We start from the raw sequence: 57671 nt of genomic DNA on the forward strand, positions 1-57671 counted from the left end.
GGTTAAGTCTTCTCCATTTTTAAAGGACTTATAGAAATCCTTGTTGTTTAATAAGTCTTCTTTGTCTATCATAACTATGTAATGGTTAAAAATAATAAAAAGTTATTTCCGTAAAATTTTTTGAGCTATGAGGGCTCAAAATTTTCCAGAATAACTTTTTAACTTACACAGTTAGTGAGACACTACCAATTCAAACTTTTTGAATATTATTTAAGCTCTTCAAAACGTTATCTATGTATTTTAATAAGTGATAATGTTTCGTTAAGCCAACAAGATAAAATTATTTAATTCTGTAATCCTTTCTAAATCCTCCATTAAATGTTTCGATAATCCTTCGGCTATGGGTACAAAAAACCTCTGAAATCATTTGATTTTCAGAGGTTTTTGCTTTTTAGGATATCAAAAAGGGGACTATTATTTTCTATTATTTAATTTATGTAGTATAATAGGGATCAAGCGCAAAATTTGGGGACTAGGCAAAAAGTTTAGCTAATCTGAATAAGAAGAATGCTTTGTCTTTTACACCGCGGAGCTGCATTCTGAAGTTTTTTATTTTCGCATTGAAAGATTCAGCAGCAGCCATTGGTGCTTCTTTAATCGAAATAATTCAGAATATCCCTGTAATGATTTATTATGGCCTTTCTCAGAGTCTCAAAAGAAGTAAATCCTGACTCTTCCGAGGAAAACTCTTCTCTCAAAATTCCAGATAATGCTTTCTCGATTTGTAAAACACCATAACTTCAATACCCAGTTCTCTTGCCAGCTCCAAAATATTAGACCCCGCATAGCTCAATTGAGCTGTTTGTTTTTTTAAAGCCGGATCATAGATTTTTCGGCCTTATTTCATTTGTTAAAATTAAGATGCTATGCTTATATAACTGGAGGCTAAATTATTATATCCATTTATCCGTATCCTGAGAAAGAGCTTCAAGTCCAATGTCTATAATGTTATAGAGCAGACTTACAATAAAGTACAATATGACAATTAATTAAAAACCTCCATCGTCATGTGAATATGATGGGTGCCATCCCCATAATATCCCCACCAAGTACATCTATACATTTTTCCGTTATGACTAATCAGTGCATTAGCAATTTCATAATTATTATCACCATAAAACATGCTATAGTTACCATCTGCATTTATAAAATTTCCAGTAGGAATAGTTGTATATGGAACTCTACTTGTAGAAAAATTTGTTGAGGAATTAAAAAAAACAAAATCTGTAATTGGGGCACCAGAAACATTTTCTATAAGAGGAGCTATAAGACCTGAAGTTCCTTTGGTGTCGAAAACAGCGTTCATTCTTAAGCCATCAAATTCCGGTACCTGAACAAGAGTAGACGGGCTGTTATTTGTTAAGTATCCAACAACATTATTGTTTTGATTAGTCGGTGGGTTAGTTCCAGTTTGTGTTACATATCCTGATACAGTAGTCATTGTATTATAATTAAACTTAAAGTATAAATGTCTAAAAGTACCGGCATCTACCGGTGATCCGACATTTGTACAAGCCCATACAGGAGCAGCCGGTGTTCCGTTATTAGACATAAGGCACCTTTGATCTGTATCATACACCAAAAGCCCAGTCGCAGGCGATGCTATCTGCAACCTATTTGCACTGCTCATCGCACTCAGCAAGGTTCCTTTATAGCCTGCCGGTGTTTTCCTATCCGTGGGTGCTACGGTAAGATTGGAAGATGCGTCGGGTGATTCTGTATTAATTCCAACTTGAGAAAATAATAGGGTTGAGAAAAATAAGAATACAGGAGAAAATAATGTTTTCATTTTTAAAGTATATTTTGAAATACAAATATATTGTATACATATACTCCCTTCTACATGTTGTTAAATGCTATACTGAAAATCATTTATATTTTATAAACAACTGAAATAAAACACTTTAAAATACTAAATACCGAATTTGATTATTTTTTCTTCATATAAATTTCATCTAAACTTAAAGTTTGAGATTAGTATTAACTGAATGATAGAATTCTGCAGCAGAATTGTGCGTAACGAAACGCAGACTTAGAAAATATCGTTTAGTAAATGCTAAAAACCAGCTCTGAAATTTGAAATTTTAATTGAATGGCAATTATAAAAATACCCTTAAAACTAAACCGGTTTATTGGGAAGAAATTTCCTTATTGTAGTTTTTAATAAATGCCGAAGGGGTGAGGCCTTCAATTTCTTTGAAGACTCTGTTGAATGTAGACTGGTTTTTAAAACCCGATGATGAATAAATGTACATTAACGAATATCTATCTAGATTTTGCTCAATGATCATTTTTTTTGCACTCTCTACTCTGTATCTGTTAAGAAAATAATTAAAATTACATTGAGCATTAATCTTGATGGCTCTAGAGACATAGCTCACATTGCTGTTTAGCTGCAAGGCCAGCCAGGCAACATTAAAATCTTTTTCTAGATAAGATTTGTTGTTTTCAAAATAATACAAAATTTCCTGATACAGTAAATCGTATTTGCGCCCATCTTCGGAAACAGAATTATTCTCGTCTTTTTCCAGAGAAGTTTCATTTGGCATATCATTATCACTGCTACTGATATTCGCTTTCAAGATGAATTTCAATCCACTAATCTTATGTGCGTAATAGGAAATAAAGCAAATCAATAGTAAAATATTTACAATTGAAGAGATATTTACCACCAGGATATTTATATGTGATGGCTTTAGAAATGCCAAATACTTATAAATGTGAGGGGTGATTGCAACTGTCATTACGATTAAAAATAGTATATATACACACCATTTAACAACTATTTTATAATTGTACAATGTATTCAGACCATAAGGGATCAGAAAATACCACAAAAAAACTATAGGCGTTTTTTCCCATAGTACAAGCGAGTACAAAAATAGAAACCAGGAAGTAAAGATGAGGTAAAGATGAAGGAAATGCTCTATACTATCAAATGGCTTATTCTTCACATACAACAAAACAAATATGCCCATAATTAAGGCCGCTAAATTATAATAAGCAAAAAAATAAGCACCCATAAATCCGTATAGAAATACGTGCGCTGTTATGGTTAATATGACTAAAACAATAAGATTGACAAAGAATCTTTTTTTTAGTGCTTTTAACTGTTTAATCATAGTATTTTAGATATAAGGCAAATATTCTTATCAATATACGTGCTTGTAGTAATAATTTTGTTTTGGCGCTTTTTAGATTCCTTTGAAACAACAAGAACACAACTGATATAATGTTGTAATCAAAAGCGTACACTGCCGAATATTTTATTAAAATATAATTTATTTCATATTAGGGATAATTAATAAACTACCCCATTGCAGAGCATCAAAGTATTAAAAATCGAAAAGAGTGAGTTGGGTCTCATATATTTTCTGATACTTTATATCTTTTTAATAACATCTTTATTGCCATACTAACCAACATCTTCAGTAATAAAAGAATTCATATACTTAACTGGAAAAGCCAAATGATAAAGAAGCACGGTTTTTATTATGTTGTTTCAAAATATGATCATTCATAAATCAAAACTAATTCTTTTTCTATTGAAAAACCATCCGTTTTTCAAACTTTGCCTCTTTTAACATCGAGGCTGAGCATCGAGAAATTCTTTAGATTAATTTATAAACTTAGATAATCATTGGTAGAACTTCATTATCTGATAGCTTTTATCATATCAACAAAAAAGATGTTACAAATCATTATTTGTAACACCTAAAACACACATGATGAAAAAAATTTTATTTACAGTACAAAGGTATTGAGTAAATCTATAAAATAACATATGCAATAGATAGTAAATGAAATGATTATATTATCTTTTGTTAATTTTTCAGCTATTTATTGGCAACCCTTCTTCTTATACGGCTCAGACTTTGAGGCGTAATGCCAAGATAGGTGGCAATATCAAGTATTCTCACCCTATTGAAAATAAAGGGTCTGTTGTTGATAAGCTGAAGATAATTCTCTTCCGGCGTATTGCTTTTCAATTGTACCAATTGGTTTAATGACTGTGCAAAGGCCTCTCGCAATATATTCATTTCCAATCTTTCAAAATTAATATTTTCCTTACACAAACTTCTGCTGTCCTCAATATGAAGGGTAAAAACCTCAACATTTTCTATTGCTTTAACTGCAAGATTAGACGGATTCTGCATCATATAGCTTATATAATCTCCGCTCCATTCTCCTTCAAAATTAAAATCAATAATATATTCTCTATCGTTTTTTTCTTCGATATATTTCACTGCACCTTTTGACAGAAAAAAATATTCTTTGCAAATCTCTCCTTTCTTTAGAAGATACTCATTCTTTTTAAAGCTCGTTTGCTTCAGTTTTGATAACTTAATATAAAACTCTTCATCAGAAAGAGGAAAGAAAAAATCCCAGTTTTTTCTTATATCTGCAATCAATTGTCCGGAAAACCCTCTGTTTTCAAATTCAAAATTGTACATAATTATTTTTTGGAATAAAAAAATTTAAAATAAAACAGACTGTGATATTAACGAGTAGATGTATTCTCTTTTTTTATTAAACACCATTTATCGACACAGAAAGTCTTTTTCGAAACCTTCAAATGAAACAAACTGTATGATTACCAAAAGTTTTTATTTAAGGATAGCTTAGAAGTTCATATCCCTTTTTCAGCTTCATTGCAACAGCGTTATACCAAAGTTTCCATAGATTGATTTAATAATTAAAAAAATCTGTATTCAGGAATGATGAAAAACGAATACCCCGATTCTACATACCATTGTCTCATTGAAATGACAGAAATCTGTCATTTGAATTTTAATCTATAGTTATTAATTTAGTAATCTGGTAATAACATTTTAGGGTTGTTTTGATTAAAAGCATTCCATAGTCTGTGGAGGCTTTTTATTTTTTAGCCAAACAGCGGTAGTTCATATGTAAAATAAGTTTACAAAAATCTATCGCACTTAAGAATTATTAATCTTTTCGCCGGACATTGAAATTCTCATTTTAAAATCTTCTAAATCAGAATCACTAATATCCAAATGGGTTACAAATCTGACCAGCTGATCGCCAAATGCAGTACAAAGGATATTTCTTTCTTTCATTTTTACTACAAATTCATTTGCATTACCATCAGCCGGTATCATCATAACGATATTTGTAGCAATGGGAAGTACTTCTTTAGCAAAAGTGCTTGCCTGTAATATTTCGCCGATTTGTTTTGCCCGGCGGTGATCTTCTTTTAATAACTGTATGTTATTATCAAGAGCATATATTCCAGCAGCTGCCAGTGATCCTGCCTGTCTCCAGCCGCCACCCATTAGTTTTCTGAGACGGCGTGTTTTCTCAATAAATTGACGATCACCAATTATTACAGAGCCAACAGGGCATCCAAGACCTTTTGATAAACATATTGAGATACTGTCAAAGACACGCCCATAATCCTCGGGAGACTGAGGTGTTTCTACCAAAGCATTAAAAAGTCTTGCGCCATCTAAATGAAGCTTCAGATTGTTTTTTTGGCAAACTTCCTTGATCTTCTTGATTTCTTCAAAGTCATAATAAGCTCCACCCCCTCTGTTTGTTGTATTTTCTAATGAAACAAGCCTGCTGATAGGCTGGTGTATATCATCTGCATTATTAATGGCCCCTTTCAAAAGTTCTGCGGAAATAATGCCATAGTCTCCATCCAGAGGCTTGACTGAACATAAAGAGTTCACAGAAATCCCACCACCTTCATACAAATAAATATGCGAAGACTTATCGCATATCACCTCATTGCCCGGACTTGTGTGCGCTTTAATTGCCAATTGATTAGACATTGTTCCGCTCACACAAAACAAAGAAGCTTCCATCCCAAACATCCTGGCAACTTTCTCTTCCAACAGCTTAACTGTGGGATCTTCCTTGTACACATCATCGCCTACCTCAGCTTTCTCCATTGCTCTTTTCATATAATCACAAGGTTTTGTGATAGTGTCGCTACGGAGATCAATAATTCTATTCATTATTCTGATTTATATTTTTATTACATTTAAGTTACAAATTAGGAAAAAGCCTATTCAGAACCGATGTATATATTTTCATACAATTCAATATATAACAAAAGATAATCTGATTTTTTCGGAAAAAAAAAAATTGAAAACAGGCCTTAACCTTTAAACAATTAATATGCTATACATCACTACATATGTTATATTGCAAAAATAACAATTGAATAAATGAAAACATCTAGTAGATATCCATTATTTGTTGCAGTTATTTTTGATGATAAAGGTAAAAAACTCCAAAAAGTATTTTTTTTATAGAAGAGATTACAGAATCATTCGAGAAAATTGCAATGACAGTCTAGTTCATTGAGTTTAATTTGGGAAAAGCAGTATATAAATTTCTATACCAAATATATTTTGATGTTTAATTTTCTACTATTACCAAGACAAAGTAAATTAATGCAACAGAAATATAAATTGATAGATTTCCACTATTTGTTTTATATAAACATCTTACTATTTTTCTGTCAATAAAAATATCCAGATAAAAAATAAATATTTTTAGATATCAATCATAAAGAAAGTATAGAAGATAAACTTTATGAACACATAGAAGATATTTCTTAGTGATACTTAACAATCATTTTGAATTGTCACAGCATATAAAAACATCTTAAGTAAAAACCGGACTGAGCGACGTTAGTAATATAAAAATTTTGCATAGTAAAACCTCAAATTTTAATTTTTTAAAAAAATATATGAAAAATAAACTATTATTTTGTTGGCTATTTTTGATGGCTATTATTATTAAAGCTCAAAATAACGATTGTTCAGGGGCTGTACTACTAACGGTTGGTACAAGCTTCTCTTCAGGAGTCGTGAATTCTAGTAATACAGGAGCTACTACCGATGGTCCTGTTGCTTCCTGTAATTCAGACGCAGTTGAAAATGTTTGGTTTAAGGTGGTGGTTCCCGCAAGCGGAAAACTGATGATTGAAACAGGTCAGGTTGCAGGTTCTCTGTTTGATGATTCCGTGCTTACTGTTTACAGTGGGACATGTGGTAATTTAACAGAAATTGATTGTAATGATGACAAATTGCAAGATCTTTTTTCTTCTCTTTCATTAACTGGACAAACTCCGGGTGCTACATTGTATATAAGTGTCTCTAAATATGATGACTATACAGAAAATGGAGAATTCCAAATTTCGGCATATGATTTAATACCAGCAGCCAATGATAATTGCGCAGAAGCAATATCATTATCAGTAGGCACAGACTTTTCTTCTGGTGCAATAACCGCTACGAATCTTACTGCAACTACTGATGGACCTACTGCTTCCTGTAATTCAGACGCAGTTGAAAATGTTTGGTTTAAGGTGGTGGTTCCCGCAAGCGGAAAACTGATGATTGAAACAGATCAGGTTGCAGATTCTCTGTTTGATGATTCCGTGCTTACTGTTTACAGTGGGACATGTGGTAATTTAACAGAAATTGATTGTAATGATGACAAATTGCAAGATTTTTTTTCTTCTCTTTCATTAACTGGACAAACTCCGGGTGCTACATTGTATATAAGTGTTTCTAAATATGATGACAATACAGAAAATGGAGAATTCCAAATTTCAGTATATGACACGACTTCATTAGCAACCAACGAAGTCATACAAAAGAAAAGAGAAATCAATGTATCTCCAAATCCTTTTACTGATCAGCTTACTATATCTGATATATCAGACGTACAATCAATTTCTATTTTTGACCCATCAGGAAAACTTATAAAAACTATTGAAAAACCTTCATCTGTAATTTATTTAACTGATTTAAAAGATGGTTTGTATTTACTTTCTTTAAAAATGAACAGCGGAATTATTAAGACTATTAAAATAATTAAAAAATAATTTTATCCTTAACAAATTATATAAAATCATATTATAGTAATATTAATTAGTTGAACCAAAGTAAAAACTTTTTTACTTTGGTTTTTTTGTTTTGTAGGTTCTCTTTTTTATTTTAGGATGGTTGCGCAATAATAAGTTTAAAAAAAGCGGTATTCATTCCAAACACCTCAGCCTCCTTTTTTCCCAGCAATGACACCATGCAGTCATTTTATATACATCGTCTGCTAATCATATCTGTTCGTAAAGAGCACCATCTCTTCGCGGAAAACCGAACACATTAAAAATGATAATACGATGTATATAAATTTTAAAAGATGTCCTGCTAATCTCATACCATGAGCAGACTGTACTTCATCGTATAGGCAATAAGTTCTGCAGAGGTTTTCGTGTTGGTCTTCTTTCTCAGATTGCTTTTGTGATTTTCCACCGTGTGATAAGATATAAAAAGCCTTTCAGCTATTTGCGGGGTATTCAGTCCTTGAGCCATCAGATTTAGGATCTCCTTTTCGCGAGCAGTGATAGCGGGGATATCAATATCTATTTTTTTGTGTACATTCTGATTCACATGTCTGAAATAATGCACCTCCTTATTAGACATATCAATAACAGATAACAATGGCAGACTTTGAATCTCAAAATGGGACAGATCGTATACTAACACCAGGGAGGCCTGAATTTCATAATTCTCATTTATGCGCTGCAGCGGAGATTGCAATAAAATCCAGCGGTAAACACCTTTTGAATCAAGCATTCTGCCATAATAATTGAACCGAATACCTTTTTTTCCGGACCTTAGGAGGTTGAGCCGCATTGTTGCACTAAAGACAAAAGCCCCCATGATCAGCGGTCTGTCATCCGGATGGAAAAGCCCCATAAAAAAATCGGTATCAGAGTTCACCCAGTCATTTTTTGTAAAAGGAGTAAATTGCTCTATATTTTTACTCACAATCTCCGTCCTCATTTTGATATTGTTTGTGATGAACCAAAAGAAGGGACCTATGGCAAAATTTTCCGCACTTTTTATAGTATCTTCGAAAAACTCATAGTAATTATCATCCAAATTTCCTTTTTTAGAAAAAAAATCAAAAAGTTGTTCAACATTAATAGGATCAATTTTTTTCTTCATAACAGTAAGTGTTTTTATGTTAGCCTAAAATTTAATTTTAAACCATATTTAATTTTAACAAATTCAAATATAAAGCCAAAAAAAACTGCGCTTTAAATTCAATTCAAACAATTAACTTACGAATAATTCAATACTAAGTGAATTTAACAACGAAATCACCATTTAGAAACATTCAAAGCCGATAGTGGATGGGCATCTTTAAATTTTTTAAAATCTTCCTGTGTATATTCGGGGCATGCGCCTTCCTGTGATGTAATAAAAGCTCCTAGGGAAACTGCCTGTGCCATGATCTCATGAGCAGAATCTCCTTTCCCGATTCTTTTGGACAAAAATCCAGCTAAAAATGAGTCACCACTTCCAACAGTATCCCTAACTTCTACAGGTATCGTAGGATAGAGATAAAAATTATCTCCGTCTGTATACAATGCTCCTTTGCTTCCTTTGGAAATGATGATTTCCGGAATCCCAAATTTTTCCTGCAAATACCTGATGCTGTCTTGTTCTGTCTTGTATTCTTTCTTCAAAAAATTAAGTACCAGCCGGAGTTCTGCCTTATTGAATTTTGCCAATTGGGTCTTATGCAGAAGGTCATTAATGGTCCTGATATCATAGTAAGGTGCTCTAAGGTTAATATCAAAAACATTGTAAGGGCTTATTTCAAGCATTTGAAATAATGCGTTCTTTGACTTTTCATTTCGGGTAGCCAATGTCCCAAATACCAATGCATCTGCTGTTTCCACGGATTTTTGGTTTTCCGGGGTAACCTCGATAAAATCCCAAGCCACATTTTCTACAATATCATAGTGGGCCTCATTATTTTTATCCACAGTAGCAATAACGGTGCTTGTGGGATGTTCCTCACTCACCTGGATATCTTCTGTCGGAATTTCCCAGTTTTTAATTTTCCCCAACAGTTCATGGCCAGGCCCGTCATTGCCCACACTACTGATCACTGATACATCTAATCCCATCTTAAAAAGATGATAAGCCACATTGAACGGGGCTCCCCCGATTCTCACTTGGGATTCCGGAAATATGTCCCAAAGAACTTCCCCAAAACAGACTATTTTATGTTTTTTCATTTCTATTATTTATTTAATTATATATTGACAATACTTGAAGACCAAACAAAGCCGGGAAAAAGACTGGTAGCTGAGGTCGCATTTTCTCTCTGATATTATTTTAAAAAGAATAGGCCTGCACCGAAAATTGCAGAAATGCATTATTGTTCACTGGATTCCACATTCCCCATATTCCGATAGGGATCTTGTATCCCTCGATGGTAAAGCTTTTCGAAATGATAAGGCTTATTTCATTGAATCCGGCTTCTTTTGCAAAGAAATTATTCTTTTCACCTCGATTGTTCAGAGCGAAACCATAGCCTATTCTTCCCCGTACTTCCAGATTTTCCTTTTTATATACAGGATATTCACCGAAAACAAAAGAAGAATACTTATTCCCTGTATTTTTACTGTTTCTGTCCCTTCCAAAAACAACGGTATTCCAGCTAAGAATAAGAGGAAACTGATCACTGATGGTATAGTAAGACCTCAGATCCCAGAATCTTCCGGTTTCTGCTGCAGAATAATTAAAGAACTCTTTGTTATTGTATAGTGCATCAGGCGAGAAATTGTAGATATCCCACAGTTCAAGCACCAGATGTTTATTTTTGTAGCCTATATAATTATTGAATTCCTTATAAGAGCCATCTGCATTACCTCCTGCCCAAAAGCCTCCGTAGAAATTTTCAAAGTCCAGATGAACATCTCCGGTATAGATCAATCCCGCAGAAACTTCTAATCCTCTCCAAAGATGGCTGTTCCTGAGCTGCAATGCGGAATGTATTTCCTGCGCACTCAATGACATGCTTCCAACAATTATTGAAAAAGCAAGCAGCAATTTATATTTTATCATGATCTGTTTTTTTATAAATATCAGATAAGATCCTTTTCTCGTACTTTAGACCCAAATAAAGCATATCCAAGCATCAGTAATTCACAGATTACGGTAAGAGACCATGTCCATCTCCATGATCCGAAAATATCTGCCAAACCTCCCTGAATAAGGGTGAAAATAGCTCCCCCGAATACAGCAGAAATAAATATTCCGGAAGCTTTTGAGGTATATTTGTTTAATCCTTTTATGGAAAGTGAATAAATACAGCTCCACATAGAGGAATGCAGTAAACCTATAGCCACCAGAAACCAAAGATTTTGTGTAATCATAGAAACCAGGGCAAGTATAGCAGCCAAAATCGTTGTGACAATCAACTGTGTCCTTGCTGATATTTTGTTAAAAAAACTGGATATTGATCTTCCTACAAGAAATCCTCCCCAATAGAGGGTAGATAATAAAGCATGGATTCCAAAATCTACTCCGCCGATAATAATATCTGTTTTCCCAAAGAAATTGATAGGATGCCCTGAATCCATCAGCTCAAAAGCATAGAGATTAATATTAGCACCTATCGCAACCTCTGTTCCTACGTAAAAAAATATGGCACCTACCCCTAAAACAAAGTGCCTGAAAGACCAGATGCTCCTTTCCAGCTTCTCCCCATCTACAGCTCTGGTATTCGCAATATCCGGAAGATGAAGTCTTTTAGTAACCAAAATAATAATCAGGATGCACAGGATGAGCATAGAAAGTGGAAACAATAATTGTTTGATCTCTATATTTTCAATGGAAATACCACTAAACATCACTACTGTAACAAAGAAAGGTGCTGACGTGGTTCCTATAGAATTGATTGCTGTCAAAATATTCAACCGCTGTACTGGCTGAGTGCCTTTCATCTCATAAGATGCAGCATAAGGGTTGACCACTACCTGGATAACTGCCGCTGATGTTCCCATCAAATAAGACCCAATGATAAAAATGATAAAGCCCAAAGGAATAATGGCATCCCTGATGCTGAATTTCAAATCTGGATATTGAGTTCCCATCCAAGATGAGCACAGATACATAAACAGCCCCGAGATCATAAAAAGAAGTCCCCGCAAAATTGTGTTTTTGTATCCGTAAGCATTGACCCATTTACTTCCCAAAGTCCCGTTCAGCAGGTAACCCAAAAAGAAGAAAAAGGTGGTAAGTGTCGTCAATGTGTTTCTAAGACTGCCAGCATGGCTGAGAAATGTAAATTTTAAGGGGGCCTGCAGCTGTTCGTTTACGGTAGTCAAAAATCCGACAATGAAATAAATGAATGTAATAATTGCAAATGGAAGAACAGCATGATTATGCTTTCCTCCTGATGGCTGTATATCTGGTTGTATAATCATGGTAATTTATTTAGAATTGATTGTAAAACAGGACTGGTTCCCTGATTCTTAATTTCATCTGCAAACCGCGCGTATAGCTTCACAAATTTATCCGAAGACCTTAGTCCAGTACTATTAAAAGATGACAGTTCTAAAAAGTCTAACGGTTCAACGCTTAAGATCAGTTTCTCATCATCCGGAGTCAGCCAAGGCTCAGAAACCTCATAAGAATTCCCTTTGTCATCCTTTTTGTATTTGAGATAATGCCTGTAGGCAGCGATAAGAAAAGCAAGTCTTGTAAGGTCTGCATCGGCTTTAATCATTTTGTCCAGATTTGGCGTGATATACACCGGAAATTTTGAGATCCCGTCAAAACACAACCTTGCCACCTGATCGCTCACACTTTGATTAGAGAATCTTTCGAGAAGCGTTTTTTTGTATTCTTTCAGGTTTGTATTTTTAGGAACAGGAACAAAAGGGGTGATATCAATATCCATAAAATCACGAACAAACTTTTTGAGATTCTGGTTTTCCATGGCTTGGTCCACTTTACGGTATCCCATAAGAAAAGAAGGGTAAGAGAGCAGGGTGTGTGAAGCATTTAAAAGGCTCAGTTTCATATTCTCAAAAGCTGTCACATCATCTGTAAATTCCACTCCAACTCTTTCCCATTCAGGTCTTCCGGCAATAAAGTCATCCTCTATTACCCATTGTATGAAATCTTCACAGTAAACAGGAGCCAGGTCCGCAATTCCGCTGGAGCTGTTCAGTCTGGTAATATCTTCAGAAGTTGTGGACGGAGTAATGCGGTCTACCATGCTGTTGGGAAAGGTAACATGGTTTTTTACCCATTCTGCAAGATCTTTGTCCCAGGCTTGTATAAATTCGGTAAAAGCTTGCTTAGACGTGTTACCATTATGCTGTAGATTATCACAGGAAAGAATCGTAACGCCTCCGTTATTCCTCATTTTCCTCCTGCTCAGACCTTCTGCGATGAATCCGAAAACAGTGGAAGGATTTTCAGTATTGCGCAGATCCTCCTGAATTTTTTTATCTGCTAACAAAAATTTGCCTGTTTCCTTATCAAGATTATATCCTCCTTCCGTAATCGTTAAGGTGATTATTTTAACATTGCTGTCTGCAATTTTTTCTTTCACCGCTTCCGGATCTTCAATCCCCCAGATGAGTTCATTTAATGATCCTATTTTGTAGACTTGATTTGTTTCATTTCTTCCACATACTGTAAGTGTATAATCAAGATTCTGAGCTTTAAGGTCATTGATAATCTTTTCATCGGAAGGCAATAGGCATACTCCACAGATTCCCCATTGCTGCTGGTCTTCAAATTCCAATAATTTATTGGTGTAAAACTGCTGATGAGCTCTATGGAAATTTCCTACACCAATGTGTAAAATTCCCGTCTTTATCTTTTGAGGATCATAATGATAAGAAATGGTATTCATAGGTAAATTCTTAGTAAATTAGTGAATGGGTTAAAACTATATTAACAATCTGTTCACATTTCATTTTTTTTATAAAATTTCTATTGGGAACGTTCTCAAAATTCCGGGCACGTTCCCAATTGCCGATTTTTTTTATTAATTTTAACAAAAACATAGTCCCATGAAGCGAGCAACCATTAAAGATTTGTCAAAATTTTTGTCATTATCTACCTCTACCATCTCCCGGGCACTGCTTAATGATAAAAATGTAAATTTTGAAACGCGTCAACGGGTACTGGATGCTGCAGATCAGTTAGGATATAAACCTAATCTGACTGCTCTGAATTTAAAGTCCGGAAAATCAAAGACAATAGGGATTGTGGTCCCCGAGATGGTGACTCCTTTTTCGGCAAAGGTGCTTGAAGGGATTCAGAATGTGCTATATCCTTTAGGCTACAGACTTGTGATCACCCAATGTGATGAGAATCCGCTAATCGAAAGGGAAAACCTGGAACTTCTGGAAGGATTTGATGTAGACGGGATCATTATCAATGTATGTCATGAAACCTTTAATAATGATATATACAGGCGTATAATGGGACAGGGAATTCCTTTGGTTTTTTTCGACAGAATTCCCGATAAAGCTCTGGATGTTTCAAAGGTAATTGTGGATGATTATATTAAAACATCTCTAATGGTGGAGCATCTCGTTGAAACCGGTAGAAAAAGAATAGCGTATATCATGGGACCGCCAACAATCAGAAATGTCAGAGAACGATTTAACGGATATAAGCGTATTGTGGATAAATACGGTATCTTTGATGAGCGTCTGATTACCCAAACGGAAGGAATGACTTTTAATGATGGGAGAAATGCGATACAGCAGTTATTAGATAAAAAGGTAGAGTTTGACAGTGTCTTTGCATTCAGTGATACCCTGGCAATTGGAGCTATGAATTTTCTTCTTGAAAAGAGTCTAAGAATTCCCGGTGACGTAGCCGTTGCAAGTTTTTCAGGAACTGAATTATCTACGATGGTTTATCCTCAACTGACCAGTGTGCAGCAACCCTTAACAAAAATGGGTGAAATTGCAGCAGAACTAATCTTAGAAAAAATAAAAGATAATTCTACACCAAGCAAAACTGTTTCTCTGGATGCATTATTGGTATTCAGAACATCAACTTTGTAAAAAATACCAGGTAAAAACATACTTACATGTACCGCAAATCAGCTTTACTACATATAACAATCTCTATTACTTGCAGACAACCAACACCTTATATTTTTAGTTTCATATATAAAAATGTATGATTGTCCATAAGAGTTCAATCAAAAAAATGAAAGCTGCCCCCTGCACAAATGCCCAATCGATGAACTTCAACCCGACTTTGAACATTGCTTTGTTAGCAGTTCGTTGTTTATATCACACCATATACTCCTGAATTAGCTCCTGATATTGTCTATATGAAATAACTTCATCATTTGCGTTATCCGGGTGTGTACGATGCGTATTTAATGAAATGCTTACGCAAGGGGTATTTTTTTCCGTTGTTAATCTTTGTAGCAGTTCTTTTAATGCTATGTTATTTTTTTCTGTTAAATGATTTTGCGGTGTAAAATCCTATGAAGAATACAATAGCGATAAGTATTACCAACGGTAACTCAAAACTAAATACTGTAAATTTTACTTTGACATTTTCAAGGTTTTGACCAATAAAAACCAAAAGTAAAATCAATAAAGCGATATCGATAACTTGACGGATAGAAATGTTTTTCATCAGTATTATTTTTTAAAGTTCAGTCATTCTTTTCGGGTACTATATATGATAGATTTGCTTCTCGGGAAAAAACTACCATTTATAGTATCCATAGGTTATATCTGACGTTTTCATAATCACATTGAAACTTGCCAATCGTTTTATACTTATCTATTTTCCCAATTGAAAAACAGCAATAGGTGACATTCGGTTTTTGTTCAGCGACAGCCGTTTACCATCTGCGCTTACCGTAAAATTATTTACGTTTTGTATTTGTTTGGAATATTCGATTTCGTTTATTTGTCCATTTTTGCAGGCCATTCTTGTACTTGCCAGCGCATTGATTTTCAACGCATAGATATTTTCCATTTCATACGTTGACCTCATCAGGTTGCAACCCACCTTTGTTTCTACACGTTTGTCTTTAGTATGAAAAATGATGTAGTAATCTTTTCCATCAGCCATAACAGTCTTACCCATAAACTCTACCAATGTCCATCTCTTATCTGTAATAGTTTCATTATTTGGCAACTGACCGGTGTTGCTGTTTTGTCCGCTGTTTTTGGTAATACTGATTATTTTTTGTTCTGTTTTTACAACAGGTTGAGTGGTGTCATACACAAAATCAAGATTAATGGTAACTATGTCTCCTTTGTTCAAACTCTTTATGGCAGCTACATAAGGTTTATTCAAATCTTTTTTGTAATAGTCACTGATCAGTACAGCATATTCTTTCAGCTTTTCTGTGCCGGCTTTACCATTGATCAAATGATTTTTGTAATCTATAATGCTAAACTTGGCCAAGTTGCCGGATTCGCCACATCTGTCAGGGCACAAAGCAGTACGCCCCATACATTGGTGAAAATCTGTGCCATTATAACGGGCTGTAAAAAGGTGCGATGAAGTAAATGGTTTTTTACTTAATTGATTGTTAGAAAGCGTAGGTAACATCTTTTTTTTGCTTAGTTCTTTCACCAGGGTTATTTTGACACTGGAGGCATCTGCCTGAGGATCTTCTACTTTTTCTTCTTTGATCACGAGTTCATATTCATAGCCCTCCTGGTAATTAAAACCTTCTATATGATCATAAAAATAACCCCAATACTTTTGGTCTTCCGACCATTTTACCTGCATACAGCGCGTCATTCCGGCTCCGGCATCACAAGGTTTGGTTTCAGCCCCGATCAAGATTGTTTTTTCTTTGAATTTTTGAGTTGCATTACAAGCTAATAGCGTTAAGGATAAGATGCAGGTTGTAATTAAAGATTTGTAATTCATTCGTAATTGATTAGAAAAACTGACTCTCTGCAGTCGGTTTCAAATTATTATGTAAATGTGTTTTTATGTTTATTAATGTAAGTGTATGATAGGGTTTTTGATCCTATCCTGGATTTCTCAACGGTATGTAAAAATATGTTCTTCATTGTTCATCATCGTTTTTTTGAGCAATGTTTCAAATTCTCTGGCACAGAGGACAGATCAGTCAGTCCATAAAAAGCGGGATGCCAACATCCCGCCCAACTTAAAAATTGTATAATTTGAATCTCTAGAATTCATGGTTAAAATTATAAACAATAATAATTTATGGATATCTGTAAAATCTACACTGTTATATTCTTAACTCTTAGCGAAGAGTTGAACAACTTATACTTATGAATTAAGCAACTCTTAAGCACGCCCGCTCTGATGCTATTTAGATCTCCTGAATGCAACGGCCTTCAGAGCAGTGTTGATACGTTGCTCGGCCCGGTAGTTCACTCTGACCTCACGATCTTTTCATTGAACAGGCTTCCCTAAATCACATTATACAGTGCAATGGCAACTCCTCTGATATCAGCTTCGGACAATGCAGAGAATTTTTCTATCTGTTTACAGAGATCTTCTACTGTGATCTCATCGTCATTGATGGCTACCGCATACCATTTCTTTTTTACATCGTCTGTCACACCAGGCTGGACTCTCTGGATCAGATTGTACTTGATAGACATAATATTGTATTCATCAATTTATGTTTACAAAGCTAAGAGCAATTCTAAAAGGAATAAATAGTAGAAATCTGTCATTTTATTATCTGTTATAATTAGGTTACTTTGTTTCAGTCGGAAAGACTGCTGGTTATTGGTCTTCTCTGTTTTTTATTCTTTCACTTGATTATTGAGGTTGCAGGAGTGGGCAGATAATATACTTACAAAAAATGAAAAGACTGAATCACATTGACACAGATGCCTTTATCCGTTTTTTCAAAATAGACGGAGAAGAGCCCGCTACGGATTACCTCAGCTATTTTTCCGGTTTTATAGAAAGGATAGAGGATTTTGCGATAGCGCCGTTTTGCTGGGCAGTGTCAAACCATTACACGCTTAGGCTGGAACATGTGAGCCATAACATTGATGAGTTTACGCCCTATTCCAAAGAAGAATGGCTCACCCGGGATGCTGCTTACTTTTCTGAGCTTTACCATCCCGATGACCGGGCCTTTATCCGGTCGGCCATCCATTTTATGACCGACATTTATCTTGGGGAAGGAGAATTGGCCAGAGAAGGCATCAGGTTTAGTATTTATGTGAGGATGATAAGCCGGAACAATATCTACCGCTGGGTGCTGATGCAGTTTGCACAGCAGTTCATCAGCTTGGCAAAAAATCTGGAAAGTGTCCTGTTTGTGGTCTATGATATGGATGGGCTTCAGGACAGGGATGTCCCGTTGCTGTCTATGGTAGACCATACTAATGGAAAATCGACCCATTATATCTATGAAGAACAGCAAATAAAACAGCAGCATACCAGCCCGGTTATTCTCACGCGTCGTGAGAAGGAGGTACTGGCGCTGATATTCAAAGGCTTCACTACACCACAGATCGCAGAAAAGCTTTTTATCTCATACCATACGGTAGAAAATCACAAACGCAACCTTAGGCAGAAGACCAATACCAAAACCACCGGTGAGCTGGTGGCCTATACGATAAAGCACCTGGGTGCTGAGCTGGGATCCTAGGAAAACCTGGCAGTCTACACCAACGGCAATATCACGAACCAAAGAACATAATTTGATCCGGAATGGCCTCCTCTTCTATTTGGGTTGCCTGTTTTATATGTTTAAAAGATCAACGGGAGTATAGCAACAAGCATTTTTCTACGCAAAAAAATCTGAACTTTATTAAGTTATCCCTATTCATAGTCATTACATCACAAATGGTAAATTTTTGAGCCTTTAAAGCAGAGGACTCTCATTCAATAAAAAAGACTGCCCAAAAATGAGCAGTCTTACTTTTATGGTAAAGGATTATGAGATTACTTCACCATCACTTTATAGGATTTTACAAATGATTTATTTTCTAACTTAATGATATAGATCCCGGTTGGTAATGCAGTGGTATTAATTTCTGTATTTGCATTGAGCTTGCCGGTCTTCACAACCTGTCCCATAGCAGAGTACATAGTATAATTCCCTTCATCCAGACCAGATACCATCAGATTGTTACCTGCCTGTACAGGATTAGGATATACTTTGACATCCTTTGCAACACCTGTTATGTTTAGCTCTTTTTCAGTGGTATTGGAACCGTTCTTCATAAATGCAGCATATGGAGAAAGTGGGGAATCTGGTGCTCCTCTTTTTACAAGGTCTGTATCTACCAAAGCCTGGATACCGTCTTTGTCACTATCGTTGATTATAGAGATAAATCCACCGTCTAATGTATCAAGATTGGCTTTCCCGATCTGGTGCAAGTCAAAATCTAAACCGTTGGAAGTGATATCCAAGAAATCCGGAAGGTAATCACCGTCTGTATTTTTAATCAGATATTTCATTACTCCAGAATCAGGATAAGTTTCCAAAATATCGGCAATACCATTATTACCTATTGCAATATTGCTGTCAATCACTCCATTACGGTCGGTATCAATCTGGTATATAATTGATGTTGGGATTCCGGATTCAAACAGATCCAGAACGCCATCGTTATCAGAATCCAGATCACGGTAGTTCGGTACGCCATCTCCCAAAACTGGCAATAACAGAAGATTACCCTCATTATCATCATTCTCGAAGAGTCCATTTTTATCAAAATCTTCAACAGCATCAGGAATCCCGTCGTTATCAGAATCCAGGTCACAAGCATCTAAGATACCATCACCATCTGTATCCAATACAGGTGATTTGTCGTTTACTACTGAACATCCCTCCGCGCAGTCCGGTATTCCGTTTCCATTAAGGTCTATACTGTCATCACCGTTAGGACAACGATCGAAGCAGTTTGCCACCCCGTCATTGTCATCATCTTTGCTGGCAAAAGCATTATAAATATTGTAGCCCTGGCCCAGGCTGACGGATAGCAGTGTACTGAAGGTAATTTTTATACGGTTAAAAGGTTGGGTAGACCTACCCCCAACATAGAACCTGTTGCTTCCACCTGTAAGTAAGTTCCCGGAGATCAAGCTTCCGGATGAGAAGGTGTCTGTTAATGTATTTCCGTTATAGAACTGCACGGTAATGGCATCAAAAATACCTACACCGATCAAACTTCCCGATTTTTCGAGAGTATAGCCTGCCACTGTATTGGCCGGAAGCATACTATTGGTACTAACGGTCAAACTACCAGGCAAAAGAAATACCCCTAGCAATGGAGCCGTGAGCTTGGCGTAATTGTTCGGATTATTGTCTACCACAGCACCAGGATTTGATAGATTTGGTGCAAAAAGACCCAAACCAGAATTGGTCCATCCATATCCGTCTACGATATTTCCGGAAATAGAAGACCCGCTTGTCTGGATCTTATCGTCACATTCGCAACCTATAGGTTCTTCGAAGGCATAATACACTTTCAGCTTTCCTAAATTGAAACCAATTCCCTGAGTAACTTTCAACCTTACCTCGTTGAAAGGCTTCGTGGTGGTGAGGGTTACTTTTTGTTTTGCAGAACCAAAACTTATAACCTTGATATTCATCAGACCTCCGCCATCAGATAATCTTCTGGAATCCTGAAGTTGCCCAAATAGATAGGTTTCAACAGTAATGGTCTTTAGAAACTCCGCACTCAACAGTTTCCCCTGATCATCGGGCTCTATAACAAATCCTGTTCTGTTGCCAGCGGGGTAGACCTGATTCTTATCTAAAACCCCTACAGAATAAGATCCCAGCAACCCGACAGGAAGAACAATAGATCCGTAAGAATTTTTATTGCCATCTCCAATCTTTTCTTTGTCCACAACAAATGAAAGTGGTGAAATGAAACTACTGCTTCCTGATACGTTACCATCTACACCGCTACCGGCAATGATATCATCACAGATGCCATTGTTATCGGTTGGTACTGCAGAGGGATCGAAAGCGAAGGCATAATACACATTCAAAGCGCTGAACAAAGAAAGCACATTGGTTTGATAGAGCCTTACCTCATTGAACGCTTTCGTTGTTTTGAAATGCAGGAATATTCTGTTTTTACTACCCCCGAATGCCGGTACGGATAGCAAAGTACTGCTTGTTGTTGTCTCCTGCAGGACACCGTTTTTATAGGTGCTGATCCTCAAAGAGCTCAGCAGGTCTATGGTGATAAAACTTGCCCCGAGATCAACATTAAATCCTGTGATATAACCAGCCGGATAAGTTGTGTTATTATTTTTTACAGAAATTCCGTTTCCACTCACTAAAGAAGCAAAGTTACCCAGGCTCACTTTATTATCAAGATTGGCATCTACCACAGGGGTCATACTTCCATTGTAACATGCTAAGCAAATCCCCGAATTATTTACAGGTTTTGCCTCTACTCCCATCCCGCGGATAGGTTCGTAGCCTTGCTGTGCAAATGCTATCGCAGACATCAGGAATGTCATCAGCATAACAGCTAATTTTTTTGTCATTTTTTTTGTCATTTTTTTGTTTTTTTAAGTTTTTGTTTAGTTTAATTTATCAGGTTTCAGAATATTAATTTTTCAGATTTAAGGATCCGTCCATAAGCTCCAGAGTTTCCATTAATACAGCAAACCTTTTTGGTAGTGACAAGACCTTTTGTGTTGGATTCCAAACTTGTCTGTACTCCGGTTCTGCTCATTTCCCAATCACGGTTGCCAATCTGCTGTAAGGTAATGCCTGTTGTATTGGAGGATCATAGCAAGCACATTGGAGGGTGTTGGTATTAAAGGCAAAAAAAATATATCCGATTCTCCGGAAAATGTTATCATTAGCTTTGCCACAGAGTTTATATTGGATGCATCGATGCCAATCCTTCAGCCTGAAAGAGATCAAACAGGTATCTCACACACCATTACTTTGTTTATTATCCGTTCTAAAAACTGCAGTCATTTCTTCCTACAGGTGGTAACACGATGGAATTCCCCTCCTGACTATTCAAAGAATCTAAAAGTGTGAAGATATGGAAGCACCAGATGGCTGTTGCCCAACCTGTGTACCGGAAAAATCCGGTATATCATCTATCGCAGAGCTTAATGACAATGGTTTAATATCCTTCGCATCTATGTTGAATATTGCTGATGATATCTCTAGGCCTCTTCTGCTATCAGAGATAAAGTAAGATAGAAGAAGCGATGATAAGTTTTCGTTATGTTATTGTAAGTCTCTGTAAAGGCGAGTCACAAAGTTACTGTCATTCACAATTGGAGTAGTATTATAAGTGCTTGCTGTAGACGTATAAAACCCGTTAAACGTATCGTATAGCCCTGAAACTGCTGATTGCACCGTAATTAATATGCTGACAACAGTACAAAGGAGAAAAAATTATTTTTCATTCATAATGAATATTTTATGGTCAAATAACAATGATTATAGAGCACTCTATGGCTGTCTTATCCCTTTTATTTTAAAACATAACCCAACAATGTTCAAATTTAAAAAAGGGATAAGTCCATTAGAGTATTTAATTTAAATGAATTTCCGATATGTTACCTAAGTTGAAAATGCTATAAAAACACCTAAAACTTTGCTGAGTTTACGCCCTTGCGAGCCTTAAAAACACTTATAAAATCAAATAAAACTTAGCGAACCTTGCGTTAAAATAGTTTTAGGTAATAGAACAAGGATTCATATAATTTAATTAATACATACCTGTCCATATTGTACCGTTACACCCTTCGTGTCTCTTCAGGTTAGAATTGTACCGAATTGCGCCTTCTTCAGCAGCAGTACAAGAGTCATTATTCGGTTTGGAAACGCCCTTCATTTGAATAGCCGCACCATTCCCTGTAACAGAACCGGCAGAAGGCCTCATATTGATTCCTACTACGGTATTATCTGCATTATTTTCATTAAAAAATACATGTGTCTTATTGGCATAAACGTTTTCATTGCCTGCGCCCTGTCCGTTAATTCCAAGAACTATCGATCCATTACCAGAAATCGCTTTATTTCCTGTCCCAAATGTAAAGGAACCAATCCCTACATTATTTGAAGATCCTACAGCTACTCCACCATCATTTGTGTTAGTAAATCCTAAGGTTATCCCAGTTGTACCGCTAACTGTATTCAAATTTCCGAATACCAAGTTATAGGCTCCTGTTGCGGAATTAGAATTGCCAATTACTTTTGCTCCTCTTGTCACTGTGTTGCGTGATCCAATAGCAACAGATGGAGACTCACCATTGATTGCAGTAACTGAATTATTTCTTCCTATTGCAACGTTGGAAGATGATGAATCGATTGAATTATTGGTTCCCCAGGAAAAGGCTGCATAATTACCTGCGAATTCAGTAGAGTTCCCCCCCCGTAAAGTTCCGTTGGCATCCAATATCGCTTTCACATTTTTCTTAGTGGCAAAAACAAGATTCTGGCCGTCATTTGTTCCCAGGTAATTGCCTGTGCTGATATCGGTTCCCAAAGCTGCCGATGTGGCGGTGGTTCCTGTATTACCATTGGTGTTCCAATCAATAGGAGAAGCTACCCAGCGGGCATTACCATCTGAATCGGATATCAGTACATTGCCTGCGGCTTGTGAACCATCGGCCAAACGCAAGCCGGAGCCGGCGGTAGAGGATACAATGTGAAGCTTAGTAGCGGGATTTGTAACGTTGATGCCAACATTACCGTTATCCAATACTGTAACGATCTCTGCAGTGGAAGAATTGACTTCTAACGCTTTGGTGGCAGAGGTGTTTCCTTTTGATAAGATATCAAGAGATGCACTAGGGTTATCCGCATTAATCCCTACCTGGCCGAATGCCATAGAGCTTCCAGATAGCAATAAAAATGTAAATAGGTTTTTTTTCATTTTTTGGTTTTAATTAATAATTTATTTTAAATAATTGTGTCTTTTAAATTTGTGTGAACTCATTCCATTCTGCCCGATTTTAATCATCTTTATTCATCTTTATCTGATGTAAATAGATTAAAATCAATAGCACTATAGGTCTTTTTGAAAAACATATTTACCTATTTCTTGAACTAATATTGAATAAGTGCTATTGATAATTGGTTATATAAAGAATTCTTTCTGCAAGCTTAGGACGACATCCTCAGATCATAATCTGCAATTTTTAAACAGTGTCATGCTCTGTCTGTGGATGCTATTATTTGTAAAAGATGTAGGTCAAAAAAAGCGTTTTGGAAAGTGTAAAATTTTCGTGCTTTAAAAAACAGAAAAAATCACAAAAGAATTTATTGAGTCAAAACATCTTGCTCAAAATTCATTCTTATAAAATATTGACAGTGCTAATTTTTATAACGAAAGCATCTTTACAAAAGCCTAAAGTTAAATAAGTAACGCGATAATGGAAGTACTTCCGCAGTAAGAGTTCCTGTAGGTGAGGATAGTAGATTTAATTTTCATTTGTTTGTGTGTTTTTTAGGTTATTAATTTATTGCCACGATGGATTTATGCAACTTTCATTTCTGTTTAGGTTCAGGTTTATATTTTATTATTATATCAATTTTTATTAAAAGTCTTGCGATAATAGGCATGTAACAGATTAAAAATTTAAAACTTTTCGGCCACTATAATGAATGCCTTTGCGCCTGAAGGTGGTCCCGATATGTAAAATGTTACCCTGTAATAGCCATTAGCTTCAACATCTACTATATTGACGATATTTAATTCATAATTAACAATATTATTAGAAACATCGCTTGTAACATTCTGATATGTAGAATAATTAGATTGTGTAAAAGTTCTCGTCCAGTTATTGTATTCAAAACCATTCTGAGCATATTGCTGGTTAAAACCGATGTAAACATTTTTATTAGCCGCAGGCTGATTGATCAGCGCTATCTGAGGCTGAAAGTTGCCACTCACATTTCCAAACCTGAACCTATAGTCTCCTATGGATACTGTTCTAGAAGGATCGGGAGCGGTTCCAGTATAAATTGCTTTTATAATATCCGACCCATTGGTGGGGTCAGAACATTGTCCGAGATTTTCCCAAATAGCTCCATCAAAAAAATAGTAACAAGGGCTGGTAATATTGACTGTTTTCACAGAAGGAACTGTTACAGGAGATGTGGCATAAACAATTGCTCCTTTCTGGGCTATCGTATACTGATTATCTAAAGTTTTTATCTCATCTCCCGTAAGTCTAGGTGCAATGATACCCGGAGGCGGGGTAGCTATAGAAGCATTTTTATTAACATCCAGTGTAGCTTTTGGATCTGACGTGTTGATACCAACCTGTGACAATAATGGATGGAAACATATGAATGTCAATAAAATACAAAATAAAATTCTATTCATCATAATTTGTAAAGTAAATATTTTTACAAAAGTACACTCGTCACATACACAAAAAAATAGTAGATATATACTATTTTCAGCAACAAAAGTAGGTTGAAAAAAGTTTTTAGAAATATCTCTAACCTTTATATCGAAACATACGTTTCTTTTACTCAAGTGAAATCAAAAGTATTATCAAAAATATCACTTCAAAAATCGAAAAATCTTATTACTAGTTTCAAAATGATCGATATCCACTATTTCTGTTCATTACCTTTTTTTATTTCTTTACAGTCTCAGGAGTAAAAGCGGAATTTACAATTATGGTTGTTATTCAGATACTTTCATTAGAAAAACAAATTGGCTTATTGCCTTATCTAAGCAACAGTAAATCTACAAGTTATTGATATTCTTGAATAACTCAAGTAAAATTAAAAAAATAAAAATTAAATTGAATATTAAAAATATACATATAGGTTCCTTAATTAAACAGAGAATTATAGATCTTGATATCGACAAACACCGTGTATGCAGTTTTTTAAATATTTCTGAAAGCGAGCTAGAGATGGTATTTATAACCGATAAAATAGATTCAGATCGTCTTTTAAAATTGAGCAAATTGCTGAAGTATGATTTTTTTCGCTTATACTCACAGCATCTTATTTTGTATTCTCCAGAGTGTAATCAAAAGACCAATATTAAAAAGTCTACTTTACCAATATTCCGGAAGAATATCTATTCGAAAGAAATTATTGATTTTATTCTAAAAAAAATAGCTTCCGGCCATATGACTAAAATAGAAGTTATAAATAGATATAATATTCCAAAGACAACCTTATATAAATGGATAGAAAAATATAGTTAATGTTTTAGTTGTAAAAAGTTGTGTAAAGTACAAAACTGAATTTAAATACCTTTTGGTTTTGCTTTTTAGTAAGTATAATTATATTGAATTTAAAATATTTTTTGAATGGAGAATAAATCGCCACATTTCAAGATTATTTTTTTAGATATTTTGAATGAAGAATTTCCTGAAAAAATTCAGGAATGCAGTACGATTTTAGCAAAGGATTCTCTAACATCTTTGGATGTTTTGGTTTTGAATAAGATTATATTCGGACAATCGAAAAATCTAAAAGATAAAAACGTGTATCGCTCATATACTTTGGAGGATATAAAGTATATTTTGAATTATCAGAAAAAAAATAATTTGAATAATTCCGAAGTGTGTATTATATTTGGAACAAGTAGGAATACGATTGCAAAATGGAAAACCTTTTACTCAAAATTATAAAATTTTTGAGTACAAGATGAATCACACTATTCTGAATACAGGTTATAAATGAACTTACATATAAAAAAGGCAGAAGAAAAATTTCTTCTGCCTTTTTATATTTTAATATTGTCTATTCCAGATTATTTTTATCCTTTTCCAATTCCCAAACATAACTACACATCAAAACCTGTCATTCTTGCAATGCTAAAAAATCTTTATTTTAAATAATAAGATATCGTGACCAATTATTTACCGGCACTGTTTGTTCAAACCTGAATTTTCGTGGTTCTATAGTAGCCAATCTCCGTAATAAAAAATTTTGTAGATATTGTTTTATAAAAATGTAGTATTTCTACGTATCGAATATGATATAAAATTAAAATAGATTTGCATATCTGATTTACAGCTGTTTACCGAATTACAATATTGCTTGTAATGCAATTAAAAGTAAAAAATCTCAATGATTTATTAGAAATCAGTACAGTAAGTAAAAGCTAAATAACCCACGATATGAAAATGATTAAATTTTATTCCCTAATCGCAATATATGCGGCAACAGCAGGCATAAAAGCACAGGTAGGGATAAATACAACAAATCCACAGGCAACTTTAGATGTTGCAGGAAGTACTAATACAAGTATGAGAGATGGTATTCTGCCTCCAAGAGTTTCTAAACAGCAGTTAGCTTCTAAGGATGTGGGAATCTACGGAAGTGCCCAGAAAGGGACCATTGTCTATGTTACAGACTCAACTACACCCACCGGTACAACGCCAAGTATAGCAGAGGTTGGCAGTATTGATAACATTGGATATTACTATTTTAGCGGATTTCAATGGGTTCCTTTTGCAATGAATATCTACAATACAGACGGAAGTCTTTCAGGAAACAGAGTAGTGACTCAAAATGCCAATAGCTTATCATTTACAACCACGGCAACCAATGGCTTTTCTGTTGACGGGACTACCTTTTCTGTAGATGGAGCCAATCACAGAATCGGATTGGGAACAAGTTCTCCTGAAACAAAATTCCATTTAGTTTCCACTACTCCATCTTCAAACCGATATAATTTGATTGATGCCAGTGCCGGAACCAATCAGTACGGAATTGTCGCTTTAAGAAATACTTCTGCTTTGGCCACAGGAAATTTTTCATTGCTTAGTTTTACCAATAATGGGCCTTCTTCAGGTGGGGGAAATTGGGCATTAGGATCTGTTCGTACGGGATCAACATTGACCAATGGTTCGGAAGAAGATTTTTATATCGGAAATTCTACCGGAGGTGGTTTAATTGAAAGAATGAGAATTAATCCTATAACGGGAAATGTAGGAATCGGAACATCTCCTGCAACAAATAAACTGCACATTAATGCGACTAATCCTGTAAGACTGGAGGGACTGCAGGCTGCGGCAGGAACGGCAGGAAGCTTAACGGTGAACAGTACAGGCGTTGTACAGTTAAAAAACTCTTCCAGCATCAGTGCTGCAAGAGGTACCGGAATAGTTTCAATTACACAAAACAATACTTTTGTAAATACCTCCGTTTCGGTAAAAACTTTTGATAATCTCAGTGAAATGACGGGAAACACTTTTACAGCATTTTCTACGGGATTGTATAAAATTGATTTTACCATCAATTATCCTCAAAGAGGATCAACAGAAGACGGTGGAGATGGTTATTCAGGATATGCCCAGATCAGTCTCAACGGAATTCAGCAGTCATTTACCAATACTAAAGTTGTTCTACCTGAAGTATCTGGAGCTCCGTCTTTCGTTACCTGTACAAATTCTGCATTACTAAAAATAAATGCAGGCCAGGTACTTTCATTTCAGGCCCTTACTTTTGGATCAACACCTAATACAACAAATATTGTAGCCCCTTTTACAATCAACGTGGTCCGCATTGATTAATCCTTTGAATTACACTAAAAACAGGTAAAGCTCCCATTACCTTACAGGCAGATTCTATCAACACAAATACATCATAAGAACAGCTTCATTTTGCAGCTGTTCTTATGTATTTAATAATATTTTTTTAATTAGAAATACAAACATAATTATATAATGTCTGGTGAGTTTTTATTATCGAAAAAAAATAAATCTGTTATATACTTATCACAAAACTGATATATACTGTCGCCATCTACTGCATTAAAATCTACTTCGTGCTGGATGACATAAACGTTTGACCATTTCAAGGTTGTTAAAGTTCCTTCTTTGTGAGATTTATTGAAAGTTTCCTCTCCCACAGTAGGCTTGTATTTACCATTCAAGAAGATTTCAAATGACAATATTTACATTTTCAGGTAACATTTACGCCGAAAACATGTCCAACCAATGCTGTAATTCCCATTGCGACAGTTCCCCAGAAACAGATTCTCAACACGGCAATTTTAATATCGGAACCTCCGGCTCTGGCAGAAACAGCTCCCAAAAGCATTAAAAATATGATTGAAAAACCATACTGGAAGTATACCATTTGCTTAAGAGGAGCCAAAAGAGAAATGGTAAACGGCAATAAAGCTCCTACTGCAAATGAACTGAATGAGGCGAGTGCTGCCTGCAAAGGTTTCGCCTGTGTGATTTCATTTATACCCAGTTCGTCACGGGCATGCGCTCCAAGTGCATCGTGTTCTGTAAGTTCAATAGCTACCTGCATAGCGGTTTCTTTGGTACAACCTCTTCTTTCATACACTTTGGCCAATTCTCTAAGTTCTATTTCGGGCATTTCTTCCAGCTCGCGCTGCTCACGAATCAAATCTGCCTTTTCAGTATCTTCCTGTGAGCTTACGGATACATATTCCCCGGCAGCCATAGACATTGCTCCGGCAATCATTCCTGCCAGTGCAGCAAGAATAATCACATGCCGTTCCGGAGCTGCTGCCGCAACCCCTATGACAATACTTGTGGTGGACAACAACCCGTCATTTGCCCCTAATACAGCTGCCCGAAGCCAGCCTACTCTGTTTACATAATGTTTCTCCAGCGGATGATGCATAATTTTTGTTTTGGTAGCAGCATAAAGTTACCAAATGTTTCATCAAGAATCATTTTAAATTAACTTCATTTCATTATCAGTGAAGGTCTTCTATTTTTATCAGACAGCTAAAGGTTCATTTTTGAGGTTATTTTCAATTTAAATATTCAGGAAACCAAGAATATTATTTCAGGAAAAAATCTATTATATAAAGCATTTCATTAAAAAAACGGTCATACAGACTGCTCTATATGACCGGTATTGAACATCAATCTATATTAATTAAAGGAAGATGTTGCAGTTTACATTTTTAACAATATTATTTCTTTCCAACATTTTTATTGAGGATGGTAATTGTTTCTAAAACAATCTATTATGAAGGGATCTCAGGGCTTCTATCTTATAAGCAGATGAGACCAGTAGTGAAATATTGTTCTCACTTCCTCCATAAGAAATCATTCTTATCGGAATATGTTTTACCGCTTCAGAAACAATAGTGGCATACCCATTATTGTTTTTTCTGAAATCTCCCACAATACAAACGATAGACTGTTCATAATCAATTTCAACTGCTGAAAAGGATTCCAGCTCTTTCACAATTTCAGAAAGATAATCAGTTTGATCTATAGTAAGTGAAACAGCTACTTCAGAAGTAGTAATCATGTCAATAGGTGTCTTGTAACGTTCAAAAACTTCGAAAACCTTTCTTAAAAATCCGTAAGCCATCAACATTCGTGAAGACTGAATACGAATTGCCGTAATATTGTCTTTTGCGGCAATGGCTACAATCTGATTTTGATTTGTACTTTCTCCGGAGATCAATGTCCCGGACGCACTCAAATTCATCGTATCCAGTAATCTTACGGGAACATTATATTTTCTTGCCGGGAAAACACTTTGCGGATGAAGAATTTTAGCTCCAAAATAGGATAATTCGGCAGCTTCATCAAAACTGAGTCTGGCAATAGATTTTGTATTCTGAACAAATCTGGGATCATTGTTATGGAATCCGTCAATATCTGTCCAGATCTGGATTTCTTCAACCTGTAATGCTGCTCCTAATAATGATGCTGTATAATCTGAGCCTCCTCTTTGTAAATTATCAATTTCACCTTCGGCATTTCTGCATATATACCCCTGAGTGATAAATAAGCTTTCTTCAGGGTATTCTGAAATTTTACGCCCTGCGTGCTCTCTGATATAATCAATATTGGGTTCTTTATCTTCATCAATCAGCATGAAATCAAGTGCTGATAACAGCACTGAAGGAATTTCAATTTCCTTTAAATGGAAATGGAAAAGCGTTGTTGAAATAATTTCTCCCTGAGCCAGAATAATCCGTTCTGCACTGGAGGTAAAGTTTTTATTTTTAAATTGATAAAACAGATCAAAAATTTTGTCAATGAACAGTAATGCTTCTGCAATACCTTCTTCAGTTTTAAACAGTTCATTAACAAAGTTTTTATACTTATCATACATTTCATCAATATGTTTGTAAGCAGCTTCAATATCTTTTTTCTCATACAGCTCTGATAATTTTACCAGGTCATTTGTTGTTCCTGAAACAGCTGATAAAACAACAAGATGTTGATCTGCTGCCTGAGATCTGATGATAGGTAATAACTGCTCAATTCTCCCCGGACTTCCTACTGAAGTTCCTCCAAATTTTAATACTTTCATAATAGATTTAAATTGTTGAATATTTTCCAAAAAAAAAGAGCTTGTCGTGATGACAAGCTCCTGATATATTTTAGTTTCTAACCAAAGGAAAATGACTCACGACGTTCGACGTAAGTTCTGTTTCTTTGATTTTTTAAGGTTAGATAAAATCATTTTCTTTTTTTGCTGGGCAAATATACACATTTTTATTAATCTCAGTCTAAAAAAATTCTTTCTTTTGGATGTACACCCAACACAACCAATATTGTAGCTAACGATTTATGAGCCAGACCATAGAAATCCTGAACAGGTTCATATTTTCGGGAAAATCCTATTTTCTTATCTTTGCAGCAATGAATTTATTATATATCAACTGGGATGTCAATCCCGAAATCGTCAATATTTTAGGGCTTCCCATAAAATATTACGGATTACTTTTCCTTGCGGGACTTGTTTTATCATTAAATATTTTAAAAAGAATTTATAAAAAAGAGGGGCTTAGTTCACAAGCCCACGAAGCTTTATTCTCTTATACACTGATAGGAATTTTAGTGGGTGCGAGATTGGGACATTGTCTTTTTTATGATTTTGATTATTATTCCCAGCATCCGGTAGAGATATTTCTACCTATTCAGAAAGGACCGGATGGGATCTACCATTTCACAGGATTTGCAGGTCTTGCCAGCCATGGTGGTGGTATTGGTCTGCTTATTATGCTTCTTATCTATGCCAGAAAGTATTCAATTCCGTTCATGACCGTTTTGGATGCAATAGCTATTGTACTTCCGTTGGGAGGTACTTTTATCAGGCTTGCCAATCTTATGAATTCCGAGATTATAGGAACTCCTACCAATGTTCCATGGGCTTTTATTTTCCGTCAGGTGGATGATCTTCCCAGACATCCTGCTCAGCTTTATGAAGCTATCTCTTATTTTATCATTTTCATTGCTGTATACTTTATTTACAGGAAGAATATCTTTAAAATCGGAAAAGGGTTTTATTTTGGAATCAGTATTCTGTTGATCTTCATCATGAGAATCCTGATTGAGTTTATCAAGGTAGATCAGGTAGAATTCGAGCACGGAATGAGCCTGAATATGGGGCAGCTTTTGAGTATTCCATTTGTTCTTCTCGGATTATTCTTTATTATCAGAAGTATATGGGAGAAAGGAAAGATTAAAACCCTTTAATTTTCTTATTTATTTTACCATAAAAAACTCACTGAATCCTGTTTTTCAGTGAGTTTCTTTTTTGCCTGGATTTTACAATATATTATCTCGTTGTATATCCGCCGTTGGCAAAGATGGTTTGTCCGGTGATCCACCATCCTTCTGTTACCAGGAATTCTACCAGAGGTGCAATATCTTTAATATCAGTAAGTCCACCCAATGCGGATGCCGATTTATGATAAGCCACTGCATCATCCGTTTCCTGCCCGTAGAAGAAAGGAGTATCCATTGGGCCGGGTGCCACTGCCGTTACGGAGATACCTCTTGCTCCGAATTCTTTGGAAGCCGCTCTTGTAAAATGCTCTACCGGTGCTTTTGCTCCTGCGTAGGTGGAATACAATCCGGTGTAAGCTGCCAGCAATGAAGTAACAATGGTACAAATCTTTCCGTGATCGTTTAGTTTTTTTCCCGCTTCCTGAAGAAAGAAGTAAGCCGACTTGGAATTGACATTGAACATCGTATCATATTCAGCTTCCGTAGTTTCTGAAAATGGCTTTTTAAGTACCATTCCTACAGTATTGATCGCAATATCAATTCCTCCGAAACGGGAAATGGTTTCATCAAAAAACTTTGTGATATGATCTACTTTAGTAAGATCTCCCTGAAATAAAAATGCTTCAGCTCCTAAAGCCTGCACTTCAGCAAGTGTTTTTTCGCTTTCTGCTCTTGAACTTTCGCTGTTGTAGTGGATTGCCAGTTTTGCCCCTTTTGATGCAAAATCTCTGCTTAATAATCCTCCTAAATTTTTACCTCCTCCGGCAATTAAAACAACTTTTCCCTGTACATTTTGTGTTGACATGTTTTTATATTTAAATATTAATAAGACAAAGATCAATAATAAAAACGGCCTCAACATGGTGAAATTTTCGGAAATTTCTATTAATTATTTTTAAACCAAAGGAAAAGTATTTATTATTTTATGTAAAAAATAGTTTCTAATAGAATGTTATTTACCAATCAGATACGCTTTGTTACATAGCTTTTCAGTTAAACACTTTTGGATAATTCACAAACTCGCGTAGATTTTAGGCATAACATTTGATACCTTCCTCCCGTATTACGCACCACCACTTCATTTTTAATATATTTTTTTATAATCCTCAGGCTTCTGAGGATTTTTTTATCCAATTATTACAACTCCCTTTATATCATTCCTGCCGAATATAAGGTATCACTTTAACCTTTTCTGATAATCAATCATTTAAAACCTGATTATTCATTTTATTGTTGTATATTTGTACATTATAAACCAAGTCTCTACTTTGTTTTCTGTAACGACCCGAATATTTTTTATTCAGTCTTTGCCTTTTGAGCAGCCATCTTTTTAACTTTTATTCTTCTATTAAGAACAATACTTGTCGGAATTTTAAAGCTCTGTATGATTGGGATTATCCAGGACAGAAAACATAGCCAGGCTTTATAGGGTCTAAAAACAGGCCAGATTGAACTCAATAATTTATAGAAACTAAATACTAAAAATAATTTATGGCAGATTCTTTTTCTAAAAAGGAAAATTTCAAGAAAAAAATTCAAAAGCAAAAAGAAAAGGCGCTAAGACGCGAAGAACGTAAAACGAACAACAACAAAGGAGCGGAGGATGTCTTCATGTATGTAGACGAATTCGGAAGATTAACTTCTACTCCCCCTGAACAAAGACAGGAAGTAAACCTTGATGATATTCAGCTGGGTGCAGCACCTATCATTGAAGAAGATCCAAGAAAAACAGGAATTGTTACTTTCCTGAGTGAAAAAGGATATGGTTTCATTACGGAAGATAATTCCAAAGAAAACATCTTCTTCCACAATAACAACTGTACAGAGCCGGTGAAAAAAGGAAACAAAGTATCTTTCGAAAAAGAGAAATCTCCTAAAGGATTTTCCGCTGTTGAAATTCAGCTAGTTAAATAATATGTACTTATAAAATGTTTCTGTTCTAAAAGCAGATTCATTTTAAACCATACACAAAGAGACTGCCCTTCGGACAGTCTCTTTTTTTAGGGACATATAAAAAAAAGTTAACTCAACTTGTAAAAAGTTAGATCGTATCGCATTATTTCAATGATCATTACGAAAATCCATAGAAGCTGATTAAAACACAAAAGGAGCTGCCTAAAAGACAGCTCCTTCATCGTAAAAAAAGTAAAAATCAATCCAGTTTCCCTCCCAATGCTTTAAACAGCAGGACGTTATTTCTGGTATTCTGGTGCTGAAACTGCAATAGATCAAGTTCAGCAGTCAGTTTGCTTTTCTGGGAATTGATCAGTTCGAAATAATTGGCATATCCAGTAAGATAAAGATCATTGGAGACCTCAACACCACGGTCAAGAAACCCAACTTCTTCTGATTTCAGTTTTAAAACACGTTCATAGATCTTAGTCTGTTTCAGAATCGACTGAAGTTCATTAAAAGCTGTCGTAATGCTTTTCTGATAGTTTAAAAAGGCAATTTCCTGCTCTTTACTTGCTACTTTGAATTCATATTTCAACTGTCCTTTATTGAAAACAGGAACCATTAATCCTCCCAACAACTGCCCGGCAAGGGAACTTGGTTTAAAAAAAGTTTCTACAGAGAAAGAATTCAGTCCAAAACCGGCACCTAAATCAATTTTGGGGTAAAAAGCGGCTCTTGCAGCTTTCGCATCAGCCTGAGAAGCTTCCAACACATAATAATTGGCAGCCACATCCGGTCTGGAATGGATCACATTTTCTACATTAATGGTTTTATTCAAGACTTCCATGTTAGTAGGCATCAGTATTGTACCACGCTTCACCTCTCCGCCGTAGCTTCCTGTCAATGTTGTGATTGCCTGTTCTACTGTCACGATTTCCACTCTTATGTGTTCAATCTCTGCCAGCCAGTTGTTATTCTGAGCTTTGAACTGCTGAACTGCCAATTCCGTAGCTTTTCCCACTTCACGCTGAGCCAGAACAATTTCAAAGGCTCTCTGCTGAAGTTTATAGTTCTTCTGATAAATGGCAAGACGGTTATCTAAAGCAACCAACTGGTAATACAGGTTGGCAATATCTGTGAAAAGCTCCACCTGTAATAATCTTAACCCTTCCGTGGAAGCCAAAAATTTCTTTTGAGCTGCAATCTTCTTATTTTTCAGTTTTCCCCAGGCATCAATTTCCCAGCTGCTTCTTGCGCCCAGCCAGTAATTAGGGGTAAAATCTCTGTTGATTTTCTGGTTTTCCGTTATATTGGGTGAAAGGTTGGTGTCATAGTTCCCCACTCCTTCCATTGTATATTTTCCGTAGCGGTCACCGGAAGCCTGCACTCCCACTTCAAGAGATGGCAATAAATCCATCTTTGATCTTTGAAGGAAACTGTTGGCAATCTCTACTCTCTGCTGTGCAATCTGGAAGTCAGGATTTGCCTGAACTACTTTATCGAAAAGCTCAAGCAGGTTTGGATCTGTAAAATAAGCTTTCAGGTTGATCTGCTGGAATTCATCCGGAGATTTGCTTTTGTCGGATTTAATGATTTCCTCCGGCAATTCCTGAGCTTTTTTCAGCTCCGTTACCTTGGGAACAGCACAGGAAACCAGGCTCAGTGATGCTATTCCATACAATATATTTCTATGATTTAATCTTTTCATCTTTCTTCTTATTTTCAAGTTTTGCAAAGAATATATACAGTCCCGGAATCACCACCAATCCGAAGATAGTTCCTATCAGCATTCCTCCTGCTGCCGCTGTACCAATGGAACGGTTACCGATTGCTCCCGCTCCTGATGCAATGCATAGAGGAATAAGTCCGGCTACGAATGCAAAAGAAGTCATCAGAATCGGTCTCAGACGCTGCCTTGCTCCTTCAATAGCTGCCGGAACAATATCAAATCCCTGTTTGTTTCTTGCTACCGCAAATTCTACGATCAGGATGGCATTCTTGGCCAGCAATCCGATCAGCATGACCAAAGCTACCTGTGCATAGATATTATTATCCAATCCCATTATTACCAAAGCGATATAAGAACCGAAGATTCCTGTCGGAAGACTCAATAATACCGGCATGGGAAGAAGGAAACTTTCATATTGCGCTGCAAGTAAGAGATATACGAATAAGAGACAGATCGCAAAGATATAAACGGTCTGGTTTCCTGATAAAATTTCTTCTCTTGTCATTCCGGACCATTCAATATCGAATCCTCTCGGCAAAGATTCTTTGGCTACACGTTCTACCGCTGCAATGGCATCTCCTGAACTATAACCATCAGCAGGCTCGCCGTTGATCATAGCGGACATATACATATTGTACCTTGTGAGTACTTCAGGACCATATACTTTTTCGATGGTGATGAAGGTTGAGAAAGGAACCATTTCTCCTTTGTCATTTTTTAAATATAAATTCAGAATACTTTCAGGCGTATCTCTATGTTCCGGACTTGCCTGTACCATCACTTTGTACATCTGACTGAAACGGATGAAATTTGTTGCATAATAAGATCCCAGCATCGTTTGTAATGTCGACATTGCGTTGTCTACTGATACGCCTTTCTTCGCTGCCATATCATAATCCACATTGATCATGTATTGCGGGAAAGTAGCATCGAAACTGGTAAAACTGTTCTGCAGTTCGGGAGCTTCGTTTAATTTTTTAACAAAATCCTTCGTAATTTTATCTGTATTTTCAATCGTTCCTCCGGTTCTGTCCAGCAAACGCAATTCAAAACCACTGGTATTACCAAAGCCCGGAACCGTTGGCGGCGCAAAGATTTCAATCTGTGCATCTGCAATGCTTTTCGTTTTGTCTGAAAGCTCTGCAATAAGATCATTCACTGAAATATTTCTTTCTTTCCAGTCTTTAAGATTGATCATCGCCATACCGTAAGATGAACCTGCGATTTCTGTGACGATACTGTATCCTGCCAGTGTGGTCACGTTTTCCACTCCATTAATTTTCTTCGCAATAACCGTAACTTCATCCAATACTTTTTCTGTTCTTTCTACTGTTGCACCCTGCGGAGTGGTAACACTTACATACACCATTCCCTGATCTTCCATTGGAATAAATCCGGTTGGCAGGAATTTACTGGTCACAAAAGTAAGTCCCACAAATAGAAACAACAGCCCGAAAGTTACTGTAGTTCTTGTGGCAAATTTTGATAAAATACCTACATAACCATTGGTCAGTCTTTCAAAACCTGTATTGAAACTCTGGAAAGCTCTGTCGATAATGGTTTTCTTTTTATTGTGATCATGAGGTTTTAAAATAATCGCACAAAGTGCCGGAGTAAGCGTCAATGCATTAACACCAGAAATCACAATACTGATGGCCAATGTTAATGAAAACTGACGGTAAAATACTCCCACCGGACCATCCAGGAATGCCACAGGAATAAATACGGCAGACATTACGATCGTAATCGCTACTACCGCTCCTGCAATTTCTTTGGTGGCACTGATGGTGGCATCCATCGCATTCATTCCTTCTTCCATTTTAACGTGAACGGCTTCAACGACGACAATGGCGTTATCCACCACAATTCCGATGGCAAGAACCAATGCGAACAATGTTAAAAGGTTGACAGAGAAATCCAGCATATTCATAAATGCAAAAGTTCCTACCAAAGCTACGGGTACAGCCAGCACAGGAATTAATGTGGAACGCCAGTCCTGAAGGAAGATAAAGACTACGATTCCTACCAGAATAAAGGCTTCAATAAGGGTTGTTAATACTGCACTGATGGAAGCATCAAGGAATCTGGAAACATCATAAGCCATGTTATACTCCATTCCGGGAGGGAAAGAGGTGACTTTTAATTCTTCCATTTTTGCCTTTACACTTTCAATCACTTCAGATGCGTTGGAACCGGGACGCTGCTTCATCATGATCGACGCAGAAGGTCTTCCGTCTGTTTTGGAAACCATTCCGTAGTTCATCGCTCCGAATTCAACCTTAGCAATATCTTTAAGCTTTAAAATGGTTCCGTCCACATCAGACCTGATGGGAACTTCTTCATATTGTTTAGGCTCAAAAAACTTTCCTTTATATTTAATCACATACTGAAGCTGGCTGGAGGTTTTACCAGAGGTTTCACCTACTTTTCCTGGTGCTGCAGAAATATTCTGTTTTTGCAGGGAAGTGATTACTTCATCTGCAGCAATATTGTACGCTGCCATTTTCTGAGGATCAAGCCATACTCTCATCGAGTATTCTTTCTGTCCCATAATCTCAGCACGCCCTACTCCATCAATACGTTTCAGCTCCTGAAGGACGTTAATATCCGTAAAGTTATAGATGAACTGTTCATCCTGGCTGGGGTCTGCACTGGTGATATTAAGGTACATCAGCATACTGTTCACCTCTTTTTCAGTAGTTACTCCAGCTCTGATTACTTCTTCAGGAAGCTCATCAAGAATAGTTGTTACTCTGTTCTGAACGTTTACCGCTGCTACATCAGGATCTGTTCCTACCTCAAAGAACACCTGAATAAGAGTAAGACCGTCATTGGAGGTTACCGTAGACATATACGTCATCCCGGGTACTCCGTTGATCGCGCGTTCCAGAGGAAGGGCTACCGCATTGGCAGACACTTCGGCGTTCGCTCCTGTATATTTTGCTGTAACGGTTACTGAAGGCGGTACAATATCGGGAAACTGGGTGATCGGCATTTTCAGTAACGCCATAATTCCCAGTAATACAAATAATATGGAAATAACCAACGAAAGAACCTTTCGTCTTATAAACATTTCTACCATAGTCAATTGATTTAAAGATTATGAAAGGTTAATACTTCTTTTTGATTTTGATAATATCACCATCTTTCAAAGACTGAGTTCCTTCATAAATGATTAAATCTCCTTTTTTAAGACCGCTTTCCACCATATAAGAATCTCTCAGGGTAGTTCCGATCTTAATATTGGTCATTTTCACTTTATTCTGTTTATCCACAACAAAAACATAGGTCTTATCCTGAATGGAGAAGGTTGATTTTTGCGGAATAAGGATCGCATTATTTTGTTGTTCGGAAATGATAAGCTTCCCGGAAGTACCGTGTTTAATCAAACGGTCCGGATTCGGGAAAAGCACTTTATAACGTATGGAACCTGTGGTTCTGTCGATTTCTCCTTCAGCGGTTTTCAAAGCTCCGTTGAACTGGTAATTCACTCCGTTTGGCAGTGTCAGTTCGATCTTTTGATGATTTCCGATCTTATCGTTGGCTAAAAGCTCAAAATATAAGTTTTCAGGAATGGAAAAGTAGGCATACACTTCATTCAATTGAGAGAGTGTGGTTAGCAAAGTACCGTTTTCCACCAAACTTCCGTCTTTATGGGGAATTACATCAATCACTCCATCAAAAGGTGCCGTAATTCTTGTAAAGCTTATTTTCTGAAGAACGGTTCTCTTTTCTGCATCGGCAAATGCATGTTTTGCTTTGGCAGAGGATAATTTGGCTTTCACCATTTCCAGCTCATTGTTGGCCACAAATTTTTTGGCATGAAGACTCTGAATCTGTTTCAGTTCTACTTCTGCAATACGAACATCTGCTTCAGTCTGTTTTAACGCTGCATTGGCTTTCAGCAGTTCCATTTGCAGTTCGGCATCATTGATTTTAAATAAAGCCTGCCCCTGATGGACAAACTGCCCCTCATTTACATAGATATGCTGTATAATACCTCCGATTCTGGAACGCATTTCAACATTCTTTTTAGCCTGAATATCAGTGACAAACTGGTTGCTCACCAATGTATCTTTTTCTTTGATTTCCAGTACGGGAACTTCTTTATCTTTCTGATTGTTGTTTTTCTTGTCTTTACTGCATGACACAGCGAATAATGTTGCAAGAATGCAAATTATTACGTTTTTACAATACATTTTTAAATGTTTAAGTTATAAGATTTCCGTTAAAATGATTTGGTTTTCAAAAACTTAAACCTAGTACAGCTGGAGGAGATGGAGAAAAGATTTAACGCCACAAATAATAGAAATTGCGATCTCAGGAAGCGTAATTTTTGGAATACCTTTTAATATTCCTGAAAAATCTGCAATACCAGGATCGTTTTTTTTAACTGAATGTTTTACAATTTTGGCAGCAGCAGGCAATGCATGCGTATTCATATCTGCCTCTTCGTAAACATCCAGAACATGAATGTTTGTTACAGGAGGAACATGCGGGATATTCTGCAACGATTTTTCTACCCAATTCGAATTGAAAAGGGAAAAAACCAGTATGATATAAAATAAGAAAAATGACCTCAGACCTGCCATGTCAATCAGAATACTTTAGTTTTTCAGTAAAAACGATAGTTGTGCAAAAATAGGGATTTCTGCTGGAAAATCCAGTCACGGAATTGTTAAAAAAACTTAAACAATTAGTGAATAATTCTACTCATGCGTATTTGAATTCCTGCGGAATGACAATAGAACGCAAAGTTTATTCATGCAGTCTGCCATTCCGTAGAGAATCTACCTCTACAATTCAGAATAAAATAAGAAATGTAATATATCTGATTATTGACTGTTTTAAGTTTTGGCTAAAGCCAATTGAAATTTTGTTTTCTTATTCAAACGGGCTAAAGCCCATTTCTATTGAATATCTAGAACAGTTTACTCAATATCCTGAAACGATAATCAAAGATATGTTCCAGTTTCTTTCTGACGAAAAGGCGATGGGCAATTTCTCCTAAAAATCCCATGGGAAGTTCATAATCTATGGTGTCTCTCATCAGAACACCTTCTTCATTGGGAATAAATTCATGATGGTGGTTCCAGAGTTTGTACGGACCTTTTTTCTGAAAATCAATGAAGCTTTTCTGGTAATCAACATGGGTGATCTCGGTCTGCCATTTCATTTTAATACCGAATAGCGGAGAAACATAATAATCAATGATCATTCCTTCATAGATTTCATCATCTTCCATTTCCGTCAATACAATGAATTCCATGTCTTTCGGGGTAATTTCTGAAAGATTATTGGCTGAGGAAAAGAATTTCCAGGCGGTTTCTATATCACAATTGAGCTGTTGTTCACGGAAAAGGGTATGTTTCATAAAACGGAATCAGTTAACCTAAATACTATGAAACAAAGGTATAACAAAGATTTAATTATAGATCCACATCAGGACAGGTTTTCCTGATTTCTGAATCATCGGATCTATTTCCCTCATTGCATTGTTGGAAACGGTTGGGCAGCCCCATCCTTCGGGTGAACCTTTTGGGAACACCTCTTCGTCACTCATCAGATTCCAGGAATGAAAGACGATAAATCTTTTTAAAGCATTACTATTGGTTTCTTCAAGGCCGTGCATCAGGTATTTTATATTGATTCCCCAATCGCTGTAACCTCTTCCTTCCAGTTTATATTTTCCCAGAGATGAAAGGTGGCTTCCGTCTTCATTACTAAATCCGGGATTTGCTTTAGAATCATCTTTACTCCATGAATTGGAACCGCAGCCATGTCCTACGAGATATTTATTGGCGATTTTATTGTTTTTAAAATCCCAAACGAAAAAACGGTTAACACCAGAATGAAGGCTCATATCAATGAGAATGCAGAAATCTTTATTAAGATTCTTTGAAGCACAGAATTTCAAAGCTTCGTCTGCTTTTAATTTTAATTTAGAAAGATCTGCCTCAGGTTTCTTTTCTGCAACTACTGATGTTTCTACCGCTCTTATTGTATTATTTTTTCTCTCTTGTGAACATGAACACATCCAAAAGATGGTGAAAAACAAAAAAATCCTTTTCATATTTTATTTATAATGCTGAAAGATTCCGAAATCAGACGGTGTCCAAAGGGCGGCTTTCTGTCCTGCGGCTTTTAAAGCGTTATTGGACCAGGTATTGCAGGTATAAAGAAAGCTGTAAGTACCTTTTGCATCGTAAAAGGCATCATTATCACCGTATACAGCATTGGTAGGGATCAGTATGAAATTTCCGTTCTGGTCTCTGTCAAATTTATCTTCTACATATTTCACAAGATTTTCATACTGGCTTCTGCTGATCATAATCATTTTACAGTCATCACCTTCTTTCATCGTATTATAATAAGTACAGTGCATTGCAGAATCACTTAGCCAGAATGCTGCTTTCACAGCTGTAGAAAATTTCAGATCTGCCCATGTAGGCGTATCAAGATAAAACCCTTTGTCTCCCCATCCTATTCCTATATACTGATAATCTGTTTTCTTAGATTTAGTATTTCCGAAAGGAATTTTCTGACTCCAGTCCTGAAGGTCATTTTTCACCGGCATTACTATATCAGTATGCACTCCGTTGGTATAAATATAAATAGGGATTTCTTTCTTCTGTCCGTCATCTTTTGCAGAAACGGGAATATAGGGAATCAGCAGCCCAAGGATGGCATAAATAATCACAATTCCTAAAATAATTCCTATCACTTTCAGGAGATACATTGCTACAGTTTTCACAGTCATCTTTTAATAAAATTTAATCTACAATTTTTAGTAAAAGTATTTGTTTTAATCGGAAAAATAGCTATATTTAGTTACGAAACATTCACAAATATGCGTAAAAATACTAAATCCCAAAAAAGATTTAAAGTAAGAGTAAAAACTGCTCCTAAAAGAATACAAAAAAAACGTTGATTTTCTGTGAGATTTTAATCTCCTGAAAATCTTTTTTTCTTTATAGGAAAGGCTTTTCAAGAAACTTATTGATGTAAATCTTCACCTCCTTAAAGCGAAAAATTTGAGGAATGGTCAATTATCAGCTCTGGTTTGGAAATTCAAAAAATTCCAAATGAGGGATTATCACCGAAAGTTTAGGGAAAAATCAGTCTGAAGACTTCTGTAAAAACTCTATATTTCTCTTAAGTCCTGTAAATTTGGTGCGCTTTACTGGGGACTTTCTGAAGATTTCGGAGAAAATTTCCTGGGTAAGTTCTTTCCATTCTCCTTTTTTGAAATTTTTCAAAGCTTCATTGGGCTGGAAACGGCTCTGTTTGTTGGGAGCGGAAAAACGGTTCCATGGGCAAACATCCTGACAGATATCGCAGCCGAACATCCAGTCTTCCATTTTATCTTTAAAATAATCCGGAATTTCATTTTTCAGCTCTATGGTTGCATAAGAAATGCACCGGCTTCCATCTATAATTTTTTCAGAAACGATGGCATCTGTGGGACAGGCATCAATACATTTCCTGCAGCTTCCGCAATGATCTGTAGTGGCGTGATCAGGAATCAGCTCCAGATCACAGATAATTTCAGCCAGAAAATAAAAAGAACCGCTTTGTTTGGTAATAAGGTTGGCATTTTTTCCTACCCAGCCTATTCCCGACTTTTTAGCCCAGGCTCTTTCCAAAACCGGTGCAGAATCTACAAAAACACGAAATCCGAATCCGCCTATTTCTTCCTGCAGCTCTGCAACCATTTCACGGAGTATTTCTTTGATTACTTCATGATAGTCCTCTGCATAAGCATATTTTGAGATTTTAAAATTCTCCAGCGTTGAAATCTTTTCTTCAGGAAAATAATTATAGGAAAGTGAAATCACAGATTTTGAACCTTCTACCAGGAGTCTCGGATCAAGCCTTTTATCGAAATGATTTTCCATATACTTCATTTCGCCATTATAATTATTCTTCAGCCATTTTTCCAGATGAGGAGCTTCTTCCTCCAGAAAATCAGCTTTCGAAATGCCACAACTCTGAAACCCAAAACTTTTTGCCTTGGACTTTATCAGTTGAGAATATTTTTCAGCGTCTGCATTCATTAATTTCACACTGCAAAATTAAGATTATTTTATCAATGTTCTGATTTCTGCCAAAGTACATTCCACTGATGGTTCTTTTCTGAAAAAATTATATTTTCATTAGGAATTTTTTCAAAAAAAAAATACGTAATTTCGTTTCTAATTTAATGTTTAAACCAACAACTATGTCTTTAATAGAAGTAATACAATCAGGAAACTATGAATTAATCGACGTTCGTGAGCCAATGGAGCTTGAAATGGACGGTAATATAGATGGTGCTAAGAATATTCCTCTAGGTGAAGTGGAAGACAGACAGGATGAAATTCTATCTGTTGAAAAACCAGTAATCTTATTCTGCAGAAGTGGAAACAGAAGCGGAAAGGCTTTGGATTATCTTAACGCTCAAGGATTAAAGGACGGTTATAACGGCGGAGGCTGGGCTGAGCTGAAGGCTGTTCTGGAAGCAAATCAGGGAACTTTTTAAAAGTTCCTTTTTTTATATCTTATTTCTATGAATCTGAAAAATCAATTTGAAGCACTTTGTTCTCCTTTCACGGAAGACAAACAGCTGATCAACAGCCTGTGGAAAGAGATTGAAACCCAATATTCTGAAAAAGGCAGACATTACCACAATCTTCTTCATCTTGACAATATGTTTAAAGAACTTGAAGATGTGAAAGGTAATATTTCAGATTTCACAGCGATTTCTTTCTCCGTGTTTTATCATGATATTATCTATGATGCTTCTTCAAAATCCAATGAGGAGAAAAGTGCTGCCAAGGCAGAAAAAAGGCTTGCCGAACTTCATATAGATAAACATAAAATTTCAATCATTTCTGCACAGATTCTGGCAACAAAATCACATCAGCAGTCTGATAGTGAGGAAACGAATTATCTTCTCGATGCTGACCTTTCTGTATTGGGTAAAGATTTTAAAACTTATCTGGAGTATACTCAAAATATCAGGAAAGAATATGCTATCTATCCTGACTTTCTTTACAAACCGGGACGCAGAAAAGTACTTAAGCATTTTCTTGAACTTGAAAGTATCTTTAAAACAGAGTATTTTAGTGAAAAATATGAAAACCAGGCAAAGGAAAACATTACAGCTGAACTTCAGTTATTAAAATAAAAAATAGATGAATCTGTTATTTAACAAAACAAAGACACCCGGTAATAGGTGTCTTGTTTGATATTGCATATTAGAAATATTTGCTGATAAATCCGGCCGCTTTCTCCAACACAAGCTCAGGCACTTCTTTATGAGGTGTGTGTCCTACTCCGGGGATGATATATTTTTCTGCACTTCCACTCACCTGAGTCACTGTTTTTTCTACCTGATCTAAAGTTCCGTATTCATCAGCCTCTCCCTGAATAAATAACAATGGAGCTTTAATATCTTTCAACAGATATTCAATATTCCAGGTTTTGTAATCTTCGCGTGTCCAGGTTTCTGTCCAGGCTTTGAAAAGCATTTCTACTTTATCACCATGGTATTTCTGTAAACGCTGAGGAAGATTGGTCGTTTTATAAGCTTCCCAGGCATCATAAACTCCTTTTAAAGTTACCTCCTCCACAAAAATATGACCAGCTTCACAGATAACGGCTTCTATTCTTTCAGGATATTTTGAAGCGGTAATTAAGGCTATTGTTCCTCCATCACTGTGTCCAAAGAGAATTGCATTATCAATATCCATTTCGATCAATAAATTATTTAACAAATCTGCTTCCAGCTCCATATAATTTACGGGTCTTTCATGAGTAAGCATAGGAAAAGATTTCCCATAACCTAAACGGTCATACGCAAGGATATTACATTGTGCAATTTCTGATAGTTTAGCAGGAAATTCTCTCCAAAGCTGTACTGATCCTAATGAATCATGCAGAAATATAATTGTAGGCCTGCCTTCAAATTGATTATTGTGTTCAATATATAATTTTTGTCCCTTTACATTAATTATTCTTCCTTCCATCAAATAAAAATCATATTAAAAAACAGGCATTTTTGTTGCTTCAAATTCTTTTAAAAGATGACTGAAAACATTTTCCACCGGAAGAATTTCATCTATTAAGGCAGAAACCTGACCTATTTCAAGTTCTCCATCTTCCATATCTCCTTCAAACATTCCTTTTTTTGCTCTGGCTCTTCCTAATGAGGCAATTAAGGCATCTTTATTTCTTCCGTTCACATAGATATCTTCCAGTTCATTGAAGAATTTATTTTTAACCATTCTTACAGGTGCCAGTTCTTTTAAAGTAAGGTGTGTATCTCCTTCCTGTAATTCTGTGATTTTCTTTTTCCAGTTCTCATGAGCACTTGCTTCGGTTGTAGCCGCAAAACGGGAACCAATCTGTACTCCATCTGCACCAAGAATCATTGCAGCTTTAATCTGTGAACCTAAAGCAATTCCTCCGGCTGCGATTAACGGCTTAGAAATATGCTTTTTTACATTAGGTATAAGGCAGAATGTAGTTGTTTCATCTCTTCCGTTGTGCCCTCCTGCTTCAAAACCTTCTGCAACGATGGCATCAACTCCCGCGTCTTCGCATTTTACAGCAAATTTGGTAGAGGATACTACATGGGCTACTTTTATACCTTCTTTCTGAAGGGTTTCCGTATAGGTTTTCGGATTACCGGCTGACGTAAATACAATTTTCACTCCTTCTTCAAGGATGATCTGAATGATTTCCTCAATATTAGGATATAACATCGGTACATTTACCCCAAATGGTTGATCTGTTGCCAGTTTACATTTCCGGATATTTTCTCTCAGGATATCAGGATACATGCTTCCTGCTCCTATTATTCCTAATCCTCCACAGTTGGAAACTGCGGAAGCAAGTCTCCAGCCTGAATGCCAGATCATCCCTGCCTGGATAATCGGATATTTAATATTGAAAAGGTGTGAAATTCTATTGTGTGTTCCCTCCATGTCATGAATTTTTTTTGCAGCGTTAAAATCTATAAAATTGCTCATGCGTAAAAATACTAAAAACAATGGTTTTCCGGGAAATATCTGTCAATATTTTCCATCATGGTTTTCGTCTTTATAAAGTCTGATGATAAAAAAAACCTTCAGAAATTCTGAAGGTTTAGATTTTATTTTGACATGGATTGTTTCTTCCAGTTAGACTTAAAGTTACAGCTGTCGTAACGTTTGTCGATTGAAATAAAAGTGGTTGGCAACTTGGAGTTGACAAACTTTTCAACCATTTCACTTTTCTTTTTATTCAGCGCCATCTGCTTGATTCTGCTGAAGTCTGTTTCCAGGGTAATCTGGTGAGAAGGAATCACATCTTCCACTTTGATGATCTTGATTTGTTTTCTCTTGTTCTCTTCATCTTCAAAAGCAGTAGTGATATCTCCTTTGTTTAATCCTGCCAATTCGTAGCTGATTGTTCCAGGGATACTTTCTCTTTCAATTTTATCGGAACCATCAGCTCCGGGAATGATCCCCGCGTTGAATTTTGTTCTTTTATCATCTGAGAATTTAAAAGCCGCATCTTTGAATGTTATTTTGCCATCCATAATAAGCCCTCTGATACTGTCTAATTTTGCTTTTGCAGTTTTGATCTCATCATCAGTAGGAACAGCTTTCAACAAGATATGTCTTGCATCATATACTTTACCAGATCTTTTTACCAACTGAATAATGTGGAATCCGAATTCAGATTCAACAGGATCTGAGATTTCATTTTCCTGAAGGTTCAATGCAGCAGCTTCGAATGGCTTCACCATCTGCCCTTTATTGATATTCTTATATAATCCCCCGTTGGCCGCTGATCCTTCATCTTCAGAATAGATTCTTGCCTGGCTTTCAAAAGTTTCCCCTCCGATAATATCCTGCTTGATTTTTTTCAATCTGTTGATAAGGTCTTGTTTGTGAGCTTCTGTAAGTGACGGATAAATCATGATCTGAGCTAAAGTAACCTCATCTTTTACCTGTGGCAGCTGTGTTTTATACATATTGTAAAAATCAGTTACCTCATTTGGGGTTACGTCTGCTTTATCAGTAACTCTCTGGTATTTTGCCTGTCCGTAATACTGGTCTGTATCTATTTTCTCAATAGCATTTTTCAGTTCATAAGCATTTCTGAACTTATAGGCTGCAAGCATTGTTTTTTCATCCGGAAACTGAGAAAGCATCTGACGGTATTTTGCATTAGCCTGTTCTTTGATGGCTGCAGAACGGTTCTCAATTAAGGTGTCCTTTTTTGCTTCGTATACAAGAAGCTTATTGCTGATAAGGTTTTCCAGGAACTCACATTTATCCGTGTTGGCAGCTCCCTGCTGTTTACCATAATTCATCTGCTCGATTACATCAGATTCCAATACAATCTCATCCCCGATAACAGCTGCAATACCATCCACCAAATCTCCTTGTTTTAGCTGGGCATTCATCATATTTGAAGAGAATATCATGATGAAAATCCCAAGAAGAAAAGTGATTTTTAGTTTATTTGTCATTTTACTATTTTAACAAGTTGCAAATTTAGAATTCTTAACGAATTTCCTTCAATTTTTTATTATAAATATTTCTTAAAAAGACTTATTTATTGCAGTTCAACATCAAATGTTGTTAATTCTTTGAATTGTCTCAATCTGCTGAACATATCCGCTTCGGTTACTTCTTCTATTCTTTCTGTTCCGAATTTTTCTACGGTGAATGAAGCCATTGCAGATCCTACGATAAGGGCAGACTTCATCGTTTCGAAATCAATTTTCCCTTTTTTAGCAAGATAGGCCGCGAAACCTCCTGCGAAAGTATCTCCGGCTCCGGTAGGGTCGAAAACATCTTCTAACGGAAGTGCCGGGATAGCAAATACTTTATTGTCATGGAAAAGTAAAGCTCCGTGTTCTCCTTTTTTAATAATTACATATTCAGGACCCATTGTGTGGATCTTTTTCGCCGCTTTTACCAAAGAATATTCTCCTGAAAGCTGTCTTGCTTCTTCATCATTGATGGTAATTACATCTGTTTTTGCAATCATATCCATCAAAATATCCCAAGCAGAATCCATCCAGAAGTTCATGGTATCAAGGATAACCAGTTTAGGACGGTTGTTCATTTTTTCAAGTACAGATAACTGAACTCCAGGGTGTAGGTTTCCAAGTAACAAAATTTCGGCATCCTGCATTGAATCCGGGATTTTCGGATCAAAGTTTTCCAGTACATTTACTTCTGTAGCCAGAGTATCTCTTGTATTCAGATCGTTGTGGTATTTTCCGGACCAGAAGAATGTTTTTCCTTCTTTCACGATTTCAATTCCTTCGATGTTTACACCTCTGTTTGTGAACATGTCAAGATGTTCCTGTGGAAAGTCTCCTCCTACTACAGAAACAATTCCGGATTTAACGCCTAAAATTGATGAAGTGATTCCGATATAAGTGGCTGCACCTCCTAAAATTTTGTCCGTTTTACCAAATGGTGTTTCAATTGCATCAAATGCAACACTTCCTACAACTAAAAGTTTCATATATTTTTCAATGTATATTAAAAGTAATTATTTTTTCCATTCAAAAGTGTCCAGCAGATGTTTCATATCATTTTTGATATAATTTACTGCGGGGGCAAGAGAGTCCGGTTTCGGTCTCGTATTAAAGTATAAATAAGCAGTCACGAAGTGTTTCGTACTGTCTGTAACGTAAAACTGAAGATTGGAAGCGCTTTGCCCTTTCAGCTCATAGAAGTTCCCGTATACTTTTTTTTCAGGGTACTCGAAGGATTTTGTATCTATGGAACTGGCTTTAATGGTATGCTCATATACCATTTTCTCGGCTTCCTTGATATGGTCAGCAAAGTCGTTCTGTATCGGATAATAGGTAACGAATAGCTTAGCTTTCATTTTAGGATAATTCAGATAGAACCAGCAAGGTTTTTTGGCTGGTGCAATTGAAGCAAAGTCCGAATACTCAAAGGTATAGGCGCAATTGTTTTCAAACTTCTGGTATTTCGGTGCAGGATATTCAAGACGCAGTTCTCCATAAGGTTTTGGTGAAGGGTCTTTTCCACATGAAATCAAAAGCAGCGATACAAAAATAAAAATGACTTTTTTAATCATTTTGCAAAAGTACAAATTAGATTTCAGATTTCAGAAGACAAATTTCAGTCTTTCAGAGCGTTTTGAATGTAAATTTCCAAAGGCTTCGGAAAGGATTTTTCATGAGAGCCTTCAAGATCTGTAATCAGGTATTGATTTTCAGCAATAAAATCATTCCATTGTTTTTCTGAAGTAACCTCAACATTCCAAATCTCAATGCTTAAATTCTTATGAGTCAGTTTATGGATAACCGTTTTTGAACCTGTAATGAAGGATTCCATATCCGAAGGAATAGCTGTCGGAAATTCAAATAATTTCTTCCAGATGAAGTCATCTGCTCTCTGACGGATCAGAAACTGTCCGTTTTTGTGAACAAAATAATAGGTTAAAGCAAGATCTTCTGCTTTTACTTTTTTGGTTTTTACAGGATAATCTGAAATTTTCTGCATAGAAAATGCCAGGCAGTCTTCATTTAAAGGGCATTCTCCACACAATGGATTTTTGGGCTTACAGATTTCCGAGCCGATATCCATCATAGCCTGATTAAAATCTCCTACATTCTCCGGCATCACCAAGGCGGCCAGTTCAGAAAAATAGGTAAATGCTCTTGAATTTGAAATATCAAAATCATCAGCAAAAAGACGGCTCAGAACACGGTAGAAATTCCCGTCAACAGCAGGCATTTTTCCACCGAAGCAGATGCTTGAAACAGCTGCAGCTGTATATTTTCCTACTCCTTTCAGTTTTAAAATCTCTTCGTATTGGTGAGGAAAGACACCCTGATAATCATTCATGATCTGTTGGGCGGCTTTATGTATATTAATAGCTCTGGAATAATAACCTAACCCTTTCCAATACAATAAAACTTCGTTTTCTTCAGCCTCTGCCAGCGTTTTTACATCGGGAAATCTTTTAATGAAATTATTATAATGATTCAATGCCTGGTTGATTCTCGTCTGCTGAAATACAATTTCACAGATCCAGATTTTGTACGGATCTTTTGTCTGTCTGAAAGGCAGATCTCTTGCATTATTTTTATACCATTTCAGGATTTTGCTGCCAACGTGTAGAAAATCTGAAGCTGTTTTATTTTTTTCCAAAAATCAATCTTATTTTAAATCACTGAAGAGATGATTTTCTCTTCATCCTGAACATTATTTTCAATGCTGCAAAGATAGGTTTATTTTATTTTTTACCTGTTTTGATTTTGAAAGAGATTTTTTGTTTCTGTTACTTGAAAAATAGATTTATGGAGAAAATGTTCTGATTATGAACCCATTATTGCATAATTTTTTTACTCTTATCTCTTCCTAATTACCTGAATATATATGATCATAAAGTTAAAAAAGGATTTCATCAGTTGCTAATCATATTTTATGTATTATAAATTATTTTTTCTTTAGTTCCTGCTGTTCCGAAGAAATATCCCAGATAGTATTAGAATTAAGCTTATATTTATTTATATTAACATGACAACATCCTATAATACTTTGTGTTGTAATTGTTTTGTTTGTTACATCAATATTTTCTGCTAAAATTCCATGTTGTAAAGGGAAAGATGCTAAAGCAGAAAAATTTCCATTTTTATCTTTAAGATAATATTCATATAACTTTTCGACACCTCCCTGATCCCAAACAATTGCAAAATCTTCTAAACCGTCAAAATTAAAATCTTTTACAAAAAAGTTGTTACACGGCAAATCACTATAAGTTGTCCATGAATTTGGTTCATAATGAATCTCCTGCAATTTTCCATTCTTTTTATTTGTTATAATAATCCACGCGGAAGTTCGATATTTTTGTTCCTTCTCATTTTTATATTCTTCGGCTTCTAAAATAAATTTATACTTATTTGACAGGTTTTTAAACTCACATGATTTAGCGTCTGGCTGACAGGTTTTATTTATGGGTTTTCCTTTTTGTTTTGAAAAATGAATGCTTTTATTATTATTCAGAACATTTTATGAGGCTTGCTGGAACATTATGTTCTTTAATGAAAGGATTTTCGGTTTGTATATTTTTTTTAGCTTTTTTACTATAAAAGCCAAACCATGTTAAGTTTATTTTAGATTCATCAATTATTTGAATATGACCAACGGCCTTTTTATTGTCTAAATTTTCCCAGTTTTGCATTTCATCAGGAAGTGGGATGATTGAAGGAAAGTCGGTAAAGTAAAATTCATATTTATTATTACTCACTTTTTTTAATTGAGCATTCATTGAAAACCTTCCAGGTATTGTAAATTGTATATTGTTAATTTTTGTTTTAATACTAATGAATTTATCAGCTTTGCAGTCAGTTGACCAAATGGAAGATTTAGGAATTGTTATAGAATCTTTTATTACTGTTGATGGTTGATTTTCAATTTGATGAATAAGATCTGGAAAGTTTTTTATGAAAAAATTATTATCTGCAAAAGGTGGTAAAATTGATACTTTCAGACTTTTTAAAAAATCCCATTTCTTTGTTTTTAAATTATAAAGGTATAAGTCAGCAATACTTTCTTCTTTTATATTAATACTTTCTTCTGTGCAGCCCGAAGATGTATCTAAGTATTTTTTTGTTATTTGAAAACAAAAAATATTATATAATTCATACTTACCATTTAAAAGCTTAGAAACAATTTTATTTTCAGTTTCCCAATCATCATATTCATATTTGTTTTCCTTAAAATATTGATCTTTCCAAAAAGAAATGAGTGTTTTATCCTTGGGAATGAAATGAACAGAGAAATAACCTTCTTTTTCACAATCTAAATAATTGTAATGAGGATGGTGAGCTGGTGTTGATTCATCAACAGACATTGAATATCTTTTGAAATATTTCTTATTAAGAAAATCAACCTGAGTGATTTCTTTATTAATGACTTTGGTCGTTATATTTTTTTCTTTTGCATCATTTCTACATGATACTAATAAACATAAAAAACTTATTATTGTTACTATACTATTTAATCGGATTACCATTTTTATCAAATTTTGTTTTCATATAATCTTCTGCTTTTACTCTGTATGAGCCTAGGTCACGGAAATTATGGTATCCATCACCTTTTGTTGCTGCTTCAATGTGACAATGCCAGTATTTCTTGTTAATTCCCGAGCCATTTACTCCATTTAGAAATTCACTGCTTGAAGCATTTCCTGTCGATCCTGATTGGGCTATTTTTTGGCCATGTTTTACTTTTTCCCCTTTTTTAACATATATTTTATTAAGATGACAATATAAGATAAATACAGTTTTCCCATCTTTATCTTTAGATTTTACCATTAAAGTATTACCTAAACTTTTATATCTATATTCGTTCGTCTTAAAAGTATTTACTATAGCTGTAACTTCGCCACACATTAGAGAATGTACATCTTTATATGTTGGACCTGAAAGAATATCTATTCCTTTATGCCCCCTTGCAGAATTATATCCAAATCTATTATTATTTTTTCCTCCATTATCTGAACTTATCTCGGGATTTTCCCATACATCAGCATAATGAAAACATTGTGAACAATCTTCTGGACATTCATTTTTGGATTGAGCTTCTTTATTATCATTTGATTCACAACATCCATATCCAAATTCTTTTAAAAAACCTTTTTTTAAATGTAATTCTTTACTTGGTTCAATTAGTTCTTCTTTAAGGTTTTTCTGGTAAATAGCCTTTACCATATCAAAAGTATATGATGAACTTTGTTGCCCATAGGGGGAGTCTGGTAAACTTGCCCAACATAAACTAGAAATAAGAGCAGCTTTTTTAATATCATTATCAATAATCATTTGGATGATATCTCCTTGTTTTCCTTTAAATCTTCTTCTCCATTCTTTTAATTTTTCTTCTTTTATTGTATCACGAATCTTCTTTTTCTTATCTTTCCATACAACAGGATTATAGAAGCTATCCGAACGGTCCTGGATATAATTGTGCTTCATAATTACTAAGCAGAATTTATCTTGAGATTCTTGATCAAAGCTAGTGATATTATATTTTTTTGAATAGTCCAACTTTTCAGAATAATGCCAGTTTTTATTTTTGTCCTGATAATATCCTGTCAAATTTTTCCATGTATCCGTCATTATTTGATATGCACCTGCAGCTGAAGATGAATATTTACCAGATGTAATTACTTCCTCAGGATGTTTGCTTAGATCTGAGAACTGTTTCCCACTATATTGAGTTGTGTAACCATTTTCTGTATCTGTACCTTCTTTTACTCTTAACATTCTGATAAATGCTCTTACTCTTGCTTCGCATTCACATACTTTTTCGTCTTTTGAATTGTTGGGCTCCGGCTGCTTCTGCACCTCCGCCGCACTCTTCACCTTCTCCACCTGCATCAAACCTTCCGAATTTACCCCAAATTTCTGAGATTCCGCAGAAAGATCTTTGGAGATAATTTCGATGAAATAATTTTGTTTATCCGAATCCGAATTGCCTATAGGAGAGCCTGTTCCTTTTTGAAAAATATCTTGGGTAATGAAAAATCCTGAAGTGTCGCATATATCTGCGGGTATTTTAATCATTCTGCTTCGGTAAACCTCATCTTGGAATACCGGGTCAGATTCCCAGATGACATATTGGATGTGTTTTCCCACCATGTTTTTGGAGTGAATTCTTACCCTCACTTTATCTCCTACCACTACTTTGGAAAGCTCTTTTCCGGTATCATCTATGAAAACGGCTTCTATAATATTGCCTTTAGGATCAGATTGTTTGGGCGCGTCTCCTTGTCCGACCGGGAATTTTGGCGTGTGCTTCTCAGGCTGCGGCTTAGGTTGGGGCTGGTTTTGAGGCAGTCCTTTATAATCCGGATTGGCTACATCTACATTCACTTGGCTGGCTCCCTGAATTTTCCCGGAGTAATTGGCCGTAACATAATACTCGTGATTCGCACCTTCATTTCTGTCATCTTTCATCAGAAACTGATTGGCGATCTGACGAAGGATTTTTTCATCAGACATCAGAGGTATTGATACTTCTGCAATCCCTTTTTCATTGACGTGAGCCTTATAGCTGCGGGTGTGACGGTTGTTTTTGTTAATATTGGCATCGTGCCCTTTTCCTGGAGCGTCATCTTCCCAAAGATGAAACTCAATCTCTTTATTAAACATCGCAATACAATGAGCCTGCGCAATAAGAGTATCATAATAACTGGCTTTATTAAAGTCTTTTGCTCCTCTGTTGAAAAGTACTACTTTATCAATCTTCGGAACCTTATTGCTGGTAGGAATTAATATACAGCTGCCAGCCAGTTCTCTGGTATCAGGAAGTCCCGGTAAAACACCTTTTTTAATCTCATAGACTTTCATTTGAAATTCTATTCCCAGTGCTATTTCTCCAAACTTGTAGGTTACTTTTTCACCAGTTTTAGGTGTCCCGGTGATATCTTTCCAGCTTCTGTTCTTTTGTCTCTTATAAATATACCATTCATATTCACCCTTCAGTCCGAATGAAAGACCGGAAGGTTTAACTTCGTAGGAGTATGTTGTTCCTACCTGAGGATTTTGCTCCCCAGTAATATTTCCTGTCATGGTTACTATAATTTATAAATAACTTCAGGCTGGAAACTATTTTGACAGATATTACTTTTCTGATCTAATTGTAGGAGAGAATGAAGGGATATACCCTCATATAGGATTACATTTTTTTTCATCGTGTTTTTGTGTTGGTTCAAAAACAAAAATAAAAAAAATCATGATAGAGTGATATAAAAAGAATTGAATTTAACGTTAATTTATCTCAACAGAATACACCGGAGCCGCTTTCAACCATTGGTATTTAAGGTTCCTGTCTTTGGCTATAAAACGGTATCCTTCAAGTTTCTTCAGATAAACATACATAGAATCCGTGTTGTTTATTTTTAATTTGTATTGAGATAAAAACAGCATCGGCATTTCTACTGTAGAATCTCTTACCGTTTTCAATACTTTTCCAGATTTTACTTTATAGAGAAAGAATGATTTTCCACGGCCTTTTGAACTGTCTGAAAGTATTACATCTGAACTTGCAATAACGAGTTCACTGCCATCAAAGCACTCATCTCTGTTCATGATGTATGCTTTTCCTTCCTGGTGTTCGTCAGCAAAAAGATCATTTTCATAATGACCCGGACTTTGGTATTTTTTTTCACAGCTTATCAAAAGGATGATCAACATGATAGGCAATCCAATAATAAGTGTTTTATTCATATTCAATTTCATAGGTGTTGGTTGAAAAAAAACCGATGTAAAATTGCATCGGTTTTTGTTATGTAAAGTGTGTTGATGTTACTCCTGAGTATATTCTGCATCCCATTCGTTGCCATCATCTCCTTTGTGTCCGTCCAATTTAATAACGAAACTTTTTGTAGGGAAATAAGGCGTCATACGGATATCCAGCCATACTCTGTCTTTGTTCACTCTATCCTGCTCAAAACGAACAATTTTGAATTTCTCGATCAATTTGTCCGGCCCTTTGATGTTATCCAGGAATGTTACAATCTGTCTTCTCAAATCATCCTCGTTCTTAGCATTCCAGTTTTCGAAGGCTCTTCTGTTAAGGAAATCAAGCAATACCTTTGTTACATAGTCGAATACACGCACTACGGAATACGTCTGAAGACCAATATTGTCTCCTGTAAATAAGGTCTTCGCAGAGAAAGCCATAATCTTTCCGTATTCGTTGACCATTGGTACAAGGCCCATTTTTTCCAACTGAGAAATCTCACTTTTCTTCAATTCGAATTTTACAGCATCTACTTCATTGATATTACCGTGCTTTTTACCTGCTGCTACCTGAGACATCAGTGTTTTGTGGATTTTCCCTGCTAATGAAGTGGAAGGTGGAAGCTCTACGTTTTCCTCTTCCCCTACTTCTTCTGCTTTACCGCGTCCTACCAGCCAGTTACACGTCATAATCACGTTACTTCTGTGAAGTTCGCCTCCGGTAAGGTTGGCAGAGTGGAATAAATCTACAACATCATCCGGCTTATCAAGGTTGGCGAAGTCTGTAACCATCATTACTTTGTTTTCGTTACAGATTTTTGCCCATTTCTCAATGACCTTGTTTGACCCTAAATATCCTGGAATTGCAAGGATTGAGTAGTTATCTCTAAGGTCAAGGCGGTCATAATAGTTCTTGAACTCTTCTGCAATAGCATCAATGAACAAAGGATTATCCAGATCGGATACCTGTTCAAGGCTTGCATTGACGATGCTTACGTTATCCACCTTATCCAATTCTGTATTTTTGTAGAATTGAGCTACTGTTCTGTAGTTGGTTTCCAGCAGACGAACAGCATCCAGCGTATTTTTTAAGTTTGTTTTTAAGTTCTGATCGGCCTGTTGTGCTTTACTTTTGCACGTATCGGCCATTTTATCTGCAGATTCATTCCCCTCTAAAAGGTTTATCCAAAGATTGATCTTCTGAAGAAGTTCTTTTCTTTCGTCTGCTTTATTACTGTCATTCAGGAAGATTTCTTTTCTTGCCTTTCTTGTTGGGTTCATATTGGCGATACCGTCTACAACGGATTCAACAAAGCCAAAACCTCCTATTTTATTAAGCTCTGCAAGCGGGTTGCCTTTCGGCTGCCCTGAGTGCTGCTGCCCCTGCTGCTGGCTTTCTTGTGCCTGTAATTTGCTATCCATGATTTAATGTAGTCTTTAATTATTTTTCAAGTTCCTGTGCCACTTCTTTCAATACTTCCACGAACGCAGCTCTTGTCTGATCGTTCTCCAGCATGTTGCGTAGAATTTTGTTGGT

The 57671-nt window shown here is 35.9% G+C and carries 47 protein-coding genes and 2 pseudogenes (1 of these 49 running past the window's edge); 9 read left to right on the forward strand and 40 right to left on the reverse strand.

Annotated elements, in window-relative coordinates; all coding sequences use genetic code 11:
- Positions 1 to 985: 985 nt before the first annotated feature.
- The 4 genes from C8D70_RS14075 to C8D70_RS14090 all read right to left on the reverse strand — a co-directional run bounded on the left by C8D70_RS14075 (position 986) and on the right by C8D70_RS14090 (position 5984).
- A complete protein-coding gene (locus C8D70_RS14075; protein ID WP_110367714.1) occupies positions 986 to 1789 on the reverse strand; it encodes a hypothetical protein in 804 nt (267 codons plus the stop codon).
- 340 nt (positions 1790 to 2129) lie between these two features.
- Complete coding sequence (locus C8D70_RS14080; RefSeq protein ID WP_110367715.1) at positions 2130 to 3122, reverse strand: helix-turn-helix domain-containing protein; 993 nt, start codon at positions 3120 to 3122, stop codon at positions 2130 to 2132.
- Between the two features lie 714 nt (positions 3123 to 3836).
- Positions 3837 to 4454, reverse strand: a complete 618-nt coding sequence (locus tag C8D70_RS14085; RefSeq protein ID WP_110367716.1) for a Crp/Fnr family transcriptional regulator — start codon at positions 4452 to 4454, stop codon at positions 3837 to 3839.
- Positions 4455 to 4940: 486 nt separating this feature from the next.
- Positions 4941 to 5984, reverse strand: coding sequence for a threonine aldolase family protein (locus C8D70_RS14090; RefSeq protein ID WP_110367717.1), 1044 nt, complete (start codon positions 5982 to 5984; stop codon positions 4941 to 4943).
- A gap of 740 nt (positions 5985 to 6724) precedes the next feature.
- Here C8D70_RS14090 and C8D70_RS14095 point away from each other — a divergent pair.
- A complete protein-coding gene (locus tag C8D70_RS14095) occupies positions 6725 to 7867 on the forward strand; it encodes a T9SS type A sorting domain-containing protein (protein WP_110367718.1) in 1143 nt (380 codons plus the stop codon).
- Positions 7868 to 8195: 328 nt separating this feature from the next.
- On the opposite strand, the gene C8D70_RS14100 is transcribed toward C8D70_RS14095, so the two are convergent.
- The 5 genes from C8D70_RS14100 to C8D70_RS14120 all read right to left on the reverse strand — a co-directional run bounded on the left by C8D70_RS14100 (position 8196) and on the right by C8D70_RS14120 (position 13713).
- Positions 8196 to 8993, reverse strand: coding sequence for a LuxR C-terminal-related transcriptional regulator (locus C8D70_RS14100; RefSeq protein ID WP_110367719.1), 798 nt, complete (start codon positions 8991 to 8993; stop codon positions 8196 to 8198).
- 155 nt (positions 8994 to 9148) lie between these two features.
- Positions 9149 to 10075 (reverse strand): carbohydrate kinase family protein, encoded by a 927-nt coding sequence (locus C8D70_RS14105; RefSeq protein WP_317047795.1) that lies wholly within the window; start codon positions 10073 to 10075, stop codon positions 9149 to 9151.
- A 100-nt stretch (positions 10076 to 10175) separates the two neighbouring features.
- Positions 10176 to 10907: a hypothetical protein gene (locus tag C8D70_RS14110; protein WP_110367721.1), complete on the reverse strand. Its 732-nt coding sequence runs from the start codon at positions 10905 to 10907 to the stop codon at positions 10176 to 10178.
- Between the two features lie 20 nt (positions 10908 to 10927).
- Positions 10928 to 12271 (reverse strand): MFS transporter, encoded by a 1344-nt coding sequence (locus tag C8D70_RS14115; protein WP_110367722.1) that lies wholly within the window; start codon positions 12269 to 12271, stop codon positions 10928 to 10930.
- A complete protein-coding gene (locus tag C8D70_RS14120; protein ID WP_110367723.1) occupies positions 12268 to 13713 on the reverse strand; it encodes a mannitol dehydrogenase family protein in 1446 nt (481 codons plus the stop codon). The genes C8D70_RS14115 and C8D70_RS14120 overlap by 4 nt, the downstream gene beginning before the upstream one ends.
- A gap of 160 nt (positions 13714 to 13873) precedes the next feature.
- Here C8D70_RS14120 and C8D70_RS14125 point away from each other — a divergent pair, with 160 nt between their 5' ends.
- Positions 13874 to 14881, forward strand: coding sequence for a LacI family DNA-binding transcriptional regulator (locus C8D70_RS14125; RefSeq protein ID WP_110367724.1), 1008 nt, complete (start codon positions 13874 to 13876; stop codon positions 14879 to 14881).
- A 394-nt stretch (positions 14882 to 15275) separates the two neighbouring features.
- Here the strand turns inward: C8D70_RS14125 and C8D70_RS14130 are convergent, their stop codons facing one another.
- The 4 genes and pseudogenes from C8D70_RS14130 to C8D70_RS20855 all read right to left on the reverse strand — a co-directional run bounded on the left by C8D70_RS14130 (position 15276) and on the right by C8D70_RS20855 (position 17946).
- Positions 15276 to 15470 carry a LapA family protein gene (locus C8D70_RS14130; protein WP_076597626.1) on the reverse strand — a complete coding sequence of 65 codons (195 nt, stop codon included), beginning with the start codon at positions 15468 to 15470 and terminating at the stop codon, positions 15276 to 15278.
- 150 nt (positions 15471 to 15620) lie between these two features.
- A complete protein-coding gene (locus C8D70_RS14135) occupies positions 15621 to 16727 on the reverse strand; it encodes a DUF4377 domain-containing protein (protein WP_076597627.1) in 1107 nt (368 codons plus the stop codon).
- A 518-nt stretch (positions 16728 to 17245) separates the two neighbouring features.
- Positions 17246 to 17437, reverse strand: a pseudogene (locus C8D70_RS14140) (DNA-binding protein); the annotation flags it as partial.
- A 356-nt stretch (positions 17438 to 17793) separates the two neighbouring features.
- Entirely contained in the window at positions 17794 to 17946 is a 153-nt protein-coding gene (locus C8D70_RS20855; protein ID WP_168801984.1) for a hypothetical protein, read from the reverse strand.
- Positions 17947 to 17949: 3 nt separating this feature from the next.
- Between C8D70_RS20855 and C8D70_RS14145 the strand changes: the two genes are divergently transcribed.
- Positions 17950 to 18444: a response regulator transcription factor gene (locus tag C8D70_RS14145; protein ID WP_083688922.1), complete on the forward strand. Its 495-nt coding sequence runs from the start codon at positions 17950 to 17952 to the stop codon at positions 18442 to 18444.
- Between the two features lie 296 nt (positions 18445 to 18740).
- Here the strand turns inward: C8D70_RS14145 and C8D70_RS14150 are convergent, their stop codons facing one another.
- The 3 genes from C8D70_RS14150 to C8D70_RS14160 form a co-directional block, all read right to left on the reverse strand.
- Positions 18741 to 21308, reverse strand: coding sequence for a T9SS type A sorting domain-containing protein (locus C8D70_RS14150; protein ID WP_181416135.1), 2568 nt, complete (start codon positions 21306 to 21308; stop codon positions 18741 to 18743).
- A gap of 1190 nt (positions 21309 to 22498) precedes the next feature.
- On the reverse strand, positions 22499 to 23668 hold the full coding sequence (locus tag C8D70_RS14155) for a hypothetical protein (protein WP_136522216.1): 1170 nt from the start codon (positions 23666 to 23668) through the stop codon (positions 22499 to 22501).
- Positions 23669 to 24373: 705 nt separating this feature from the next.
- Positions 24374 to 25126 carry a hypothetical protein gene (locus C8D70_RS14160; RefSeq protein WP_136522217.1) on the reverse strand — a complete coding sequence of 251 codons (753 nt, stop codon included), beginning with the start codon at positions 25124 to 25126 and terminating at the stop codon, positions 24374 to 24376.
- A gap of 946 nt (positions 25127 to 26072) precedes the next feature.
- Between C8D70_RS14160 and C8D70_RS14170 the strand changes: the two genes are divergently transcribed.
- Entirely contained in the window at positions 26073 to 26396 is a 324-nt protein-coding gene (locus tag C8D70_RS14170) for a helix-turn-helix domain-containing protein (RefSeq protein WP_110367727.1), read from the forward strand.
- 492 nt (positions 26397 to 26888) lie between these two features.
- On the forward strand, positions 26889 to 28286 hold the full coding sequence (locus tag C8D70_RS14175) for a hypothetical protein (RefSeq protein ID WP_110367728.1): 1398 nt from the start codon (positions 26889 to 26891) through the stop codon (positions 28284 to 28286).
- Between the two features lie 193 nt (positions 28287 to 28479).
- Here C8D70_RS14175 and tssD read toward each other — a convergent pair.
- From tssD to C8D70_RS14185, 3 genes and pseudogenes are all read right to left on the reverse strand, one after another.
- Positions 28480 to 28657, reverse strand: a pseudogene (gene tssD / locus C8D70_RS20860) (type VI secretion system tube protein TssD); the annotation flags it as partial.
- Positions 28658 to 28677: 20 nt separating this feature from the next.
- The gene (locus tag C8D70_RS14180) at positions 28678 to 29373 is read right to left on the reverse strand and encodes a VIT family protein (RefSeq protein WP_076597634.1); all 696 of its coding nucleotides are present in this window, start codon (positions 29371 to 29373) and stop codon (positions 28678 to 28680) included.
- 339 nt (positions 29374 to 29712) lie between these two features.
- Positions 29713 to 31032: an aspartate kinase gene (locus tag C8D70_RS14185; RefSeq protein WP_110367729.1), complete on the reverse strand. Its 1320-nt coding sequence runs from the start codon at positions 31030 to 31032 to the stop codon at positions 29713 to 29715.
- A 332-nt stretch (positions 31033 to 31364) separates the two neighbouring features.
- Here C8D70_RS14185 and lgt point away from each other — a divergent pair, with 332 nt between their 5' ends.
- Positions 31365 to 32201 carry a prolipoprotein diacylglyceryl transferase gene (lgt, locus tag C8D70_RS14190; protein WP_110367806.1) on the forward strand — a complete coding sequence of 279 codons (837 nt, stop codon included), beginning with the start codon at positions 31365 to 31367 and terminating at the stop codon, positions 32199 to 32201.
- An 82-nt stretch (positions 32202 to 32283) separates the two neighbouring features.
- Here lgt and C8D70_RS14195 read toward each other — a convergent pair whose 3' ends face one another.
- Positions 32284 to 33039, reverse strand: a complete 756-nt coding sequence (locus C8D70_RS14195; protein ID WP_076597636.1) for an SDR family oxidoreductase — start codon at positions 33037 to 33039, stop codon at positions 32284 to 32286.
- A 686-nt stretch (positions 33040 to 33725) separates the two neighbouring features.
- On the opposite strand from C8D70_RS14195, the gene C8D70_RS14200 reads away from it, so the two are divergent.
- A complete protein-coding gene (locus C8D70_RS14200; protein WP_076596824.1) occupies positions 33726 to 34148 on the forward strand; it encodes a cold shock domain-containing protein in 423 nt (140 codons plus the stop codon).
- Positions 34149 to 34386: 238 nt separating this feature from the next.
- Here C8D70_RS14200 and C8D70_RS14205 read toward each other — a convergent pair whose 3' ends face one another.
- From C8D70_RS14205 to queG, 8 genes are all read right to left on the reverse strand, one after another.
- A complete protein-coding gene (locus tag C8D70_RS14205) occupies positions 34387 to 35838 on the reverse strand; it encodes a TolC family protein (protein WP_110367730.1) in 1452 nt (483 codons plus the stop codon).
- A complete protein-coding gene (locus C8D70_RS14210; RefSeq protein WP_110367731.1) occupies positions 35819 to 38941 on the reverse strand; it encodes an efflux RND transporter permease subunit in 3123 nt (1040 codons plus the stop codon). Before C8D70_RS14210 ends, C8D70_RS14205 begins: the two co-directional genes overlap by 20 nt.
- 28 nt (positions 38942 to 38969) lie before the next feature.
- A complete protein-coding gene (locus C8D70_RS14215) occupies positions 38970 to 40058 on the reverse strand; it encodes an efflux RND transporter periplasmic adaptor subunit (RefSeq protein ID WP_110367732.1) in 1089 nt (362 codons plus the stop codon).
- A gap of 60 nt (positions 40059 to 40118) precedes the next feature.
- Positions 40119 to 40451 (reverse strand): hypothetical protein, encoded by a 333-nt coding sequence (locus C8D70_RS14220; protein ID WP_110367733.1) that lies wholly within the window; start codon positions 40449 to 40451, stop codon positions 40119 to 40121.
- 329 nt (positions 40452 to 40780) lie between these two features.
- The gene (locus tag C8D70_RS14225) at positions 40781 to 41233 is read right to left on the reverse strand and encodes an SRPBCC family protein (RefSeq protein ID WP_110367734.1); all 453 of its coding nucleotides are present in this window, start codon (positions 41231 to 41233) and stop codon (positions 40781 to 40783) included.
- A gap of 51 nt (positions 41234 to 41284) precedes the next feature.
- Positions 41285 to 41932: a murein L,D-transpeptidase catalytic domain-containing protein gene (locus tag C8D70_RS14230; protein WP_110367735.1), complete on the reverse strand. Its 648-nt coding sequence runs from the start codon at positions 41930 to 41932 to the stop codon at positions 41285 to 41287.
- A 3-nt stretch (positions 41933 to 41935) separates the two neighbouring features.
- Positions 41936 to 42619, reverse strand: coding sequence for a TIGR02117 family protein (locus C8D70_RS14235; RefSeq protein ID WP_110367736.1), 684 nt, complete (start codon positions 42617 to 42619; stop codon positions 41936 to 41938).
- A 358-nt stretch (positions 42620 to 42977) separates the two neighbouring features.
- Entirely contained in the window at positions 42978 to 43916 is a 939-nt protein-coding gene (queG, locus tag C8D70_RS14240; protein ID WP_110367737.1) for a tRNA epoxyqueuosine(34) reductase QueG, read from the reverse strand.
- Positions 43917 to 44080: 164 nt separating this feature from the next.
- Here queG and C8D70_RS14245 point away from each other — a divergent pair, with 164 nt between their 5' ends.
- Positions 44081 to 44380 (forward strand): rhodanese-like domain-containing protein, encoded by a 300-nt coding sequence (locus tag C8D70_RS14245; protein ID WP_047420452.1) that lies wholly within the window; start codon positions 44081 to 44083, stop codon positions 44378 to 44380.
- A 27-nt stretch (positions 44381 to 44407) separates the two neighbouring features.
- Positions 44408 to 45028 (forward strand): hypothetical protein, encoded by a 621-nt coding sequence (locus C8D70_RS14250; protein WP_110367738.1) that lies wholly within the window; start codon positions 44408 to 44410, stop codon positions 45026 to 45028.
- Positions 45029 to 45098: 70 nt separating this feature from the next.
- On the opposite strand, the gene C8D70_RS14255 is transcribed toward C8D70_RS14250, so the two are convergent.
- The 12 genes from C8D70_RS14255 to C8D70_RS14310 form a co-directional block, all read right to left on the reverse strand.
- The gene (locus C8D70_RS14255) at positions 45099 to 45869 is read right to left on the reverse strand and encodes an alpha/beta fold hydrolase (RefSeq protein WP_110367739.1); all 771 of its coding nucleotides are present in this window, start codon (positions 45867 to 45869) and stop codon (positions 45099 to 45101) included.
- 15 nt (positions 45870 to 45884) lie between these two features.
- A complete protein-coding gene (locus C8D70_RS14260; RefSeq protein ID WP_076596831.1) occupies positions 45885 to 46829 on the reverse strand; it encodes an NAD(P)H-dependent flavin oxidoreductase in 945 nt (314 codons plus the stop codon).
- 167 nt (positions 46830 to 46996) lie between these two features.
- Positions 46997 to 48364: a peptidylprolyl isomerase gene (locus C8D70_RS14265; protein WP_076596813.1), complete on the reverse strand. Its 1368-nt coding sequence runs from the start codon at positions 48362 to 48364 to the stop codon at positions 46997 to 46999.
- 86 nt (positions 48365 to 48450) lie between these two features.
- Entirely contained in the window at positions 48451 to 49374 is a 924-nt protein-coding gene (locus C8D70_RS14270; RefSeq protein WP_110367740.1) for a PfkB family carbohydrate kinase, read from the reverse strand.
- A 27-nt stretch (positions 49375 to 49401) separates the two neighbouring features.
- Entirely contained in the window at positions 49402 to 49959 is a 558-nt protein-coding gene (gene gldD / locus C8D70_RS14275) for a gliding motility lipoprotein GldD (RefSeq protein ID WP_076596811.1), read from the reverse strand.
- A gap of 44 nt (positions 49960 to 50003) precedes the next feature.
- A complete protein-coding gene (mutY, locus tag C8D70_RS14280; protein WP_110367741.1) occupies positions 50004 to 51038 on the reverse strand; it encodes an A/G-specific adenine glycosylase in 1035 nt (344 codons plus the stop codon).
- Between the two features lie 288 nt (positions 51039 to 51326).
- Entirely contained in the window at positions 51327 to 51686 is a 360-nt protein-coding gene (locus C8D70_RS14285; protein WP_110367742.1) for an XAC2610-related protein, read from the reverse strand.
- Positions 51687 to 51885: 199 nt separating this feature from the next.
- The gene (locus C8D70_RS14290; RefSeq protein WP_076596808.1) at positions 51886 to 52905 is read right to left on the reverse strand and encodes a hypothetical protein; all 1020 of its coding nucleotides are present in this window, start codon (positions 52903 to 52905) and stop codon (positions 51886 to 51888) included.
- A complete protein-coding gene (locus C8D70_RS14295; RefSeq protein ID WP_110367743.1) occupies positions 52886 to 55462 on the reverse strand; it encodes a peptidoglycan DD-metalloendopeptidase family protein in 2577 nt (858 codons plus the stop codon). Before C8D70_RS14295 ends, C8D70_RS14290 begins: the two co-directional genes overlap by 20 nt.
- A gap of 198 nt (positions 55463 to 55660) precedes the next feature.
- The gene (locus C8D70_RS14300; protein WP_228408032.1) at positions 55661 to 56119 is read right to left on the reverse strand and encodes a hypothetical protein; all 459 of its coding nucleotides are present in this window, start codon (positions 56117 to 56119) and stop codon (positions 55661 to 55663) included.
- A gap of 78 nt (positions 56120 to 56197) precedes the next feature.
- A complete protein-coding gene (locus C8D70_RS14305; RefSeq protein WP_076596805.1) occupies positions 56198 to 57556 on the reverse strand; it encodes a DUF5458 family protein in 1359 nt (452 codons plus the stop codon).
- Between the two features lie 19 nt (positions 57557 to 57575).
- On the reverse strand, positions 57576 to 57671 hold the 3' end of the coding sequence (locus tag C8D70_RS14310; RefSeq protein WP_076596830.1) for a type VI secretion system contractile sheath small subunit. It continues 351 nt past the right edge of the window; the window shows 96 of its 447 coding nt (coding positions 352-447); its start codon lies beyond the right edge, outside the window — the gene reads right to left on this strand; it ends in the stop codon at positions 57576 to 57578.

Source organism: Chryseobacterium sp. CBTAP 102 (genome assembly GCF_003201365.1).
In the GTDB taxonomy this organism is placed as follows: domain Bacteria; phylum Bacteroidota; class Bacteroidia; order Flavobacteriales; family Weeksellaceae; genus Chryseobacterium; species Chryseobacterium candidae.

What these genes read in the sequence shown, in the direction of transcription:
- C8D70_RS14075 (WP_110367714.1), bottom strand. Translation starts at nt 1,789, where the DNA reads ATGAAAACATTATTTTCTCCTGTATTCTTATTTTTCTCAACCCTATTA.
- C8D70_RS14080 (WP_110367715.1), bottom strand. Translation starts at nt 3,122, where the DNA reads ATGATTAAACAGTTAAAAGCACTAAAAAAAAGATTCTTTGTCAATCTT.
- C8D70_RS14085 (WP_110367716.1), bottom strand. Translation starts at nt 4,454, where the DNA reads ATGTACAATTTTGAATTTGAAAACAGAGGGTTTTCCGGACAATTGATT.
- C8D70_RS14090 (WP_110367717.1), bottom strand. Translation starts at nt 5,984, where the DNA reads ATGAATAGAATTATTGATCTCCGTAGCGACACTATCACAAAACCTTGT.
- C8D70_RS14095 (WP_110367718.1), top strand. Translation starts at nt 6,725, where the DNA reads ATGAAAAATAAACTATTATTTTGTTGGCTATTTTTGATGGCTATTATT.
- C8D70_RS14100 (WP_110367719.1), bottom strand. Translation starts at nt 8,993, where the DNA reads ATGAAGAAAAAAATTGATCCTATTAATGTTGAACAACTTTTTGATTTT.
- C8D70_RS14105 (WP_317047795.1), bottom strand. Translation starts at nt 10,075, where the DNA reads ATGAAAAAACATAAAATAGTCTGTTTTGGGGAAGTTCTTTGGGACATA.
- C8D70_RS14110 (WP_110367721.1), bottom strand. Translation starts at nt 10,907, where the DNA reads ATGATAAAATATAAATTGCTGCTTGCTTTTTCAATAATTGTTGGAAGC.
- C8D70_RS14115 (WP_110367722.1), bottom strand. Translation starts at nt 12,271, where the DNA reads ATGATTATACAACCAGATATACAGCCATCAGGAGGAAAGCATAATCAT.
- C8D70_RS14120 (WP_110367723.1), bottom strand. Translation starts at nt 13,713, where the DNA reads ATGAATACCATTTCTTATCATTATGATCCTCAAAAGATAAAGACGGGA.
- C8D70_RS14125 (WP_110367724.1), top strand. Translation starts at nt 13,874, where the DNA reads ATGAAGCGAGCAACCATTAAAGATTTGTCAAAATTTTTGTCATTATCT.
- C8D70_RS14130 (WP_076597626.1), bottom strand. Translation starts at nt 15,470, where the DNA reads ATGAAAAACATTTCTATCCGTCAAGTTATCGATATCGCTTTATTGATT.
- C8D70_RS14135 (WP_076597627.1), bottom strand. Translation starts at nt 16,727, where the DNA reads ATGAATTACAAATCTTTAATTACAACCTGCATCTTATCCTTAACGCTA.
- C8D70_RS20855 (WP_168801984.1), bottom strand. Translation starts at nt 17,946, where the DNA reads ATGGATGGCCGACCGGATAAAGGCCCGGTCATCGGGATGGTAAAGCTC.
- C8D70_RS14145 (WP_083688922.1), top strand. Translation starts at nt 17,950, where the DNA reads ATGACCGACATTTATCTTGGGGAAGGAGAATTGGCCAGAGAAGGCATC.
- C8D70_RS14150 (WP_181416135.1), bottom strand. Translation starts at nt 21,308, where the DNA reads ATGACAAAAAAATTAGCTGTTATGCTGATGACATTCCTGATGTCTGCG.
- C8D70_RS14155 (WP_136522216.1), bottom strand. Translation starts at nt 23,668, where the DNA reads ATGAAAAAAAACCTATTTACATTTTTATTGCTATCTGGAAGCTCTATG.
- C8D70_RS14160 (WP_136522217.1), bottom strand. Translation starts at nt 25,126, where the DNA reads ATGATGAATAGAATTTTATTTTGTATTTTATTGACATTCATATGTTTC.
- C8D70_RS14170 (WP_110367727.1), top strand. Translation starts at nt 26,073, where the DNA reads ATGGAGAATAAATCGCCACATTTCAAGATTATTTTTTTAGATATTTTG.
- C8D70_RS14175 (WP_110367728.1), top strand. Translation starts at nt 26,889, where the DNA reads ATGAAAATGATTAAATTTTATTCCCTAATCGCAATATATGCGGCAACA.
- C8D70_RS14180 (WP_076597634.1), bottom strand. Translation starts at nt 29,373, where the DNA reads ATGCATCATCCGCTGGAGAAACATTATGTAAACAGAGTAGGCTGGCTT.
- C8D70_RS14185 (WP_110367729.1), bottom strand. Translation starts at nt 31,032, where the DNA reads ATGAAAGTATTAAAATTTGGAGGAACTTCAGTAGGAAGTCCGGGGAGA.
- lgt (WP_110367806.1), top strand. Translation starts at nt 31,365, where the DNA reads ATGAATTTATTATATATCAACTGGGATGTCAATCCCGAAATCGTCAAT.
- C8D70_RS14195 (WP_076597636.1), bottom strand. Translation starts at nt 33,039, where the DNA reads ATGTCAACACAAAATGTACAGGGAAAAGTTGTTTTAATTGCCGGAGGA.
- C8D70_RS14200 (WP_076596824.1), top strand. Translation starts at nt 33,726, where the DNA reads ATGGCAGATTCTTTTTCTAAAAAGGAAAATTTCAAGAAAAAAATTCAA.
- C8D70_RS14205 (WP_110367730.1), bottom strand. Translation starts at nt 35,838, where the DNA reads ATGAAAAGATTAAATCATAGAAATATATTGTATGGAATAGCATCACTG.
- C8D70_RS14210 (WP_110367731.1), bottom strand. Translation starts at nt 38,941, where the DNA reads ATGGTAGAAATGTTTATAAGACGAAAGGTTCTTTCGTTGGTTATTTCC.
- C8D70_RS14215 (WP_110367732.1), bottom strand. Translation starts at nt 40,058, where the DNA reads ATGTATTGTAAAAACGTAATAATTTGCATTCTTGCAACATTATTCGCT.
- C8D70_RS14220 (WP_110367733.1), bottom strand. Translation starts at nt 40,451, where the DNA reads ATGGCAGGTCTGAGGTCATTTTTCTTATTTTATATCATACTGGTTTTT.
- C8D70_RS14225 (WP_110367734.1), bottom strand. Translation starts at nt 41,233, where the DNA reads ATGAAACATACCCTTTTCCGTGAACAACAGCTCAATTGTGATATAGAA.
- C8D70_RS14230 (WP_110367735.1), bottom strand. Translation starts at nt 41,932, where the DNA reads ATGAAAAGGATTTTTTTGTTTTTCACCATCTTTTGGATGTGTTCATGT.
- C8D70_RS14235 (WP_110367736.1), bottom strand. Translation starts at nt 42,619, where the DNA reads ATGACTGTGAAAACTGTAGCAATGTATCTCCTGAAAGTGATAGGAATT.
- queG (WP_110367737.1), bottom strand. Translation starts at nt 43,916, where the DNA reads ATGAATGCAGACGCTGAAAAATATTCTCAACTGATAAAGTCCAAGGCA.
- C8D70_RS14245 (WP_047420452.1), top strand. Translation starts at nt 44,081, where the DNA reads ATGTCTTTAATAGAAGTAATACAATCAGGAAACTATGAATTAATCGAC.
- C8D70_RS14250 (WP_110367738.1), top strand. Translation starts at nt 44,408, where the DNA reads ATGAATCTGAAAAATCAATTTGAAGCACTTTGTTCTCCTTTCACGGAA.
- C8D70_RS14255 (WP_110367739.1), bottom strand. Translation starts at nt 45,869, where the DNA reads ATGGAAGGAAGAATAATTAATGTAAAGGGACAAAAATTATATATTGAA.
- C8D70_RS14260 (WP_076596831.1), bottom strand. Translation starts at nt 46,829, where the DNA reads ATGGAGGGAACACACAATAGAATTTCACACCTTTTCAATATTAAATAT.
- C8D70_RS14265 (WP_076596813.1), bottom strand. Translation starts at nt 48,364, where the DNA reads ATGACAAATAAACTAAAAATCACTTTTCTTCTTGGGATTTTCATCATG.
- C8D70_RS14270 (WP_110367740.1), bottom strand. Translation starts at nt 49,374, where the DNA reads ATGAAACTTTTAGTTGTAGGAAGTGTTGCATTTGATGCAATTGAAACA.
- gldD (WP_076596811.1), bottom strand. Translation starts at nt 49,959, where the DNA reads ATGATTAAAAAAGTCATTTTTATTTTTGTATCGCTGCTTTTGATTTCA.
- C8D70_RS14290 (WP_076596808.1), bottom strand. Translation starts at nt 52,905, where the DNA reads ATGGTAATCCGATTAAATAGTATAGTAACAATAATAAGTTTTTTATGT.
- C8D70_RS14295 (WP_110367743.1), bottom strand. Translation starts at nt 55,462, where the DNA reads ATGACAGGAAATATTACTGGGGAGCAAAATCCTCAGGTAGGAACAACA.
- C8D70_RS14300 (WP_228408032.1), bottom strand. Translation starts at nt 56,119, where the DNA reads ATGAATAAAACACTTATTATTGGATTGCCTATCATGTTGATCATCCTT.
- C8D70_RS14305 (WP_076596805.1), bottom strand. Translation starts at nt 57,556, where the DNA reads ATGGATAGCAAATTACAGGCACAAGAAAGCCAGCAGCAGGGGCAGCAG.